Origin of the sequence: Aliirhizobium wenxiniae (genome assembly GCF_019511445.1) — a bacterium.
In the GTDB taxonomy this organism is placed as follows: domain Bacteria; phylum Pseudomonadota; class Alphaproteobacteria; order Rhizobiales; family Rhizobiaceae; genus Neorhizobium; species Neorhizobium wenxiniae_A.
Map to the genome: position 1 here is coordinate 57,019 of NZ_JAEUAN010000011.1, position 57,671 is coordinate 114,689.

Consider the following 57,671-nt stretch of genomic DNA (forward strand, 5'->3'; position numbering starts at 1 on the left):
CGAGACCGCTTCATCGGCGACGATGAATTTCGGGTCGAGCGCCAATGCGCGGGCAATCGAGATACGCTGGCGCTGGCCGCCGGAGAACTCGTGCGGGTGGCGATCGGCCATTGCGGCGGAAAGGCCTACCTGTTCCAGCAGTTCCGCCACGCGGGTCTTGGCGTCCTTGCGACCCATCAGGCCGTGGGCGAGCATCGGTTCGGCAATCGCGGAGCCGACTGTGATGCGCGGGTTGAGCGAGGCAAACGGATCCTGAAAGATCATCTGCGAGGTGCGGCGCATCGTGCGCAGTTCGCGCGTGCCGGCCTTCGTCACGTCCTGACCGTCGATGACGATCGAGCCGGCGGACGGATTGAGCAGGCGGATGATGGCGCGGCCGGTCGTGGATTTGCCGCAGCCGGATTCTCCGACCAGCGACAGGGTTTCGCCGGGGCGCAGATCGAAGGAGACGTCCTCGACGGCATGGACGCGGCCGTTGGGCAGGTCGAAACGGACGGCGAGATTATCGACCTTGAGGATCGGCGCGACGGTATGGGCGACCGGGTTCATCTCGCGGCCATCGGTGGCAGTGCCGGTCGAGGCATCGACTTCGGGGAAACGCTTCGGGGCAATGGCTGAACCCATCGTGCCGAGGCGCGGGATCGAGGCGAGGAGCGACTTGGTATAGGTGGCGGTCGGTGCGGAAAAAATTTCGTCGGTCTTGCCGGTCTCGACCATATCGCCGCGGAACATCACGACGGTGCGGTCGGCGATTTCGGCGACGACGCCCATGTCATGGGTGATGAACAGCACGCCCATGTTTTCCTCCCGCTGTAGCTCGCGCAGCAGGTGGAGGATTTCGGCCTGGATGGTGACGTCGAGTGCGGTGGTAGGTTCGTCGGCAATCAGCAGTTTCGGGCGGCAGGCGAGCGCCATGGCGATCATCACGCGCTGGCGCATGCCGCCGGAGAATTTATGCGGATATTCGTGAAGACGGGTCTTCGCGGCAGGAATACGGACGCGTTCCATCAGGCGAACGGTTTCGGCTTCCGCCTGGCTCCACGACAGGCCGCGATGCAGGACGAGCGCTTCGGCGATCTGGTTGCCGATGGTGAAGACCGGGTTGAGCGAGGTCATCGGCTCCTGAAAGATCATGCCGATCGAGCCGCCGCGGACTTTCCGCATCTCGGCTTCGCTGGCCTTCAGCAGGTCCGTGCCGTCGAGCAGGATACGGCCTTCGGTGCGCGAGCGGCCGGCCGGCAGAAGCCGCATGGTGGATAGCGCCGTGACGCTCTTGCCCGAGCCGGATTCACCGACGATCGCGACCGTTTCGCCGGCATCGACATGCAGGCTGATATTGCGGATGACGGCTTTCCAGCCATCCTGCGTCTTGAACGAGGTCGTCAGGTTCTCGACCGACAGTACCGGCTTTTTCGTGATTGTGTCGGTCATGATCAGCTTTCCTTGGCGAGACGCGGATCGACGAGATCGCGCAGGCCGTCGCCCAGCAATTGCAGGGAGAGAACCGAGAAGACGATGGCCAGGCCCGGAAACACCATCAGCCACGGAGCGTTGTTCATGTATTCGCGGCCGGATGCCAGCATCGTGCCCCAGGTCGGCATGTCGGTGGATACGCCGACGCCGAGGAAGGAGAGGCTTGCTTCGGCAAGCATCGCCGAGGCGAAGACGAAGGTGGCCTGTACGAGGATGGGAGAGGCGAGGTTGAGCAGCACGTGGCGGGCGAGGATCTGCCAGGTCGGCAGGCCCATGGCGACGGCGGCCTCGATATAGGGCAGTTCACGCAGGACCAGCGTGGAGCCGCGGACGATACGGGCAAGACGCGGCGCATAGGTGATGCCGAGCGCCAGGATGACGGTCGTCAGCGAGGGGCCGAGGGCCGCAACGAGCGCGATGGCGAGCAGGATGTCGGGGAAAGACATCATCGCATCGAGCAGGCGCGAGATCGGCGCATCGAGGCGGCGGAAGAAACCTGCCGCAACGCCGAGAATGACGCCGAGCACGGTGGAGATGACCACGACGCCGAGGCTGACCAGCAGCGAGATGCGGCCGGCGAAGATGGCGCGGGAGAAGATGTCGCGGCCGAATTCATCGGTGCCGAAGAGGTTCGTCATCGACGGCGGTTTAAGCTTGTTGATGATCGACAGCTTGTTCGGCGCATAGGGCGCGACCCAAGGCGCGAGCAGTGCGGCCAGAATGACAATTGCGAGAATGATCGCGCCGAACAGCATGGCGCGGTTGCCGAACAGGCGGCGCAGGCCCGACGCGAAGGGCATGGAGAGGGAGGCCATCGTGGTCATAGGCGCACCCTTGGATCAACGAGAATATAGAGCATGTCGACGATGAAGTTGATGAGGACATAGATGGCGGCAACGACGAGCAGCGCGCCCTGAATGACCGGATAATCGCGGCGCAGCACGGCCGAGACGACGAGATTGCCGACGCCCGGCAGGCCGAAGACGGTTTCCGTGACGACTGCACCGGCAACCAGCATGGCGATGGAGAGGCCGATGACGGTGATGATCGGGATCATCGCGTTCTTGAGGGCATGCTTGAGGATGACGCGACCTTCGCCGGCGCCCTTGGCGCGGGCGGTGCGAACATAATCATCGCCCAGAACATCGAGCATGGCGGCGCGGGTAAACCGGGTGATCAGCGCCGAATTGACGACACCGAGCGCGACTGCCGGCAGCACGAGATGGTGCAGGCGCTCGAGGAACGGGGTTTCGGGGCCGCCGTAACCGGACGCCGGGAACCAGCCCTGGCCGACGGCAAAGACCTGGATCAGGATCAGGCCGAGCCAGAAGCTCGGAACGCTGGCAGCGACCATGGTGAGCGTCACGACGATCTGGTCGAAGATCGTGCCGCGCTTGACGGCCGACAGGATGCCGACCGGCAGCGCGATGGCAACCGCGATCAGGATCGAAAAGAGGGTGAGGAAGAAGGTCGGCTCGGCACGGGCGGCAAGTGCTGTCGTAACCGGCTGGTTCAGGAAGATCGACTGCCCGAGATCGCCCTGCAGGATGCCGAGAACGAACTGGCCATATTGCAGGAGAAGCGGCGCATCGAGCCCCATCTTGGTGCGCAATTGCGCGATGTCTTCCGGGGTCGCATCCGACCCCAGCATGACGGCGGCAGGATCGCCGGGCGTGACGCGGACGATGATGAAGACCACCGTCACGACGAGAGCAAGCACGATTGCCATGCCCCCCAGCCGTTTCAGCAGCGCCTGTGCGATCCTTGCCATAGTCAGTCCTCAGTTTTTAGATCATTCCAGCAGAAGCGGTTGCCGCCTCTGCCGGAACTGCTTCAGCTTACTTCTTCGGGGTCACGTTCCAGAAATGCGGCCAGTAGGTCGGCTCGTAACCGGAGACGCCGTTGGCAACGCCCGAAACGGCATTGAAATTGCCGACCTTGTAGAGCGGTGCATCATCATAGATGACCGTCTGGATGCCGTCCCATGCCGCCTTCTTGGCATCGTCGGTGGTGGCGTCCATATAGGTGGCGACAGCCTTTGCCTTCTGCTCGGAAACGTACCAGCCCGGATAGGTATCGGTGATCGTGTTGATCGTCGTCGGGTCGCCTGGGAAGTTGGAATGGGTGATGAAGATGTCCCATGCCTTCGAATCCGCGCGGCGGGTGGTGAGCGTTGCCCAGTCGACCACCTGCAGGTCTACCTTGAAGCCGGCGGCTTCGAGATAGGCCTTGGCGACTTCGCCGATCTTGTAGTGGAATTCGTACTGGCGGCTGGTCAGAAGACGGATCGGTGTGCCGTCGTAACCACCAGCTTCGAGCAGCTTGGCGGCTTCTTCCGGATTGCCGTCGCCGTAACGGGCGACACCTTCTTCCGTGTGCCAGAAGGAGCCTTCCGGGAAGATCGAGGCATCGACGCTGAAGAAACGGGTGTCGGAGAAGGCGGCCATCATCATGTCGTTCGGGTTGAGCGCAACCTGAACCGCCTGACGCAGTTCCTTCTTGGCGAGAATGCCTTCCTTCATGTTCATGTTCATCGAGGCCCAGCCGGCATCGCGGAAGATGACGGGCTTGGCATTGCTGCTGCCCTCGACGCGCTCGAAGGCGCTGACCGGAAGCGAGTCCGCATAATCGAACTGGCCGGAGATCAGGCCTTCGACGCGGGTATTGGCATCGGGCACCGGAACGAAACGGATTTCCTTGGCGATCGCCTCGCGCTTGCCGGCATAGTTGCTCGGCTCGCCTTCAGGCGACTTGTAGCCGTCGAAGCGGACGAGCTGGGTATACTGGTCGGGCTTGCGCTCCTTCAATGCATAGGGGCCGGTGCCGACGAATTCGGTCAGCGTGTCGGCGATCTTTTCCGACGGCAGGATGACGGAAGCCTGCGACAGCGTGGCGAGCAGCGGCGCATAACGCGACTTCAGCTTGAAGACGACGGCGTGATCGCCCTCTTCCGTCAGGCTTTCCACGATTGCTGCGACCTGCTTGCCCTTGGAGTTGACCGCCATCCAGCGCTTCAGCGAGGCGGTGACGTCCTTGGCATCGAAATCGCTGCCGTCATGGAACTTTACGCCTTCGCGCAGCGGGATCGTGTAGGTCAGGCCGTCCTCGGAAATCTTCGGCATGCCGGCTGCGAGCAGCGGTACGGACTTCCATTCGGCGTCATAGGTGTAGAGGGTCTCGAAAATGTGCTGGTCGATGGTCAGCACGATATCGGTCGCCGTCTGCATGACGTCGAGCGTCGGCGGCTCGCCGATCGTGGCGACAGTCAATACGCCGTCGCTTGCCTGCGCCATTGCCAGGCTGCTGGTGCCGGCCAAGGCCGCCAGCGTCATCAGAACAAGTGCACTCTTTTTCATGGTCATCCCCTTGTTGCGTTCAGTGGTGCAGCCGGCTTTCCTGTCCGGCCGCGGTTTCAGGCATCCAGACCCAGCGGATCGGCCACGCGCGGCCAGAGCTTCAGGCTCGCCTTGCGATAGGGCGTCGTTGCCGGATTGGTCGGATAGGAGGTCGGCGCGGCGATATAGACGATCTCGGACGAGACCGGCTGGAAGCCCGCGTAGAAATGGTTGGTCGACTTGATCAGCATGAAAGACTTCGAGGCGAAATCAATGCCCTGATTGGCAAAGATATCCGGCTCGTAGGTCTGGGTGCGGCTGGTGATCAGCACGATATCGATATTGGTGCCGACCGGTCGGATGACGGCTGTGCTGCCGAGCGTGACGCGCGAATTGCGAAAGCTCTGCCAGCCGGCATCGAAAACCTTTTGCACGGTGACGCGCAGATCCAGCGGATCGCCGCCTTCCGGGCTGGACTTGCCGCCGACGCGCAAGGACAGTTCCGCGCCTTCGCCTGCCGCATGGCAGAAGGTGACGGCAATCGGATCCCAGATCGTTGCGACAGCGAAATCATCCATGCCGCGTTCCATCATCCGGCGCAGGATGTATGTCGCGTCGCCCGCCACGCCGCCGCCGGGATTGTCCCAGACATCGGCGATGGTGACCGGCTTCTCAGGATGCGCGGCGCGGATGGCGATGGCTTTGTCGAGACCTTCCTCCGTATCGAACATGGGCATCGCGGTGGTCTTGCGCAGGCCATAAAGCTCGTGGCCGAGCTTTTCTGCCAGCGCGTCACCCTTTTGTTTGTCATTGTCGGTGACGACGACGATGCGGGTGCCCATGTCGGGCAGGTCGCCTGCCATGAAGCCGTGGATGACGGAGGCCGACAGGATGCCGTCCTTGCCTTCCATCGCCTGCATGCGATCGACGAAGGAACGCATCGGTTCGCGGCTGGTCGGGAAGATGGTGATCATCCGGCAGTCGAAGGTGGAGATGACCGGCCTGATCTTTCCACGCAGCGCCTGAAGCGCCAGTTCGACGACATGCTCGCCGCGCTGTTCGAAATCCGTATGGGGGAATTCGAGGAAGGCGGCCATGATGTTCAGATTGGCGACGCGGAGTGCGGTGAGGTGGCTGTGCGGGTCGAATTCGGCGGCGATCAGCACGTCGGGGCCGACCATTTCGCGGACGCGGGAAAGAAGATCGCCCTCGGGATCGTCATAGCCTTGCGCGGCCATCGCACCGTGCAGGCCGAGAACCACGCCATCGACCGGCAGGGCGGCTTTCAGTTCGGACAAAATCTGGTCGCGCAGCGTCTCATAGGTCTGGCGCTGGATGAGGCCGGCGGGTTCCGCCCAGCAGGACGTGCCTTCAATGACGGTAAAACCCTCGACCTTACCGCGGCGGCGCAGGATCGGCACGACGGAGGAGCACAGGGTTGGCGTATCGGGATGTTCGCCCGGCCCGGCATAAAACGCCGCCTTGAAGGCGTTCATGTCCGTTGGCACGGGAGAAAAGGTGTTCGTCTCTGTCGCCAGCGAGGCGGTGAAGATGCGCATGTCTTAAATCCGAATACACTTCGGCCTGCGAGCCGACGCAAGCGAGGCTCGTAACCGTTGCCATGTTGTGTTGTTTTGAAGTCTGCCGGAGCCGCCCGTATGACTGCCGCTCAGGGACAGTGCCGGGGCTCTCGGATGATCCGATTTCCCATTTTCCTGAAGTTCGCCCGCTCACCGTTTCGGTGTAATTTATTTTCTTCATAATGCGCCAAATCAAAGCCAAGTCAATGGATTTTCAGATTTGGCACGATTTTGTGTAATTTATTTTCTTAGAGGCGAAATTCGCGGAAAATTTTCATGTCCACGGGAGCTGGTGGATGTCGTCGCTTCGATTGTCGGAGCCGCAATTCATTTCTGAATCAATGCCTTCCGTTGCCGCGAACATCCGCAACCGGTAGCGACGGTAAACTCCGCCATGAAAAAGGGCGCCCTCGACAGGCGCCCGATTTTCATCCTCTTACCCGATCCATGGCAGCATGGTTGCTGTTTATCGGCTCGGCGCGAGAAAATTTTCAAGGCTTAGCCTTACCAGACCGTTCCGCGCGCATCGACATTTTCAACCCGCGTGACCACGCCGTCCTTATGAAAGACCATGCGGTCGAAGAGATTGGTGACGACGCAGGTGTGGTTCGGCACGACCTTTACTTGCGCGCCGATCTCCGGGAAGGGCGTCGTGCAGGCGGAGATATCGACCACCGCATGTTCTTCCGAAAGCGAAACGACCTTCGCGCCTTCATAACCGGCAATCGAACCGTAATCGGAAAAGCCGAGCAGGTCCGATGTCAGCGCCTTGGAGCCGCTGTCGAGCACGGCGCGATCCGGCGCCGGACGGGAGACGACGGTGGCGAGGATATGCATGGCCAGATCGTCCGCCGTGCAGTGACCGGCGCGGACCATGCTGCGGTCGTTATAGACATAGGTGCCAGCGCGATGTTCGGTGGCGGACGGCACGAGATGGGCGAAGAACAGGTCCGGCGAACCGCCGCTGGAGCGGACCGGGCAATCGATACCCTTTTCGCCAAGCAGCGCCATGGTCTTCGCCATGAAGGCCTCGACCTGTTCGGCACCACCGGTGGCCGGGTAGGTCATGATGCCCCCGAAACGCAGGCCCGGTGCGGCCGCGATCTTTTCGGCAAGTGCGACGGCTGCTTCCGGCGACTGGACGCCGCAGCGCTTTGCGCCGGTATCGCATTCGATCAGCACGGTCAGCGGCTTGTCGGCATCGAACGTGGCGGCAAGGCCTGCGACCGTGGTGTCGCTATCGGCAACGACGGCGAGTTTCGCCACACGGGCATTGAGCGCCTTGAGGCGGGCGAGCTTTGCCGCGCCGAGAATGTTGTAGGTGATCAGAATGTCGTCGAAACCGGCATCGGCAAACACTTCCGCCTCGGTGACCTTCTGGCAGTTGAGGCCGAGGGCACCGGCTTCCACCTGCTGGCGGGCGACGGCTGCAATCTTGTGGGTCTTGATATGCGGGCGGAACGCCTTGCCATGGCTTTCGCAATAGGCCTGGACGCGGGCGATGTTGGCGGCAAGCCGTGCCTCATCGATGACCGGCATCGGGGTTGCAACCTCATCGAGCGGCGTGCCGGGTTCGGGCCAGGGATAGTTCATGGAAGAGACCTCATCGGGATGAAGCGACCGTGCCAGAAGCGGCATCGACGCGGGGAAGGTTGCTTTTATTTTCTTGGGACGACCAAGTTTCGTTGATGCTGGCCGGCATTATGCTATCAAACACGAGAACAGTGAAATTCATTTTCACAAATGCAGGCTTTTTTTGCTGCGGCCAATCTGAAGGGAAGACCGAATGGATCTGTTTCATGCCCTTTCCGATCAGGATGGCCGGCTTTCCGGGCTGGAGGCGAAGCTCGCCCAGTTCGCGCTGGAAAATGTCGATTTCGTCGTCAATGCATCGATCATCGAAGTGGCGGAAAAGGCCGGCGTTTCGCCGCCGACGGTGACGCGCTTCTGCCGCCGGCTTGGCTGCCAGGGCTATTCCGATTTCAAGGTGCAGCTCGCCAAGCTCGCCTATGTCGGCCTGCGCTACCTGACGCCGGAAGCCCCAACCGCGACAGCCGAGGAAGTGGCGCAGGATATCGTTTCGAAAGCGCAAAATGCGCTGTTCGAGGTGCATCGCCAGCTTGATCTCAAGGCTATCGAAAAGGCGGCGCAGATGCTGCGGGGGGCCGAGTTCATTCAGGCTTTCGGCGCCAGCGGCAATTCGGCGATGATCGTAAACGAGCTGCATAACCGGCTGTTTCGCCTGAGCTGCCGGGTGAATGCATCGAGCGACCACGGCATGAACCTGATGATCTCGGCAGCCGCCCAGCCGGGCACGGTCGTCTTCGGTTCGTCTTTCACCGGCCGCGACATGGGGCTTGTCCATTGCCTCAAATTGCTGCGCGAGCGGGCGATCCCGACGATCGTGATGACACAGAGCGGTTCGCCGGTGGCAGAGGCGGCGGATGTGGTAATCGCGATCGAGATGCCCGAGGGCAAGAACATCTTTCGGCCGACCTCGACGCGTTATGCCTATCTTGCGGCGATCGATATTCTCGCGAACATGGTCGCCTATGCCGATCGCGCAAAAGCGCTGAAATCGCTGCGCGCGATCAAGGAGGAACTGGTGCGCAACCGTGACGGGGACGACCGCCAGCTTCTCGGCGACTGATTGCAACCCAAATTCAAGCATTTGCAGATTGATGCATTTGCGACATCATGATGCCGTTTTTAGGCATGAACTCTTGTCGCGATCAGACGAGAGAGATGTCGAATTTTGAACATTGGAGATGGGCGCAACAACTGCCTGTCTCCAGCATTCCCGGATTGTTTTTCGTGTAAGAAGTTGAGCATCAAGGCGTCGACGATCCTGTATCGATCACGCGGCATAATCCTTGCGGTCTTTTGTGCCGCCACGGCGAGGCGAAATGCCGGGATGAGGCATCGCCACTTTCAAACTCATAAAAACGAGACCTTCATGTCTAGGCAAACCCTGGCAACGGTGCTGGCGCCGCTTCTCGGCCTGTTCATCCTGAGCGTCGGCAACAGCTTTCTATCGTCGCTGACCACCCTGCGGCTCGATGCGGCCGGTGCCTCGCCGACGATGATCGGCATTGTCTCCTCCGCCTATTTCGTCGGGTTGACGCTCGGGGCGATGTTTCATGACCGGCTGATCGTGCGGATCGGCCATATCCGCGCCTATGCCAGTTTCGCCTCGCTCGGCGTCGTCAGCATTCTCATGCAGGTCCTGTCGGCCGACTGGATGCTGTGGATCCTTGTCCGGCTGATCTATGGTTGGACGACCGTTGGCGTTTTTCTCGTCATCGAAAGCTGGTTGCTGCTCGCCGCGGACCAGACGGTGCGGGGCCGGTTTCTGGCGCTTTATATGATTGCATTCTACGGCGCGGGTGCGCTCGGGCAGGCGCTTCTTGGAACCGTCAGCGGCATGGGAGAATTCGCGCCGTTCATCGCAGCTGCCATGCTGGCTTCGCTGTCGGTTCTTCCGATCGTCATCCTGCCGCGCGAGATGCCGATGATGGACCGGGTAGAGGCGCTCAAGCCGCTGCAGCTCTTCAAGATGTCGCCGAGTGGCGTGATCGGCTGTTTCGGTTCCGGTATTGCGATTGCCGCAGTCTATACGCTTTTCCCGCTCTATCTGCAGACCATCGGCATGCCGGTGGATGAGATCGGGATGATGATGGCCTGCGTTATTCTCGGCGCAATGGTGTTGCAATATCCGGTGGGGCGCTGGTCGGACAAGCAGGACCGGCGAATAGTGCTGATCACGCTTGCCTTTGCCTGCCTGCTGCTGTGCGCGGTCATTCTACTGGTGCCGCAGAATGCGACCATGCTGATGATCACCCTCTTCCTGCTGGGCGGCGGCATCTTTGCGATCTATCCGGTCGCCATCAGTTTCTCTGCCGACCGGGCATCTGCGGGTTCTCTCGTGCCGATGGTGCAGGGCATGCTTCTGGTCAACTCGCTCGGCTCGGCCATCAGCCCTATCTCGATTTCTGCCGCGATGACGGAATTCGGACCGGCCGGATTATTCTGGTCGCTGGCGGTTCTCAACGTGCTGATGGTGGCGTTCTTCCTCTGGCGGCGTGGCGCGCGGCCGGAAGCGACACAGGTTGCGCCTTTTGCTCCGGCAACGGCAATGTCGCCGATCGGGGCCGAGATCCGCGTGACGGACGAGATGATCCAGGGCGTGCTGGATCACGAAATTTCGGAAGGGCAAGCTTCGGCGAAGCAGGCTTGATCGCCGGTGCCGTGAGGCGCGCTTTTCAGCCGAGCGTTCTTGCCGTCAGCTTCGGCAGCATCAGCCGGAAGGCGATGCTGCGGGCGCTCTGGAACAAGAGAAGCGCAATCCACAGGCCGTGATTGCCGAACAACGGCTGCAATACCGCCCAGGCGGCGAAATAGGTGGCGAGCGACAAGAGCATGAGATTGCGCATCTCGCGGGACCATGTTGCGCCGATATAGACGCCGTCCATCTGGAAGGCGATGGCACCGACCAGCGGCATGATCGCGGCATAGGGCAGAAAACCTTGGGCCAGAAGCTCGACCGTCGCATTGGGCGATGCGAGATCGATGACCCACCAGCCGCCGGCCATGAAGGAGAGTGCCACGAGCGCCCCGAAGACCAAAGCCCAGAGCGTGGTGAGCTTGATCATCCGGTCGAAGGCGATTCGGTTTCGGGCACCGACGGCGCGTCCGGCGAGCTGTTCGGCGGCGGTGGCGATGCCATCGAGAAAGGCGACGCCGAAGAAGTAGAAGCGCAAGAGGATGGTGTTGGCGGCGAGGATATCGATGCCGAGTTCGCCGCTCTGGCGGGTGAAGAAGGATAGCCCGATCAGAAGCGCAAACGAGCGGATCATCATGTCGCCATTGACAGAGAAAAGCCGGCGCAGGCTTTTCAGGTCCGGCCAGTTCCAGCTGGCCTTGTCGGTGCGACAGAGGATGATGGCGGCACCTGCAAGCGCCGTGACGATTTCCGACACAAGGCTGGCGATCGCAAGGCCGGCGACGCCGCCATCGAGACCGAGCACCCACCAGATGCTTAGGCCCAGATTAAGGCCGTTCAGCAGGCCCTGCAGCAGCATGGCTGTGAGCGCATCGCCCCGGCCGATGATCCAGCCGAAGGCGACGAAATTGAACAGCACGAAGGGGGCCGACCAGACGCGCCAGGAGAAATAGATTTTTGCCGCTTCCGCCACCGCGCCATCTGCGCCGAGCACGGTGAGGCCGAGATTGCCGATCGGCACATGCAGAAGCAGGATGACGAGGCCGGCGACCATGGAAATCGTAAGCCCCCCGAGCAGCATGCGCTGCTCAAAACGGCGATCACCTGCGCCAAAAGCCTGGGCGGTGAAGCCGGTCGTCGCACCGCGTAGAAAATTGAAGGTGACGAACAGTACGTCGAAAATAACGGCGGCGAGCGCCACGCCGCCGATCAGCGCCTCCTCACCCAACTGCCCGATCACGCCCGTCGCCACGAGGCTGACGAGCGGGGTCGAGAAATGGGCGATCATCATCGGGATCGCGATGCGCAGCACTTCGCGATGGGTAACCTCGAAGGAGGGGGCGGTGTCTGCGCTTGTCGCGGTTGCCACTTAGTCTTTCCGGTGCGGTTCTCCGAGCGTATGCATCAGCCGGTTGGCCCAGCCGAAGATCGCCACGGAATGGATAAGGTCGAGGATTTCCAGATCACTCAGGCCGGTCTCGCGCAAGTGGTAGAACTGGTAGACCCCGACATTATCCGGATGGGCGGTCAGATCGACGCCGAAATTGAACAGCGCCTGATCGTGTTCGCCAAGATCGGCGTCGAGACCGTTATTGTAGATCTCGTCAACCACTTCCGGCCGTTTTTCCAGCTGGATGAAACGGTTGGCGTGAACCTGGGCGCAATAGATGCAGTGGTTGACGAAGGAGGCGGCAAGCGCACCGAGTTCGCGGCCGCCGCGCGACAGGCCGCCATCACTATACATGATGTCGTTGAACAGCGGTGAGCGCTCGGCGAGCATCTCGGTTTCCTGCGCCAGGACCAGCACATAGGCCGAAACCTTTGTGTTGGACGGCGTGACCTTCAGCGCGTCGAGCTGTTCCGGCGTTGCCTTCTGAAGATCGACCGGTTGAACGTAAGGATGCCATTCGAGCGCATCGAGGGTGAATTCATGAACCGGGTCAGACATGTCAGTTGTCCCTCAGCATCTTCAGGCCGGCGACGACCAGAACCTGGTAATTGACGAAAGCGATGATGCCGGCAAGCGTGACGATATCGCGATCGTCGAGGCCTGCGGCATAGAGCTTTTCGATATTCTCGCGGGTGGCAGCCTTCGGGTTCTTCGTCACCAGATCGACATGGCGCAGGATGACGGAAAGCCGGCTTGCCTCGTCTTCCGGTGTCCATGCGGGATCGGCAATCGAGAGGACATCACCGCTTGCGCCTTCTGTTTCGGCGAGATCACGGTAATGCGCCTGAAGTTCCTGCGAGGTCCAGAGTGCGGCCATGCGGGCGGCAAGGGTGGCGCGTTCCGCATAGGAGAAATTGCGCGGATCGGCCGGGTGGAGGGCCGCGACATAGCTGGTCTGGGTGAGGTGCTTCAGCTTGGCGCGCTCATCACGCAGGGCAAGCAGCGGCGAGGATGGGCCAAGCCCCAGCACCTTGTCGATCACATCCACGGTGGTTTCTGTCGTCATATGATTTTATTCCTCAATCCTGCGAGAGGGCTTCGTCGAGAAAGTCCAGCCGGTCCTGCCCCCAATAGAGCACGTCCTTGTAGACCCAGGTCGGTGTGCCGAAGACGCCGCGTTTTCCCGCTTCTTCATGGCTGTCGAGCCAGGCCTGCATGATTTCCGGCTGGTCTTCCATCGCCTGCAGTTTTGCGCCGTCGAGACCGAGGCGGTTGGCGACATCGATACGCACGTCCGGCTGGGTCACGTCGAGTTCCTCGCTCCAGAGCGCGTGAAGCAGGGCGTGGCTGAGTTCGAGCGCCGGCAGGCCGAGCCTGTCGGCGGCGATCACCATGCGGGCGGAAAACTCGTTATTGGTCGGGTAGTGCTTCGGCTTGAGCACCAGCGGCATGTTGAGCCGCTTACGCCAGCGATCGAGTTCGACCGCGTGGTAATCCTGCCGCGGCTGCGGGCGCGAGCGAAGCGGCACGCCGCCGTTTTCGGTGACGATGCGCGTCGGGCGGACGACAACGTCGAGATCGTGCTTTTCGATCAGTGCCTTGAACTGCGGCCAGCCGAGATAGGCCCACGGCGAACTGAGGGCGTGATAATAATAGACTGTCTTGCGCATAAAAATCCTCAAGCTGTCTTCTGTTCGGGGAGATCGGCGTCGGCATCGACCCATTCGGAACCGTCGAGTTCCGGCTTTTCATAAGCCAGCAGGGCTTCCCAGTGGTAGTCGATATCGTCGATGAACAGGCCGGCGGAAACCCCGCGGGCAAGCCATTGGGCGCCTTCGCTGATCGCCGGGATATCGCCGCTGACCTTGCCGAGGCTCATCGTCGCGCCGTAGTTGAAGCAGTGGATGTTTTTCAGCCAGGGCGCCTTGCCCGGCGTCTTTTCGGTGAAGGAGAAATCGTCCTCCAACCAGGGGAAACGGCCAAGGCTCGGGTTCGCTTCGTCGGCGGGCGGCGTGATGCGGTCTTCCCAGCAGGCGATCTGATCCTTGTAGGGTTCAAGCTCGCTGCGGGCCAAAGGATCGACGGTAAAGCCGGTGCCGAGGATGACGAAATCGGTGCGGAAGATGCGGCCGTTCGTGGTGGTGATGACCACTTCATCACCTTCTTCCTTCATCGAGGCGATGCCGCAATCGAAGTGGAAGAAGGCGTTCGCATGGCGGCTGACGCGCAAGGTCGAGCCATGCGGGGCAGGAGTCTGCTGCCGCGTCGAATAATCCATCAGGCGCCAGCGCCATTTCGGATCGATTTTTGGAAAGCCAGCCGTGACGCCGTAGGAGCCGATGCCCATCAGCTTGTTGATCGTCGGCATCTTCTTGCGGCGGGCCAGAAGTCGGACTTCACCGGCACCGGCTTCGAGCGCTTCAGCCGCGTTGTCTACGGCAGACGCACCGACGCCGATAACGACGACGCGCTTACCCTTGAGAGCGGTGAAATCGACCTCGTCGGCTGAATGCGCCCAACTCCTGCCGCGCTCAATGCCTTCGACGAAACCAGGAATTTCGGCGGCACCCAGGCCATCGCGGCCGGTTGCCATGACGAGCTTGCGGGTAAGGATCGGTTCCTCGGCGCCGCCGGCGATTTCAAGCTCCAGCAGACCGTCCTCGCGCGGGACGATGCGGGTGACATTGATGCCGTTTTCGACCGGGATGGAGAGGACGTCACGGTACCAGTCGAGATAATCCATCCACATCGGACGGGGAATACGGTAAAGTTCTTCCCACTTGGTGATGCCGAAAAGTGCTGTGTACCAGGCACGGAAGGTGAGCGACGCCATGCCGGCGGCTGGGCCGAGAAGGGTTTTCGGCGAGCGCAGAGTTTCCATGCGGGCGAAGGTTTTCCACGGTCCCTCGCGGCCCTTCGGCGCCTTGTCGATGATCCTGACATTGCGGATGCCGACGCGGGACAGCGCGAACCAGCCGACCAGACCGCACATGCCCGCACCGATAATGACCACGTCGCTGACCGGCTTGCCATCGACCTTGGCCGAAGCGGGCGACCAGTTGGCGGGTGGATAGTTTAGATATTCGAGGTCCTGCGTAACGCGGGCGTTGAGATCTGAAAGCTTGGGATCGTTGAAACTGCGGATCGGTTCGGGACTCATGGGTCAGGTCCTGTTCGGTTCAAATATTCAGTAATGCCGGCCGCGACAGGCGGCCGGGCAAGATGCCGGAAAAGCCGGCGGGATGGTCAGTCGGCCAGTACCACGGCGTCGCTTTCGCGCCATGTCAACCAGACGTCATCGCCCGTGACGGCAGACAGCGCCACCGGATCGAGCTGGGCGACGAGCGACTGGCCATTCGCGAGGCTGACGGTCAGGGATGTATGATCGCCCTTGAAGATGCTCTGCGTGATACGCCCGGAAACGGCGATTGTGTTGGTCGGCTTTTGCGACAGCACCGAAATGGCTTCCGGGCGCAGTGCCGCAGCAACCGTGCTGCCGACAGCCGGGTTGTGGCCGTTGAGATTGGCATGGACGACGCTGTCGTTCCATTCGATGGCCGCCAGACCGCCATCGACGGCTTTCAGCTTGCCCTCGATGAAATTCGTCTCGCCGATGAAGTTGGCGACGAAGCGGCTGCGCGGCTTGGCGTAGAGTGTGTGGGGATCGCCCATCTGCTCGATGCGGCCGGCATTCATGACGACGACGACATCCGACATGGTGAGCGCTTCTTCCTGGTCGTGGGTGACGAAGATGAAGGTCTTGCCGGTGGTCTTCTGGATCGATTTCAGCTCGATCTGCATCTGCTGGCGCAGTTTTGCGTCGAGCGCGGAGAGCGGCTCGTCGAGCAGAAGCACGTTCGGATTAGGGGCGAGCGCACGCATCAGCGCGACACGCTGGCGCTGGCCGCCGGACAGCTGGCCCGGCATGCGCTCGGCGAAATCGGTGAGCTTGACCAGAGACAGAAGCTCCATCGTGCGCTTGTGGATCGCATCCGACGCCATGCCCTTCAGTTCAAGGCCGAAGGCGACGTTACGACGGACGTTCAGATGCGGAAAGAGCGCATAGTCCTGGAAGACGATGTTGACGTTGCGCTTGTTGGGCGGAAGCCGGCTGATCTCCTGGCCGTCGAGAAAGATCTCGCCGGAGGTCGGCGTCTCGAAGCCGCCGAGCATGCGCAGCGTCGTCGACTTGCCGCAGCCGGAGGGGCCGAGAAGCGTGACGAACTGGCCGGGTTCGATGGCGAGATCGAGATTGTCGACGGCGAGCGAGGAGCCGTAATATTTGTTGACGTTACGGAAATGGACAACTGGCTGCATGGTTATCTGGTCCTCGAACGGCGGGTGAGATGTTCGGCATAAAGCCCGACGGCTGCGGTCACGATCAGCACGAGGGTCGCCATGGCGTTGATTTCGGGTGACATGCCGCCCTGCACCTTGGCGAAGATCAGCATGGGAAGGGTGGTCTGGTAGCCGCCCAGGAAGAAGGTGCGGACGAAATCGTCGATACTGGTCAGCACGCAAAAGACCATGCCGCCTGCGAGCGCCGGTGCAAGATAAGGCAGCGTCACGCGCATGAAGGCGACAAAACTGTCGGCGCCGAGATCGCGGGCCGCATCAACGAGATTGTTCGGCATCGAGCGCAGCCTGGTCAAAACCATGATAACGACGAAGGGCACGGCGTGGACGGTATGGCCGAGAATGATCGCGCCGGTGCCGGTCGGGATATCCAGAACACGGATGAAGATGCGCATCGAGATGGCGTTGATCAGGCCGGGCACGACCGCCGGAAGACATGCGAGCGCGAAGATGACGGACCGGGCGATCATGCCTTCGGTGGTGATCAGGAGCGCGATCCAGACGCCGACGATCGTCGCAAACATCGTTGTCATCAGGGCGATGAAGATCGAATAGGCGCAGGCTTCGAGGAACTGCTTGTCCTGCAGCACCTGCGCATACCACTTGAGCGTCCACTTATCGATCGGGAAGGCGACGAAATTGGCGTCCTTGAAGGAGATCGCCATCATCAGCGCCAGCGGTAGAAGCAGATAGATCACGAACAGCCAGTAGGAGGCCTGCAGCGCGGTTTTGGGGAAGTCGGAAAAATACGAGCGCATGGGTCAGATCCTCACATCAGCTTGACGGTACGGCCGCCGACGACACGCATGAATAGACCAACGGTCGACAGCGAAACGGCAAGCATCAGGATTGAGAAGGCGGCACCTTCCGGCCATTTGTCGCTGGAGCCGTGGAACAGGCTGGCGATGATTTCCGGGAAGATCGTCGAATTCGGCCCGCCTAGCAGAAGCGGGGCGGCAAAAACACCGATCGAGGTGAGATAGACGAGGCTGCAGCCGGAGATGATGCCGTCCTTGGAGAGCGGCAGGATGACCCGGCGGAAACGAGCCCAGGGGCCTGCCCCGAGATCGGCTGCGGCATCGACGAGCGAGGTGGGGATCTTTTCGATCGCCGAATAGAGCGGCAGGAGCATGAACAGCGAAATCAGGTAGATGACGCCGAAGCTCAGCGAGAAATAGTTGTAGAGCATGATGATCGGGCGATCGATGAAGCCGATCTCGCGCAGGAAGACGTTTACCGCGCCGCGGTTTGCCAGGAACATGATCACCGAGAAGGTGCGGATCAGCTCACCGGCCCAGAAGGGTGTCAAAAGCAGAAGGAGCGCGCGCGTGCGGTTTTCCGGCTTGACCACTTTTGCGACGTAATAGGCGACCGGATAGACGACTATCAGTGTCGTGGCGGTGACGCAGACGGCGAAGACGATGCTGCGCAGGAAGGGCATGAAATAGAGCGGTTCCTGGAAGAACAGCCGGTAATTGTCGAGCGTGTAGACCGTGCCGCCCGGGGCAGGCGGATAATTGTCCATGATGCTGATGCGCGCCATCTGGTAGATCGGGCCGATATGGAGCGTGACGATCCAGATGAGCGGAATTGCCAGAAGCAGCACGAGGCGGGCCATGCGGCTGTTGGCAATCAGGCCGATCGTTGCGGCGTAAATCGGCGAATTCGCCAGCTTGCCGATCCATCCGGCATAGGACGGGCCGGCCCTTGGAGACACTTTCGCGGTATCGGTCATACTACTGTCGACCATCATTACGTTCCCATTCGTCTTTTTGCTTATGACTGCAGTTCCGAGCGGCCGATCTGGGTTGCAGGATCGGCCGCCGGCATTACGGATGGGCGGCTTAGCCGGCCTTAACTTCGGCGGTTGCCTTGTCGATCATGTCGTTCTTCATCTTGCGGTTGACCGAGCTGAAGAACTGGATGCGCTGCATCTGTTCATCGGGAAGCGTCATGGCGGCGCGTTCCTTATCGTTCAGCACCGTGTCGACGCCGGCGAAGGCCGAGGCGAAGCCGGACTGGCGGGTCATCGCTGCACCGATTTCCGGCGATGCCAGCATGGCGTTGAGGAACTGGTAGGCGGCATCCGCATTCGGCGCGTTGTTGACGACGTTGAACGAATAGAGGAAGCCGTAGGTGCCTTCCTTCGGGATGGACAGCTCGATCGGGTGGCCGTCCATGATCAGCTTGGCGGCAGGACCCGACCATGCCTGCGCGACATAGATGTCCTCGTTGACGAACATCTGCTGCACTTCGGAACCGGCATCGTAATATTTGCGGACCTGGCCCTTTTGCGCGATCAGGTAGTCGCGCGCCTTGTTGGTGGCTTCCTGGGCGATTGCGTCCTTGCCTTCATAGGTGACGTAGTCGCCGTCGCTGCCCTGATAACGCATGACGATCGAGAGGAAGTCGGAAACGATGTAGGAGGTCAGCTCCTTGTATTCGGGGTCGAACATGATTTCCCAGCTGTCCGCCGCCTTGGTGTATTCGGTGTTGCGCACCAAGCCTTCGAATCCAGCCAGAAGCGGCACGCCATAGGTCTTGCCGTCGATAGTCAGCTGCGGCGCGCCGGCATAGGCAGGCGCGAGCTTGTTCCAGTTGCCGATCCGGCCGGTGTCTAGCGGAGACAAGAGGTTGGAGGTGATGAATTGCGACAGGCGGTGGCCGGTGACGGTGACGATGTCGGTGGACGGCGCGTTGCCTTCGGCGGCCAGCAGATTGTACTGCTTGCCCTGGTCGTCGGTGAGGCGGATGCGAACTTCGATCCCTGTGTCCTTCTGGAACTGGTCGATGAAGGACTGCGGCACGAACTTGTCGTAGGTGGTGATGTTGACCACCTTGCTCTGCGCCATGGCAGGGCGGATGATCGACGGTGCAGCCAGGATGCCGGTCCCAGCGGCCAGCATCTTGAGCGTCGAACGGCGTGTCTGTGTGAAGTCTCGCATGTCAGTCTCCTTACTTTCCTGTCCGGGTTCCCCTAGGCATTGCAGACTTCACACCCCCAGCTAGTGTATTGGCGCTGCCAGCCCTGTTTCCGCCTTGGCCGCTCGGGCCGCCGCAAGAGATATGTCGACTGCGGCATCCGCATGCAGCAGGGTCGAATCGAATGTCGGAATGTCGAAATCGTCGGCGCTCACCAACAAGCCGATCTCGGTGCAGCCAAGGATGACGCTGTCGGCACCGGCCGCCTTGCCCTTGGCGACGATATCGAGATAGCGCTGATGCGAGGCGCTCTTGACTATGCCGCAGCACAATTCGCCGAAAATGATGTCGTGGACGTCCTGCCGGTCTTCCGCATCGGGGATCAGAACTTCCAGGCCGAACTTGTCTTCCACCCGGCGACGGTAGAAATCCTGTTCCATCGTGTAGCGCGTGGCCAGAAGCAGCGGCCGCTTGCAGCCGGCGGCCGTCACGGCCTCGCCGGTTACGTCGGCAATATGCAGCAGCGGCACGTCGACGGAGTTCTGCACGTCGTCCGCCAGAAGATGCATCGTGTTGGTGCAGATCAGGATCATGTCCGCGCCAGCCTGCTCCAGATCTCTCGCAACCTTGCTCAATTCGCCTGCCGCCTGTTCCCAGGCCCCCAGTTTTTGAAGGGTTACGATATCCTGAAAATTGACGGAACGCATTACCACGTCCGCAGAATTTAGCCCTCCGAGCCGTTCGCGCACCTGCTCGTTGACGCGACGGTAATAGACAGCCGTGCTTTCCCAGCTCATGCCGCCGATCAAACCAATCCTTTTCATCTTTCCACCCATACGGTTGTTGTGTTTGGAAAGAGGGTAGACAAACGGGCATGGAGACGGATTGCTTTTTTTGACAATGATCTGATTAATATTGCAATGTCATCCTAGTAAATGGCGAATCTGATAGGATGATTTGACAGAATTGCTGGATCGTTTAAATTTTGATCATCGCTGCATGGATTTTGGGCGGATTTCCGTCCGCCGAGAGGGTGGGGTGCGCGCAAAATATCGCTTGATACGCTGCTGCGCGAACAACTGCCGCCTATTGCTGCCGCGATTGATGGAAAAAAATTCTCACGCAAACTTGTCAAAGCGCAATTTTATCCCGGAGCTGTCATGTTTGACCAAATCGACCGGAAGATCATCGAGATCCTCCAGCAGAATGCCGAAAAATCGGTTGTCGAGATCGCCGAGGAAGTGGGCCTGTCGCACACGCCCTGCTGGCGCCGGATCAAGCGCATGGAGGATGTCGGGCTTATCCGCTCCAAGGTGGCGCTGATCGACCGGCGCATGGCAAATGTGCCGATGACGATCTTCATCTCTGTCAAGGTACCGCGCCACACGACTACCTGGCTCGACGATTTCCGCAAGGAGATCAAGGAAATCCCGGAAATTCTCGAGGCCTATCGGCTGACCGGCGATGCCGACTATCTGCTGCGCGTCGTGGTGCCGGATATCGATGTCTATGACCAGGTCTATAAGAACCTGATCAGCCGGCTGGAATTCTCCGACCTGAGTTCTTCCATCGCCATGGAGGAAATGAAGTTTACAACGGCGCTGCCGACCAAATACATGTAACGCCCACCCCTACGTTCTAAAATCGTCTCAATCATCAAGGAGAAACCATGCGCGTCAGTATCCTCGGAGCCGGATCGATCGCATTCGGAATGGCCGCCTATCTTGCCAAGGAAGGCCATGACCCCATGCTGTGGTCACCATCCGGAAAGAGCGCGCAGGCGCTGGCCGATGGTGCCGAACTGACTGCGAATGGCGCCTTCGACTTCTCCGGCCGGGTGCGTATCGCCGAAGATTGCGAAGAGGCTGTAACCACCGCCGACGTTATCGTCGTTGCCCTGCCGGGTTACGGCCACAAGGTCGCGTTCGATGCCGCGATCCCGCATCTCAAATCCGGCCAGCCGGTGATTATCTCCTCGCATTGCTCTTTTGGCGCGCTTTATCTGTCGAAGGGGCTGGCCGCGCGTGGCGTGAAGCTGCCGATCAGCGTCTGGGGCACCACGCTTCTGACAGGCCGGGTGCAGCCGGACATGACAACGGTGAAGGTGAATACGGTTCGCCAGAAGGTGGATATCGCCACCTTGCCGAAATCCGACATCGATGCGGGGCATGCGCTTTGCACGGAGCTTTTCGGCGATCGTTTCGTCAAGCGCGATGGCGTGATGGCAATCTCGCTCAGCAATCTCAACCCGCAGAACCATCTGGGCATTGCGCTGCTCAACCTCACCCGCATGGAAAAGGGCGAGACCTGGGGGCAGGGCGACAACATTACCCCGACCGTCGGCCGCGTCATCGAAACGCTCGACGAGGAGCGTCTTACGATTGCCGCGACGCTCGGCCTGTCCGTCCGCACCGTGCGCGAACATTTCTCGCTTTCCTTCCATGTGCCGATGGGCAGCGTGTCGGAGATGAACCAGCAGATGCATGCGGAAGGTCGCGGCGGTTTCGGCCCGACGACGGTCGACAGCCGCTATATCTACGAGGACGTGCCTTTCGGCCTTGTACCGACCTCGCTGCTCGGTCGTCTCGCCGGCAAGCCGACGATGCTGCATGATGCGGGGATTGCGATGATGTCGGCCGCGACTGGCCACGACCTGCCGGGACAGAACGATCTTCTGCCGGCGCTCGGCATCGATGCGCTGACGATCGATGAGGTCGCAAGGCTTTGCGACGAGGGTTATTGATTTAAGCCGCGATAGCCGGACTGATGTCCAGTCCGGCTATCGGCGTTATTGAACCTCGTTGACGTAGCGGTGATTGGCAGTCGTTGCCCGGTGCGCGGAAATCAGCACAGGCACAGCCATCTGGTCATAGGCGATTTCATCGATGGTGAGCACGGCTGCGGGTAGTTTCAGATCCAGCCAACGGGCGTCCTCTTCTGTCGCAAGATCGGCGCCGATCTGTTCGCGCACCGCCGATATGCGGATGCCGTGATGTTCCAGCAGGTGAAGGTAGAAGAGCGGGGGAATATCCTCTTTGCTCTCCGGAAAATTCGGCACTCTTTCGCGCGAAAGGGTGAGCGTCTCATGCATGATCGGGCGATCATCGATGTTTCTGAAACGATGGAAACGGACGATCGGCGCGCCCTTTTTGATCTGCAGTTTTTCCGCGTCGTCCGCGGAAGCCGTTGCATGATCGAGCGACGTCACCGTCGTTCTCGACTTGCTCAGCGAGCCATCGAGGCCATGAAGACGGAAATACTGGAAGAAGAGACGAAGGCTGTGCTGCGGCTTGCGGCCGGTGACGACCGTACCGGTCTTGCGGCGGCGCGAGAGAATGCCGTCATTGGTGAGGTCCATCAGGGCGCGGCGGATGGTGCCGACGGCCACCCCGTAGGTTTGCGACAATGCTACTTCGCTAGGCAGAACCGAGCCGGGCTCAAGTTTGCCGATCATGATCGCTTCCGTGATCTGCCGCTTAACCACTTCATAAAGCGGCAAAGAAAGCTCGCCGAGCTTTCCGGCATCTGATGATATATTAGGCAATTCCGGCAATTATTTGCCTCTTCTTTGGAGTTGACTCGATATCTCGTTCTACGCAGTATTACTATATAGTTTATATTAAAGCGCAAGCTGAGGAGGCGAGCGCTTGGAGGCCCAGGATACCACAATGACCGTGCTACAGCCTGATCTTCATCAAGACCCTCTGACGTCAGCCATGGCAGCGATTGAGCGCGATGTCGAGATTGCCGTGCAGGATTTGTCACGCATGGTTGCTGTCGACACGTCCTTTCCGCCGGGAAAAGGTTATGGGCCGTTTGCCGATCTGATGAGCGAGCTGCTGGCACCTCTCGGCTTCGACTTCGAGCGGGTGACGGTGCCGCGCGACCTCTGGCATGTTGACGGTGGCCCTGCATTCGGCGAGCGAACGAACCTGGTGGCGACACGCGAGAGCGGCAAGCCGGTCTGCGGTCTTTATTACCATGTCGATACGGTTCCGGTTGCGCCCGGCTGGACGCGCGATCCGCTCTCGCTGACGATCGAGGGCGACAGTCTTTATGGTCTCGGCGCCGCCGACATGAAAGGCACGATCGCCGCCACGCTGCTGGCGCTGCGCGCGGCGAAGGAATGCGGCGTGCCGCTTGCCTATGATCCGATGCTACTTCTGTGCACCGATGAGGAAGGCGGGCTTTATCCGGGCATCCGTTATCTCGCCGAACAGGGCATGCTGAAGGGCCATATCCTCAATTTCAACGGTTCGGCCGCCCCGCGTGTCTGGGCCGGATGTTTCGGCATCTTCAATCTGCAGGTGACGATCACCGGCCATGCGGTGCATGCAGGCGAGGGCAATCGCACCGGTGCCGGCGTCAACGCCATCGAGGGCGCGTTGCCGGTGCTGAACGCGCTTGCCGCGCTGAAGCCCAGCGTTGCCGAGCGGGCATCGAAGCTGGCGCCGCCACCGCATGCGACGGGGCCGCTTCGGCCATCGCTGACGATTGCGGCTGTCAATGGCGGCACCGCGGGCGGGCAGGTGCCGGCCGAAATCAAGATCCTCGTTTCGCGCCGTTATGCGCCGGAAGAGAGCTATGAAGAGGCACGCGCCGAAATCGAGACCGCGATCCGCACCTGCCTTGCCGGAACCGATCTCAAGCTGGCCGTCGATCTCGTCGGCCACCTGATCCCGACCGACGATCCCGACGGCCCGCACTGGCCGCGCTGGCAAAAGGCCCTGTCGGAAGGTTTCGGCTATGGCGAAGGCGATTTTGCCAAATGGGGGGCGGCCTCCTGCTCGGACTTCGGCTACGTGCAGAAGGCAGGCTTCGGCCCGGAAGTGCTGCTCGGCGGCCTCGGCCGGCCGGAAAGCTGCATCCACAGCCCGGAAGAACATACGACGCGACAGGACATTATCTCACTCGCCAAGAGCATTCTTGCCTATCTCGCGGCAGACTTTGCCGCAGACGACATACCCGAAACCCGCAGCTGACACAAAAATCAAAGGGAACATGAAATGCTGGAAATGAAACGCCGCTTCTTCCTCGCCGGAACCGCCGCCCTGATGGCTGCTCCGTCGATCGGTTTCGCCCAGGCCGCCGCGCCCGTAAAGGGCGGCACGCTGCGCATCTCCGTCGATCAGGCGGCAAGTGTCATCCATCCGCTGCTCACCCGCGTGAACCCGGAATATCTCGTCACCGAACTGCTCTACTCCAACCTGACGCGCCTGCGGGTCGATATGTCGGTCGAGCCGGATCTGGCCGAAAGCTGGACCGCCAATGACGCGCTGACCGAATGGACCTTCAAGCTGCGTGCGGGCGTCACTTTCCATGACGGTTCGGCCTTCACCGCAAACGACGTCGTCGTCACGTTGAAGACTATCCTCGATCCGGCAACCGCTTCGCCGGGCCGCAACAATATCGGCCCGATTTCCGATATTACCGCCGTTGACGACACCACCGTTCTGATCAAGCTCTCCGGCTCCTTTGCCGACCTTCCGGCCGCACTCGCCTATCCGAACGCCCGCATCATCCCGGCGGCAATCGCCACCGGCGACCTGAAGAGCCTGTCGACCAAGGCCGTCGGCACCGGCCCGTTCAAGCTCGTCTCCTACGAGCCGGATCGCCTGATCGTCGTCGAGCGCAACGAGACATATTACGACCCGGCACGTCCTTATCTCGACCGCGTCGAAGTCCAGGTCTTCCCGGATATTTCCGCCGAAGGTTCGGCGCTGATCGCCGGAAATATCGATATTATCTCGACCATTCAGCCGACCGAATTCCTGCGCATCGATGGCACCGACGGGATCGACACGCTGCGCACGCCGTCGGGCCAGTTCTGCAACATCAACTTCGGTTGCGACACGGCACCGTTCAACGATCCGCGCGTCCGCCGCGCCATTGCGCTCACCGTCGATCGTGAAGCCATGGTCGGTTTCGTCACCGAAGGTTTCGGCACGATCGGCAACGACACGCCGCTCAACCCGTCCTACCAGTTCTTCCAACAGGTGAAGCAGCGCGAGGCGAATATCGCTGAAGCCAAGAAGCTTCTTGCCGAAGCCGGTTTCCCGAACGGACTGGAAGCAACCCTGATCGCCTCCGACCGCCCGGCCGTGCGCACCCAACTCGCCGTCGCACTGCGCGAAATGGCGAAGGAAGCGGGCATCACCATCAATGTCCAGACCATGCCGCATGCGACCTATCTGGAACAGGTATGGAAGAAGGGCTCGTTCTATGTCGGCTTCTACAACATGCAGCCGACGCCGGACGGCATCTTCAAGCTGCTTTACACGTCCGATGCAGCCTGGAACGAGACGCGCTGGAACAACAAGGCGTTCGATGCCCTCGTCAACGAAGCCCGCGGCACGACCGACGAAGCCAAGCGCACCGAGCTTTACACCAAGGCACAGGAAATCATGAACGAGGAAGTCCCCTCGATCATCCCGTCCTTCTTCGACGTTCTGGCCGCCAAGCGCAGCTGGGTCGAAGGTTTCGAAGCCCATCCGCGCGCATCCGTCTACCGTCTCGACTACGCTTCGCTTTCCGACAAGGCACCGAAGCGCGGCTGATCCATCACTATTGTCAGGCGCTCGTTTCGGGCGAGGTGATGACAAAAGCAAAAGGCCCCTCCCAACCCTCCCCACAAGGGGGAGGGCCTAACCAGGCCGATCCGCTCAACCTCACTTGGGGCAAGCGGATGCCACAGGTTTTCTCCCCCTTGTGGGGGAGATGGCCGGCAGGCCGGAGGGGGACTTTGCCGCGTGCCATTACCCTAACCGCCGAGCGTCCGGCCCTCTTGACTAAGGAACACGCCCCTGTCTCCGAACTACATAGCCAAGCGGCTGGTGATGATCGTCTACACGCTTCTTGTCGTGTCGCTGATTGTCTTTGCCATTACCCAGATCCTGCCCGCCGATGCAGCGGTGATGATGCTGGGCGAAAACGCCACCCCGGAAGCGCTCGATGCGCTGCGCCAGACGATGGGTCTCGATCAGCCGATCTGGCAGCAATATGCGACCTGGCTCTGGCATGTCGTGCAGGGTGATCTCGGCACTTCGCTGCGCACCGGCCAGCCGGTCGGCCCGGCGATGTTCGAGGCGCTGGGACGCTCCCTCATTCTGGCATTCTTCTCGATCGGCCTGATGCTTATCCTCGCCATTCCGCTCGGCATCATCGCCGCCATAAGACGCGGCAAGATTGCCGACATGGTGGTGAGCCTGATTTCCTATGCCGGCGTGGCGCTTCCCGAATTCGTCACGGCGACGATCGCCGTTCTTCTCTTCGCCGACTGGATGAAGTGGCTGCCGCCGACCGGTTACGTGCCGCTGACGGAAGATTTCTTCGGTGGTATCGCGCATCTGGTGCTGCCGGTCTGCGTCATCTCGATCATCCTGATTGCCCATGTGTCCCGCATGGTGCGTTCCGAACTCGTCGATGTGCTGCATACGGACTATATTCGCGCTGCGAGACTGAAAGGCCTTTCCCGCGGTCACGTGCTGCGCCACCACGCGCTGCGCAATGCGCTGTTGCCGACCATCACCATCGTTGCGCTCGATGTCGGTTATCTTCTCGGCGGTGTCATCGTTGTGGAAGAAATCTTCGCCATTCCCGGCATCGGCCGTCAGCTGATTGTCGCCATCCAGGCGCGCGACCTGCCTGCCATTCAGGCCGGTGTGCTGATCATGGCCGCCACCTACTCCATCGTCAATTTCATTGCCGACATCCTCTATGCCTGGCTCGACAAGAGGATCCAGTATGACTGAGTTTTTTAAACGCCTTTTGAAGACGCCGCAGGGCGCGATCGGCACCTTCCTCGTGGTGCTTGTCCTCGCGATCGTCGTGTTCGGCCCGATGGTTGCCCCTTACGATCCGGAAAAGCTGTCGCCGCTTGCCCGCTACAAGGGACCGAGCATGATGTACTGGCTCGGCACCGACCAGTATGGTCGCGACATTTTTAGCCGGCTTCTGATCGGCGCCCGCGCCACGGTCGTCATGGCGGTACTCGCCACCATCGCCGGCACGTTGATCGGTGCCCTGATCGGCACCGCGTCCGCCTTCCTCGGCGGCCGCGCCGACGAGCTGATCATGCGCACCATCGATGCGGTCATGTCGATCCCGAGCCTGCTTTTCGCGCTTCTCGTGGTCAATCTTCTCGGCTCCAGCACGATCAATGCACTGGTGGCCGTCGCTATCGCCTTCGCACCGGGCATGGCGCGCATCACCCGAAGCGTGGCGCTGTCGGTGCGCAAGCAGGACTATGTGAATGCGGCAATCGCCCGTGGCGAAAGCTCTTCCTACATCATCCGCCGCGAAATGCTGCCGAATGTGATCGCGCCGATCATTGTCGAGATGACCATTCGCGTTTCGTTTGCCGTGATGCTGTTTGCGACGCTTTCCTTCCTTGGCCTCGGCGCACAGCCGCCGGCAGCAGAATGGGGCCTGATGGTCTCGGAAGCCCGCCGCTACATGCATATGTCGGCCGGCATCCTGATCTGGCCGAGCGTGGCGATCGCCATCGTCGCCGTCGGTTTCAACCTTCTGGGCGACGGTCTCCGCGATGCCCTCAATCCGCGGACCTGAGGTGACGCCCATGACCAACACGGAAAACAAGCCCGTCCTTTCTATCGAGAATTACTCGCTGGACTACGAGACCGCCAACGGCCCGTATCACGCGCTGAAAAACATCGATCTCACCATCCACCGCGGCGAAATCCTCGGCCTCGTCGGCGAAAGCGGCTCGGGGAAGACCTCGCTCGCATGGTCGATCATGCGCTACCTGCCGAAGAATGCCCGCGAGCCGGGCGGGCGCATCCTGCTCGGCGGCGACAACCTGCTGGATAAATCCGAACGGCAGATGGAGGCCATTCGCGGCCGGCGCATCAGCATGGTGTTTCAGGATCCGAGCACCTCGCTCAACCCGACGCTGTCGCTCGGCACGCAGCTTTCGGAAGTTCTGATCCGCCACCGCGGCCTGACCCGCCAGCAGGCGTGGAAGGAAGGCGAGGAGCGGCTTGCGCATGTGGGGCTGAAGACACCGGCGCAGATGATGCACCGCATGCCGCATGAGGTTTCGGGCGGAGAAAAGCAACGCGTCGTCATCGCGTCGGCCTTCGCCTGCAACCCGGAATGCATCATTTTCGACGAGCCGACCACGGCGCTCGATGTGATCACCTCGCGGCAGATCCTCGACCTGTTCGTCGAACTGCAGGCCGAGACGGGTGTTGCCTCGCTTTATATCTCGCATGACCTGGCGCTGGTTGCCCGCACGGCAAGCCGTGTGGCCGTGATCAAGCGCGGCGATATCGTCGAGCAGGGCACGGTGCGCGATATCTTCACCAACCCGCAGCAGGACTATACGAAGGAACTGATCGCAGCCGTTCCTGATCCGGCGCATCGGCTGGTGAAAGATGAAGTGACGGCAGTCGAAAAGCCGCTGGTGAAGGTCGAGAATGTCAGCGTGCATTTCGGCCGCAGGTCATTCCTCGCTGCACTGACCGGGAAGAAGACCGACCGCGTGACCGGTAACAATGCGATCAGCCTCAGCGTCAATCCGGGCGAGATCCTCGGCATTGTCGGGGAAAGCGGATCGGGAAAATCGACGCTTGCCAAGGCGATGACCGGTCTCAACCGGTTCGAGGGAAAAATCTGGTTCGACGGGCGCGAAATCAGCAATCTCGGCGATATGGACAATGCCTATCGCAAGGATGTGCAGATCATTTTCCAGCACCCGGATGCATCGCTCAACCCGCGCCAGAAGATTTTTGAAATTCTCTCGCGGCCGCTAAAACTGTTCGGTGACGGGAGCGATCTGGAAAAGCAGGTCGGCGACATGCTGGAACAGGTGCGCCTGCCGCGCACTCATGCCAACCGCTATCCGCATCAGCTTTCCGGCGGCGAGAAGCAGCGTGTGGCGATTGCGCGCGCCTTTGCCTCGAAGCCGAAGCTGGTCATCTGTGACGAGATCACCTCGGCGCTCGATGTGTCGGTTCAGGCCTCCGTCGTGGAGCTGCTGCTCGAACTGCAGAAGGCGAGCGGTACAGCCTATCTGTTCATCACCCACGATCTCAATCTGATCCGCCAGATCGCCCACCGGATCGCCGTCATGTATCGCGGCGATCTGATCGAGGTGGTGAAGGCCGACGAGATCGATAGCCCTGATCGGGCCGATTATACCCGCCGGCTGATCGAGGCGGTGCCGCGCGCCGCCGCCCAATTTTAATGACCAATACCAGTGATACTGCATCAAGGAGCATGACAATGGACCCGAAGTCCCTGTTGGACCGGATCGACGAAAAGGCCTGCCTCGATTTCCTGTCGAAAATGGTCCAGCACAAGAGCCATTCGGAGACGGAAGGCGAGAAGGATCTCGCCCGCTGGATGGCAAAAGAGCTTGAGAAGATCGGCGTCGAGGCCGAGCTTCAGGCGTTTGACGAAGGCCGCCGTTTCAACACGATCGGCCGCCTGAAAGGTGAAGGCGGGGGCAAGAGCCTGCTGTTCAACGGCCATCTCGACACCAATCCGGTAACCGAAGGCTGGACGGTTGACCCTTACGCCGGCCTTGTCGACGACAAGTTCATCTATGGCATCGGCGTGTCCAACATGAAGGCCGGCGATGCGGCCTATTTCTGCGCCGTGAAGACCCTGCTCGATGCCGGCGTCAAGCTGAAGGGCGATGTGGTCCTGACCTTCGTCGTCGGCGAATTGCAGGGCGGCGTCGGCACGCTGGCGGCGATCAGGAGCGGCGTGAAGGCCGACTATTTCATCAACAGCGAACCGAGCGATCTCGTTGCCGTCACCATGCATGCGGCGGCACTCAGCTATGTGATCGAACTGACCGGCGACACGCGCCATCTTTCGAAGCGCGAAGAATCCGTCGATGCGATTGCAGCCGCCTGCGATATCATTCCGCGCATCAATGCAATGACCTTCAGCGGCGCCAAGAGCGATGAACATCGCTCGATCAACCGCGGCCATGTCGGTGTCGTGCATGGTGCGCTCGGCCGCGATTTTGCCGAATGGCGTCCGCCGCAGGTGGCCGATTTCGTTCGCCTGCGCGGTTCTCTGCGCTATGCGCCGGGACAGACGCAGGAAAGCGTGCTGGCGGATGTCGAAAAGGAACTGCGTCTGCTCGAGGGCCGCTTCCCCGGCCTCAAGGCGAAGCTCGTTCCCGACATGATCGAAGGCCGTCCGCTGATGCCGCCCTTCGAGGTTTCGCCGGAGAGCCGTATCGTCAAGTCGATCAACGCCGCTTATGAAGCCGTGCGCGGCGAAAAGCAGCCGACCGGTGCGATCACGCCGACGCGCTTCTACGGCACCGACGCCGGCCATCTCTACCACGAGCTTGGGATGGAAGGCATCGTCTGCGGTCCGGGCGGCCGTTACAACACCATGCCGGACGAGCGCGTCGATATTGTCGACTTCCTCGACATGATCCGTGTCTACATGCTGACCATCCTCGACATCTGCGAGGTGGCATAAGATGTTCTCCCGGGCGGAATATGATCGTCGTATCACTCTCGCCCGGGACGCCATGGCGTCTTCTGGCCCCAAGGGGGAAGTCGATCTGCTGCTCGCCGACAGCGGCGAGCTGCTGGCATGGCTGACGGGCTATACCGTTTCCGAAACCATGTATCGCGCGGCGTTTCTGCCGCGCGAGGGTGACGCCTGGTTTACCTTGCGTGCGCTTGACGAGGCGCCGTGCCGGGAAAAGAGCTGGATCACCGATATCGTCGGCTTTGCCGATACTGAGGAAGCACAGGCGGCCGTGGCGACAAGCATCCGCGCCCACGGGTTTGGCAAGGCGCGGATCGGGCTGGACACCAATTCCTACAGCATGAGCGCCGCCACTTTCATGCGGCTGCAGACGCTTTTGCCGGACGCGACTTTCGTGCCGATGCCGGGCTTGAGCGACAGCCTGCGCTGGGTGAAATCGAAAGAAGAAATATCTTTATTGGCGCAGGCTTCCGCAATTGCCGACAAGGCGATGGCGGAGATCGCCCGGCAGGCTCGGCCGGGCATGACGACGCGTGATGCGGCTGCCATCGCGTCAGGTGTCTTCCTGCGCGAAGGGGCCGATACCGGCGAGGTAGGGCCGGTGGTCAAGGCTTCAGGTAGCCATGAATTCCTGCATGGCGTGTTCAAGACCGAGGCGATCGTGGAGGGCGACGTGCTGCATGTCGAACTCATCCCGCGCGTCGGAAACTATGGGGCGCGGATGATGCGACCGATCGTGGTCGGCGCTCCGTCGGCGGAACTTGTCGCGACTGCGGAGAAGCTTGTCGAGCTGCAGGACCTGCAGATCGCCGCGATGAAGCCGGGTGCGATTGCGCGCGATGTCGATGCGATCATGCGACAAGGCGCGCTCGATGCCGGCCTGCGTCCGGTTTACGAGAATGTCACGGCCTATACGCTTGGCCTCTATACCCGCACACCGCGCACCAGCGATTTTTCCGGCGTATTCCTGCCGACATCGGATTGGCCGCTGGAAGAAGGAATGGTGTTCCATCTCTATGCGACGGCGAAAGGCCTCGGGTTCAGCGAGACGGTGGTTGTTGGGAAGAATGGCGGTATTCGTTTGACGAAAAGCCCGCGCGAGATCATGCGCGCGAACTGAGCAATTCCAGCAAAAGTGGGAACCGGTTTTGCGTCCGGAATTGCGTCAAAACAAACAGATAGAGCCGACCGCTCTGCGAGAACGCAAGGAAGGGGCCGTGAGGCCCCCTTCCGCTTCGTCAGACAGAAGCCTTTGCCTGCAGCATCTGCCAGGATTCATAGGCCGAAATCACCGTTTCCATCTGCGCCGTGTGGCCGGTGATGAAATCGTCGCCGTAGATCGTTTCGTCCGGATATTCGGTGATCAAGGTCAGCGGCACGGTGTGGCGGTCGTCGATCGACGACAGGCATGGAAAGCCGTTGATGATGCGGAAGCCCGTTTCGCCGGCATGGGTTTCGTAAAGCGCGATCTGGCGGTTGTTGTAGTCTAGAATGCCGGGGATCGCGCCGAGATGGCGGGTGACGTGGTCGAGCATGGCTTCGGCCTGTTCAGTCCAGCCGGCGTGATGGCGCATCACGAGGAAAAAGCCTTTCGGCAGCGTCCACATGGAAAAATTGCGCGGTACATAACCGGAAAGCGGACGTGTCCATTCATGCGACGGGTAGCCGTGCAGGTTCACATGCAGCTTTGCGCCGCTGATTTCCTGCGCCTTGAAGCGGATCGCCTTCTCGTTCAGATGCTCGCCCGAATTTTCGCGGGTGCGGTATTCGAGGTCGTCACCCAGAGCCGTGTAGCGGGCGGCGTGGTGCATGTGGCGCGGGTTGTCGACTCGCAGGCGCTGGTGCAGGGCGTAGCCATCGGGGTTTTCCAGCGGCGAGATGGTGAAATGCGCGTTGGCGCGTTCTTTCAGCGCGCGGGCGGCGCGGATGGCGCCGACAATGCCGGTGGTCTCGTTCGGATGCTGGCCGCCGCTGATCATCACCGCCGCTTCGCTGCCCTTGATGTAACGGGCGGAAAGCACGCGGCCGGAACGGGAATTGGCGGTGAACTCTTCGCCGCCGATTTCGGTTAGCAGTTTTGCTATCTGTGCGGCCGCCGGTGGTTCGATGGCGCTGTCGATTGCCTGTTCCTTGCCGTCGAGAAAACCTGATGTCAGCGGGCGGGTTTCGACAAGAATGCCGATCTCGCCGGTGCTCTTGACGATTTCCGGCACGATCTGGCCGGGCTTCAGGCCGCGATCACCGAGCGGGCGCCCGGACTTCTTCTGGAAGAATTCAAGCAGCGAGAAATAGAAATCCTCGTGCAGGGCTTCGCGCAGGCTCACCACCTCGTCGCCGACCGGCAGCTCCATGTCTTCGGCCGGATGGGCAACGCGGATGTTCAGCTCTTCGAAATAGGGTTCGGTTGCACCCCAGTCATGACCGGCAATCGCATCGATGGCACCGTGGAACAGTTTTTCGTAATCGGTCTCCAGGCGCTCGCCCGTCACATCGCCTTCGGCACGATACCAGCCGGTCGGAGAGACATTGGTTTCGCCGACGACATCTTCATGCACACGGTTCGGTACGAGCACTTTCAGCGTTTCGTTCTGGCCGTTCCGCGTCAGCGTCACGTCATAAAAGAACTCGCCGTCCTCGCGGGCGATGAATTCGATCTTTGCGTCATCGACAAGCGATGCCAGCGGATAGGCTTCGAGGCGGAAACGATTGGCTGGGGCATTGGCATGCACCGGATAGCGGACTTCGATTGCCGTCACGCCGGTAAGGTCGACCTCTTCGAGGAAGGTGAAAAGGAGAGGCTTGTAGGCGCTGCGGATGCGGGCTGTGATGCCCTTTTCCTTCAACGCCTGCTCGGCGGCACGGCGGCTTTTGGTGTCGTCGAAAGTCCAGGCTTCGAATGACAATCCGGGCTTGGCACCGGTGACCAGAGTTTCAAGAGTGCGTTGAACAGTAGTCTCGAAGATCTTGGTCATGGTGTCATGCCTTGCTGTGTATCGAAGAATTTATCTGGAGGTGCGGCCGGTCGGGTCGAGGCTGTCGCGCAGCCAGTCGCCGAGCAGGTTTAGGCCAAGAACGGTCAACAGGATGGCGAGACCCGGGAAGACGCTGACCCACCATGCGGTCTGCAGGTACGTGCGGCCGTCCGCCAGCATGCCGCCCCAGCTCGGAATGGTCGGATCGACGCCGAGGCCGAGGAAGGTCAGGCTGCTTTCGAGCAGAATGTTGTTGGCGACGTTGAGTGTCATCAGCACGATCACCGGACCGATCAGGTTCGGCAGCAGGTGCTGGAAAATGATGCGCCAGTCTTTGACGCCGATGGCACGGGCCGAAAGGATGAATTCGCGCTCCCGCAGCGTCAGCACCGAGCCGCGCACGAGGCGGGCATATTGCACCCATTGCGACACGATCAGGAGGATGATCGTGTTGGTCAGGCTGCCGCCGACGATGGCGATGAAAGTGATGGCGAGGAGAATGAACGGCATGGCGAGCTGCAGGTCGGCAAAACGCATGACCAGCATGTCCCAGAAGCCACGGTAATAACCGGCGATCAAGCCCATCAACACGCCAAAAATCACGGCGCCGATAACGGAGGTGAAGCCGACGAGAAGCGAAATTTTTCCACCCGCGACAACACGCGCCAGCACGTCACGACCGAGCGGATCGGTGCCGAACGGGAAGGCCGGGTTGGTGAAGGGCTTTGCCAGACGCGCCATCAGGTTGATCTTTTCAGCGCCGCCCGGGAAGAGCAGGTCAGAGAAAAGGACCGCGAGGCAGATGATGACGGTCAGCGAAATGCCGAGGATGAATTCGAGGCTCGCGAAGCGCGACAGGCGGGAGGTTATGGTTGCCATTGTCGTTTACTCCGTGCGGATGCGGGGATCGACGAGGCCATAGGCGATGTCGACCAGAAGGTTGATGCCGACGATCATCAGCGAAAGAACGGTGATGACGGCCTGAAGCACTGGATAATCACGGGCCGCCACCGCGTCGAAGGCAAGCGTGCCGAGACCCGGCCAGTTGAAGACGCGTTCGATGACGACGATGCCGCCGAGCAGGCCGCCGAACTGCAGGCCGAAATAGGTGATCAGCGGAATGGCGCAGTTGCGCAGCGCATGCTTGTAGAGAACCTTGCTCTCGGACAGACCCTTGGCGCGGGCAACCATGATATATTGCGACTGCAGCGTTTCCAGCATGGAGGTGCGCACGAGGCGTACATTGGTCGCGGTCAGGATGACGCCCATGGTGATGGCCGGCATGACATAGCTGGCGAAACCGCCCATGCCGCTGGGCGGAAGCCAGCCGAGCGTGATGGCAAACAGCAGAACCAGCATGGTGGCGAGCCAGAAATTCGGGAAGGACAGGCCGATCAGCGAAAAGATGCGGATCGCCTGGTCGGCAGCCGAACCGCGCGAGGTGGCGGCCTTGATGCCGAGCGGGATCGACAGCGCGATCGACACGAACATCGAGATGAAGGCGAGCAGGATCGTTGCCGGCAGCGCATCACCGATCAGCAGGGAAACGGATGTGCCGCCGTTAAAACTGCGGCCGAAATCGAAGGTCACCATGCCCTTGAGGAAGGTGAGATATTGCACGATGAACGGCTGGTCGGTGCCGAGCGAAGCGCGAATGCGCTGCAGATCGTCTTCCGTCATGCTGCCGCCGCCCTGAAACATCATGAGCGCGGGATCGCCAGTGAGGCGAATGGCGAAAGAGACGACGAGCGTGATGGCGATGACGACGAAAATCGCCTGTAGCAATCGCTTGATGAGGAAACCGGCCAAGTTCTCGTTCCTGTAAGAGAAGTCCAGCCTCGCCCGCGGGGATGCGGGCGAGGTACCGTTTGTTATGAAATGACGTCGATCAGTCGACCGACACTTCGTTGAGCTTCAGGCGGTTGTCCGGAGGAGCGACAAAACCCTTCACCCGCTTGTTGATGCCGAAGATGGCGTTGGTGTTGTAGAGCGGCAGTTCCAGCGCGCGTTCGGCAGCGTAAGCACCGACTTCCTTGAGGATCTTTTCGCGCTCGGCACGGTCGGTCAGCGGACGCTGCTGCTCCAGCAGCTTGTCCATCTTCTCGTCCTTGTCGTAGGGGTTCCACTTTTCGCCCGAATGGTACATCGCGTAAGCGGTGTTATCGAAGTCAAAAGTCCAGCCGCCCCACTTCTGCTGGAACATCGCGCCGGTCTTGCCCTGCGGGATGATGTCATTGGTGATGACGTTGGTTTCGTAAGGCTTGATCGTGGCGGTGAGGCCGACCATCGACAGGTAGCTGGAAATGACCTGCGCGACTTCGTTCATCGTCGCGTCATTGCCGCGGATGTCGATCTGCAGGGCGGTGCCAGCCTTGACGCCGGCTTCAGCCAGCAGCTTCTTTGCGCCTTCCGGATCGTAAGGCAGAGCCTTCAGGTCGGCGTCGTAACCGAAGGAAAGCGCGCTCTGGAAGCTGACGATTTCCGATGCCTGGCCAGCGAGGATCGACTGGACGATCGTGGCGCGGTCAACGGCCATGATGATCGCTTTGCGCACCTTCGGATCGGCCGTGATGCCGTCACGGGTGTTGAAACGCAGGGCGTCGACGGTCGGGCCGGGAACCGAAAGGATTTCCAGCTTGCTGTCGCCTTCGATGACCGGGATCATGCCGATCGGAATGGTCGGCGGGATCACGAGATCAACGCGGCCGGCCTGCAGTTCGGCAACGGCGGTCGCCGGCTCTGCAATGAAGCGGTATTCCAGTTCCGAAAGTTTTGGTGCGCCACCCCAGTAATCGGCATTGGCTTCCAGCTTGATGTTGACCTTCGGCTGGTAGGACACGAACTTGAACGCGCCGGTGCCGACCGGGTTGAGGTTGAAATTGTCCTCACCCTTTTCGGTGATGTACTTTGGCGGAACGATCATGCCGCCGTAACCGGCGAGCTTGGTCAAGAGAACCGGATCCGGAGCCTTGAGCTTGAGGTCGACCGTGTAGTCGTCGATGACGTCGATGCTGTCGATCGAAGTGTAGTTGGAACGCTGCGGGCCCTTGGCACCCTGTTCGCCGAGAAGGCGCTCGAAGGTGAATTTGACGGCTGCGGCGTTGAAGTCTTCGCCATTGTGGAACTTTACGCCCTGACGCAGCTTGAAGCGCAGGCGCTTGCCTTCGTCCAGCTCTTCCCAGCTTTCGGCGAGACCCGGAACGACCTTGAGGTCGGGACCGCGATAGGTGAGGCCGTCAAAGATGTTGGTGGAAACGGCAGCCCACTGAACGAGGAACGTGTCGATCGGATCCCAGCTGCCCGGATCCTGCGGCGTGGAAATGGTCATCTTGCCGGCGGCAAAGGCCGGGGCGGCGGAAAGTGCGGTGCCGGCGAGAGCGAAGGCCACGAAAGCCGACGCCAGTCCCCTCTTGAACGTTGTCATTTACCTGTTCCTCTTCAGATGCTTTGCGATTGTGTCGCGGTTACTGATCCGGGTTTCCTCAAGCGCTTTTGGCGATGAAATGGCCCGGATTGATTTCCTCATGGGAAAGGATGGCCGGCTCGTCGCCAACGCGACGGACGGGGTTGGGAATTTCGCCCTCGATCAGCGCCGTGTTGCGTGGTGCGGTCGGATCGGCAACCGGAACGGCGGAGAGAAGGCGGCGGGTATAGTCATGGCTCGGGTTTTCGAACACCTGCTGGCGCGAACCCATTTCCATGATCTGGCCGAGATAAAGCACGGCGACGCGGTGGCTCATCTTTTCGACAACCGCCATGTCATGGCTGATGAACAGATAGGCGAGACCGCGCTCGGCCTGCAGGTCCATGAACAGGTTGATGATCTGCGCCTGAATGGACACGTCGAGTGCCGACAGGGCCTCGTCGGCGATGATCAGCTTGGGATCGGAGGCAAGCGCGCGGGCAATGCAGACACGCTGGCGCTGGCCGCCGGAGAATTCGTGCGGATAACGCGAGGCGACATTCGACGGCAGGCCGACGCGCTCCAGCAGTTCATCGACGCGGCGTTTGACGGCCTTGCTATCGTTGATCAGGCCATGGGTGTTGATCGGCTCGGCGATGGAGAAGCCGACCGTCTTGCGCGGATCGAGCGAGGCAAACGGGTCCTGAAAAATATACTGCACTTCCTGACGCATGCGAAAACGCTCGGCGGCAGACATGGACGAATAGGTGCGGCCGTTAAAAGCGATCTCGCCGCCCATGGAGGATTGCAGCTGCTGAATGGTGCGGCCGATGGTCGATTTGCCGGAACCGGATTCGCCGACCAGAGCCAGCGTTTCACCCGGATGGATATCGAAGCTGACCTTCTGCACGGCGCTGCAGCGATGCGTTGCCTTGCCAAACAGGTTTTTCTTGATGTCGAAACGGACAAACAGGTCTTTTACGGAGAGAAGCGGCTTTTCGTCGTATTTGGCAGTGTTCTGGACACGCTCTTCACCGACCACGGTCGGTTCGCCATCCTGAAGAACGGTGAGCGGCATGCGCTTGGGAAACTCTTCGCCGGTCATGCTGCCGAGTTTCGGCACGGCGGACAGAAGCGTGCGGGTATAGGGATGCTGCGGGTTGGCAAAGATCTCGTTGACCGGACCTTCCTCGACCTTCTTGCCCTTCCACATGACGACGACATGATCGGCCATTTCGGCGACCACGCCCATATCATGGGTGATGAACACCATGCCCATGCCGAGCGTCTTCTGCAGGTCGCGCATGATGTTCAAAATCTGCGCCTGAATGGTGACGTCGAGCGCGGTGGTCGGCTCGTCGGCGATCAGCAGTTTGGGGCGGCAGGCAAGGGCCATGGCGATCATCACGCGCTGGCGCATGCCGCCGGAAAGCTGGTGCGGAAAACGGTGCAGAAGCTGGCCCGAATCCGGCAGGCGTACCATGTCGAGCAGGCGCTGCGCCTCGGTCATGGCGGCGGCCTTGCCGAGTTTTTCGTGCAACATCAGCACTTCGCAGATCTGGTCGCCGATGGTGAAGACCGGGTTGAGCGAGGTCATCGGCTCCTGGAAGATCATGGCGATCTCCTTGCCGCGGATCGAGCGCATCTCCTTCTGGGATGCCTTCAGCAGGTCGCGGTCGTTGAACAGGATGCGGCCGGTCGCGTATTTCGCGCCCATCATGTCGGCAAGCCGCATGGTGGAAAGCGAAGTGACAGACTTGCCCGAACCGGATTCTCCGACGACGGCCACCGTCTTGCCGGCCTCAACCGTAAACGACAGATCATCGACGACGCGGCTCGAACCGAATTCGACGCTCAGATTTTCGACCGACAGAAGCGGTTTGTTGGTTGCGCTCATGTCCGTGTCTCCGGCTTGGTCTGTTCGGTCGTTGAGTTTTTGTCGCTGGCGATGCGGGCAATGATGGCGCCGGCGGTCTGGGAGGAACCGGCTTCGGCGAGGATGCTGATGGTGCCGGAAACCGGTGCGGTAACCGCTGTCTCCATCTTCATCACGTCCATCATTGCCAGAACTTCACCTTTTTCGACAAGTGCACCATCGGAAACATTCCAGTGAACGAGAAGGCCGGGCACCGGTGCTGCGACGGCACCGGCATCGTTCTCTTCGCTCTTCTTGTCGTTGTTCGAGGCTGCGGAAAGCGGACCGAGCAGGCGCAGGAATGCATCAGGAATGCCGATCTCGACACGCTTGCCGTCGATCTCGACATGGCCGCGCAGAAGGCCGATGCTTGCTGTCGGGGCAGGGCGGTTGGCCGCTTCCAGAGTTTCGGCGAAATCGGTTTCGATCCAGCGCGTGTGGACTCGAAAATCTCTGGCGAAATCGTCATGCGCCATGACTGCGCGGTGGAAGGGCAGCACCGATGGCACGCCTTCGATGGTAAATTCGCTCAACGCACGGCGCGATCGGGCAATCGCCTGTTCGCGGGTTGCGCCCCAGACGATCAGTTTTGCCGACAGGGAATCGAACATCGGCGGAATAGCCGAGCCGGAAACGACGCCGCTATCCAGACGCACGCCGGGGCCGGAGGGAGCGGTGAACGCGGAAATTTCGCCGGCGGAGGGCAGAAAGCCACGGCCGGGGTCTTCCATGTTGATGCGGAACTCGATGGCATGGCCGCGCGGTTCCGGCATGTCCGTCTCACTCAGCGGCAGTCCTTCGGCAATGCGGAACTGTTCGATGACGAGGTCGAGACCGGTCGTCTCTTCCGTCACCGGGTGTTCCACCTGCAGGCGCGTGTTGACCTCGAGGAAGGAGATCACGCCATCGGCACTGAGCAGAAATTCCACCGTGCCGGCACCGGTGTAACCGGCCTCGGCGCAGATATCGCGCGCTGCCGAATGGATCTTTTCGCGCTGTTCATTGGAAAGGAAAGGCGCAGGTGCTTCCTCGACAAGTTTCTGGTTGCGACGCTGAAGTGAGCAATCGCGGGTCCCCACCACCAGAACATTGCCGAGACGGTCCGCCAGCACCTGCGCCTCGATATGCCGCGGGCGGTCGAGAAACTGCTCGACATAACATTCGCCGCGACCAAAGGCGGCCACCGCTTCACGCGTGGCCGATGAAAACAGTTCTTCAACCTCGCCGAGTTCGCGCGCGATCTTCAATCCGCGTCCGCCGCCGCCATGCGCCGCCTTGATGGCAATCGGCAGGCCGAATTTCTTTGCAAAGGCGAGAGCTTCCGCTGGCGAGGAAATGGCGCCGTCGGAACCGGCAACCAGAGGCGCGCCGACCTTTTGGGCAATGGCGCGCGCCTTCAGCTTGTCGCCGAGCGCCTCGATGACCGTCGGTTCGGGGCCGATCCAGATGAGGCCCGCGTCGATGACGGCTTCAGCAAACTCGCTGCGCTCCGAGAGAAAGCCATAACCCGGATGCACGGCATCGGCACCGCAACGTTTTGCGATGGCGATCAGCTTGTCGATATCGAGATAGCTGTCCTTGGCCGTCACACCGTTCAGCGCATAGGCCTCGTCTGCGAGCGTGACGAACAGCGCGTCGGCATCGGCATCGGCATAAACGGCGACCGAGGTCAGTCCGTAATCCTTGCAGGCCCGGATGATCCGCACCGCGATCTCGCCGCGGTTTGCTATCAGAACCTTCTTCATGGGCATTTTCCTGGAATGAAACGGGGCGCGAAGCGGCTTACCGCGTTGAAGCGGATTTTTGCGCCGACGGGTATCTGGCCGGCGAGATCGAGATGATGGCCGGCGACATTGGCGATGACCGGATAACCGCCGGTCAGCGGATGATCGGCAAGGAAAAGCACGGGCTGGCCGCTGGCCGGAACCTGCAGTGCTCCGCGCACGGTCGCCTCACTCGGCAGTTCGCCGTGGTTGGCGCGTTCCAGCGCATCGCCGGACAAGCGGATGCCGACACGGCTGGACTGCGGCGTGACTGACCATTCCTGCGCGAGGAAATTTTTGACGGCGGCGTCGGTGAACCAGTCGGTGCGCGGGCCCATGACCACATCCAGCACGACAGTTTCGGTGGCGCGGGGCATGGCGAAAGCCGGTTCTTCCGATGAAACGAGTGCGTTTGTTGGTGCGGGCAGGATGGCGAGGACATCGCCGGCAACAGGTGCGGCGGGGCCAATCTGTGCCAGCGTATCAGTGGCGGTGCTGCCGAGAACCGGCACGATATCGAAACCGCCACGCAGGGCAAGATAGGAGCGCATGCCTGCTGCAGGCGCGCCGAGCGAAACCACATCGCCATCATCGAGCGCGAACGCGCTGTGATGCGCGGCTGAAATTTTTGTGCCGTTGGCACCGGTAATGGTGATCGGTGCAGTGGCACCTGTCACGGCCATGACGCCTCGTCCGCGCATGCAAAAGCTGAGGCCACCAAGGGCGATCTCAAGCGCCGGCGTGTTGGCCGGATTGCCGACAAGACCATTGGCGGCCTTGAAACTTACACGGTCGGCGGCACCGGAAACGCTGATGCCTTGGTTGGCCTGTCCGGCGCGGCCCAAATCCTGAAAAACGACTGGCAGGCCGACAGCGATGATCTCGATGGCCGATGCAGCATTTTTCGAGGTGGCCGTCACGTGGTTTTCAGCGGCCTTGGTCGACGGCTTGATCTCGTATGCCGCATCTTTTGCCATATCGCGGAATTTGATGCGGCTGCCCGGCTGAAGAAGCGAAGCCGGCGTGCGGTCGATGTCGAACATGGCGAGCGGTGTCGTGCCGATCAACTGCCAGCCGCCGGGGCTGGTTTTCGGGTAGATACCGCTGAACTCGCCGGCAAGGCCGACAGCACCGGCCGGAACCTTCGTACGCGGAGATTTGCGGCGCGGTACGGTCAGGCGCGAGTCGCCGCCCGAGAGATAGGCGAAGCCGGGCGCAAAACCGGTGAAGGCGGCGACATAATCGCTTTCGCCATGGAGGCGGATTACGTCCTCAACGCTCATGCCGAGAATGTCGGCAACTTCGGCCAGATCCTCGCCGTCGTAACGAACCGGAATTTCGATCAATGCGCCGGATGCGGCCTTGCGTTCGCCACCTGCCAGAGCAGTGACTGCACCGATTAATGCATCGTCGGAAATCGTGTAGGGATCGAAAGAGATCAGCAGCGTGCGCGCCGCCGGAATGATTTCGGTGATGCCTTCGACCGGGTTGGTCTTCAGTGCATCGAACAGCGCCAGCGCCTCGCCGAGATCGGCAAGTTCCACGAGAATGCAGTCGCCACGCATCGGCAGGATGCGCATCGACGTGTCTCGGGAAGAGGTGAGGGCGACGGACTGCATGATGGCTCAGGCCGCCTCGGTGAAGGCGCGGATGGCGAGGCCCGACTGTTCAAAAACTTCGCGCAGGCGTTTGGCCATGGCGACGGCGCCTGGGCTGTCGCCATGGACGCAGATCGATTGGGCATCGACCTTGGTCAGCGTGCCGTCGATCGCCTCGATCACGCCTTCCTTGACCATGCGCACCATGCGCTCGGCAATGAGATCGGGATCGTGCAGGACGGAACCTTTTTCACGACGAGATACGAGATTGCCTTCCGGCGTATAGGCGCGGTCGGCAAAGGCTTCGGCAACGACGGTGAGGCCGGCAGCACGGGCCTGTTCGACAAGCTGCGAGCCAGCAAGCGCCATCAGCACCAGCGACGGATCGACGGCCAGAATGGCATCGATGACATCCTTGGCCTGACGGGGATCGACGGCAATCGTGTTGTAGAGCGCACCATGCGGCTTCACATAGGTGACGCGCGTGCCAGCGGCCTTGGCGAGGCCTTGAAGTGCGCCGATCTGGTAAATCACGTCGCCGATCAGTTCTTCGCTGGACGGATCCATGTTGCGGCGGCCGAAGCCGGCAAGGTCGCGGTAACCGACATGGGCGCCTATGGCGACGTTGCGCTCGGCGGCTGCCTTCAATGTCTTGAGAATGCCGGCCGGATCACCTGCGTGAAAACCACAGGCGACATTGGCGCTGCTGACGATATCGAGCATGGCTGAATCATCGCCCATCGTCCACGCGCCAAAACTTTCGCCCAGGTCGCTGTTGATGTCGATGTTCATCATGAACGCTCTTCCCTCGCCTTATTCTGAACAAAAGCTAACAAAGGAGAACAATGCTGTCCATAGTGTTGAACAATTTTTATATATTGCTCTACAAAAGGTCATTTGCCTAACATTTGTGCGTCGCGCGGGTTTTGCACGAATAAGTTCGTCTTTTGCCTTGGGTTTCGCGTCATTTTGCTTGTAGTGGCCAAGCAAGCGCATTACCGAAAACGAAACCTCGTTCGAACCAAAAGGTGTAACGCTTGGCTGTACGTAAACCACAAGGTGATGGAACGGGACATTCAAGCCTTGCCGTTGGCGGCAGCGTGGTCGGATCGCGAACCGCAGAGCCAGTGCAGACACTGGCCGAAACTGTGGCTGAGCGAATTCGCGAAAAAGTCGTCTCTGGCACACTAACGCCGGGAAGCCACCTTTCGGAAATGGCGCTTTGCGAGGAGCTGCAGGTTTCGCGAAACACGCTGCGGGAGGTCTTCCGCATGCTGACCAAAGAAGGCCTGCTGCGATATGAAGCCAATCGCGGCGTCTTCGTTTCCACGCCCGGCATGTCGACGATTATCGATATCTATCGCGTTCGGCGCTTTATCGAATGCCCGGCACTTGCTCAGGCGCATCCGCGTCATCCGGCGGTGCAGCGCATGCGTGCTGCCGTTGAAGGCGCGCGCCGCTGCCGTGAGGTAAAGGATTGGCTAGGTGTCGGTAGCGCCGACATTGCGTTTCACGCGGCGATCGTCGAGCTTGCAGACAGCCCGAGACTGTCGAATTTCTATGCGCATATCTCGCTGGAGTTGCGGCTGGTCTTTGGCCTGCTTCAGGATCCCGAGTTTCTGCATGGCCCCTTCATCGATCAGAATGGTGACATCTTGAGCGAACTTGAGGAGGGGCATTCGGCTGCTGCTGCAGAAAAGCTGGAAGCCTATCTACTGCGAGCAGAGCGCTTCATTCTCGGAGCATATGCCCGCGTGGCGCCCTCCGCCTGAGTGGCCGCTCAAAGCGCGATGCTCTCAACGTCCATATGCCCGAAAAGGGGTATTTCACGGTGGGAAAACAAGGCGCAAGGTGTTCACGTGCTGCCGCGAAGAAGCACATGATAGCCAGTCTTGACGGTCGCAGCAGCACTGCGATCTTCCAGCATGGCGATCATCTGCCCCGCGGCCTGTGCGCCGATCCCATAAGGGTCGACATTGACGGTGGTAATGCCGGGTTCGGCGACCGAGGCGATTTCGTAATCGCCGAAACCGGCAATGGCGATATCGCGCGGCACGGCCAGCCCCATGCGCTGGCATTCCATGATCGCGCCGAAGGCTGGAAGATCGCCCACGCAGATCGCGATATCGGTATCCGGAAACAGGTGAAGCAATTGGCGGATCGCTTCTGCACCATGGGACATGCGCATCGGTGTCGCCTCGACGGACACGGCCCTGCCGCTCATCAGGCCATGCCGTGACAATGCCCGGTTGAAGCCGATATGGCGCTGACGCCCGCGTGCATCGGTGTTTTCGGTGCCGATGATAAAACCGAAGCGCGAATATCCCTGCTCCACCAGCCTGTCGACAAGTGCTTCCATCGCATCCGCATTGGAAAAGCCGACAACAGCATCAATGGGTTTTTCCGGCACGTCCCAGGTCTCGATAACCGGTATGCCGGCATTGGTAAGCATTGCCCTTGCCCTGTCCGTATGTTCGCCGCCTGTCAGGATGATCCCTTCCGGGCGGCGGCGCAGCATGGATTCGATCAGCTCTTCCTCGCGCTTGATCGAATAATTGGTATACCCGAGCAGCAGCTGCATGTTCGTCTGTGCCAGCGCGTCGGTAATGCCGCGTGCGGTATCGGCAAAGTTTGAGTTGTCGATGGATGGCACGATGGTTGCGATGAAGCCGCTGCGGCGTGATGAAAGGCTACCGGCCGATTGGTCGAGTACGTATCCGAGCTGATCGACTGCCGCCAGAATGCGCTCCAGCGTATCTTTGGCGATGTAGGCATTGCCTTTCAGCGCGCGAGACACGGTCATGGCCGAAACGCCGGCAAGCCTCGCGACATCCGCCATGGTTGGCGGACCGCTCGTGGCTTCGGTGGGCCGTTGTTGCTGCTCGGTTGGCATCGTTACTCCTGTCACGGGATGATGCGACAGAAATCGTGCTTGCTCGCCTGCGTCAAGACTATCCCGGCCACGAGTATGGCCGAGACAGGATGTTATTCAGCCTCAGGCACCCGACGCCTTGCCCTTTCGGCCAACCGCTTCCCCGAGCGAAATAATCAGGACGCAAATGGCGATCAGGACGAGGGATGCGGCAGATGCCGCCGGCAGATCGGTGCCGGTTTCGGAAATCTTGCTGTAGAGCACCAGCGGCAGAATATTCACCTGCGTGCCGACCAGCGCCAGCGCTGTGCCATAAGCGCCGATGGCGACGGCCGAGGTCAGGCAGAAGGCGGCGACCAGGCTTGGCGCGATCTGCGGCAGCATCACGTCGATCATGGCGCGGGCCGCACCCGCACCGAGCGAACGGGCCGCAATCAGCTGGTTGCGGTCGAAATTGCCGATTGCCGGCAGCACGATCAGCACCACGCGCGGCACCAGATAATAGGAATAGGCAATCCCCAGTCCGAAGGGCGAGAAGATGAAGCCGCCGACGACGGCGGGATCGAACCCGAGTTCCGCCAGAAGCAGCGTCACGAAGCCGGCGCGGCCGAGGAGCAGGATAAAACCATAGGCGACGATCAGGCCGGAGAATGTCAGCGGCAGCGAGACGGCAATCAGGGCAGCCGTTTTCGCTTTCGGTGCAAGTCGGGCAAGCGTCAGCGCGATGCAGAAGCCGACCACGAGGGAAAACAGCGGTGCGGCCGTGCCGATGATGAGCGTGCCCTTCAGGCCGTTCCAGAAGACGGGATCGTTCACCAGTCGCACGAAAGCCCCGCCATCCGTCAGGGCGCCGGTCATGACCGTGCCGACAGGCAGCAGGAAAAACAGGCCGAGCGTGATGCAGCCCGGCAGGGCAAAGGCGGCAAGGGCTTTTCTTGAAGCGCGAACGCTCATCGGGGTTCTCCTGGGTGAGGCGCGGCTGGGTGCAAAGAGATCGAAACCGCGCGTCGAGTGCCTGTTCCGGCGACAAGGTGCGTATCGCCGGAACAGGCTGTTTGGCTGAAGCCGCCGCCATCATTCACGATCGGAAAGAGGAGATGGCAGCATCCGCGTCAGGCCTTACTGACCGAGAACGGCCTTGGCCCAACCGGCATCGATTTCAGCCTTCTTGGCGGTCGACTTGGCGATATCGAGTGGCTGGATCTGGGCGGCAACCGGCATCTTGTCGGCGACTGCTTCCGGCAGCTTGATGCCGTCGACAGACGGACGGACATAACCTTCGGCAAAGATCTTCTGGCCTTCGTCGCTCATGATGAAGTTGAGCCAGAGTTTGCCGGAATTCGGGTTCGGGCCGTTCTTGACCAGCGAGATGGCGTAAGGAGCAGCCGCCGATGCTTCCTGCGGGATGACAACCTCGATGCTGTCGGCCATGCCATCGGTGAACTTCGCCTTCAGGCCGTCGTTCTCGTACCCGATCCAGATCGGGATTTCGCCCTTCAGGAACTGCGCATAAGGCGTGGTGCCGACGGTGCGCAGAACATTGCCAGCCTTGGTCAACTTGCCGAGATAATCGATGCCCGGCTTGACGTCTTCCATCGAGCCGCCATTGCCGAAGCTTGCTGCAAAGGTGACGACCTGGCCCTGGCCGGTGGAACGCGGGTCTTGGTAGACGATCGAGTTCTTATATTCCGGCTTCAGAAGATCGGCCCAGCTCTTGGGTACGTTCTTGACGAGCTTGGTGTTGACGAGGAAGGCGACGCTCAGCGTGTGGACGGTGAACCATTCGCCATTGGTCTCGCGCAGCTGCTCCGGCAGGCGGTCGAAATTGACCGGCTTGTAGCCTTCGACCACGCCAGCCTTGGCGGCATCCAGTGCGGAGGCTGCGAAGTAATAGGCCGTGTCGGCCTGCGGGCGATTGCGCGACTTGTCGAGTGCGACAACCGTGGTTGCCGAACCAATGTCGTTATAGACCATTTCGATGCCGGGATAACGCTTCTGGAAAGCCTTGAACTGGCCAGCCCAGTTCGCCCAGGTCGGGCCGGTGTCGAAGGAGACGACGATGCCTTCCTTCAGCGCCGCGTCGTAGAGAGCCTTTTCGCCCTGATAGAGTTCCGGGCCTTCGAAGGCGAAGGCGCTGGTTGCCAGACCGAGGACTGTTGCGCCAGCCATTACGGTCGAGATGAATTGCCGTCTGTTCATGGAAATACCTCTGATTGAGATCAGTTTGCTGGGAGGAGACGAATTGCATCTGCTGGAACGTGAACCGAGGTCACGGCATCCCGGAGATGGGTTTCCAGGCGGATCAGGCCACCTTGAACGTTGAGGTCGATCCGGCGAATGGGACCGAGATAGCGGTCGGCTGCGACGCTGCCGGAAAAATACCCACCCGCCCGGCCGGCGTCTGCCGACTGCTGTGCTCCGTCGAAGCTTGGAACGATGCGCTCGGGGCGAATGAATACGGTAACCGCGTCGCCCGGCTTGTGGCCGCGCGTATCGCAGGCGAGCGAGCCGATGCCGGTTTCCACCACGCCATCTGCGCGGATCATGCCCGGCCAGAGGTTCGACTGACCGACAAAGCCGGCGACATAGGCATCGGCGGGTGTCTCGTAGAGCTCGCGTGGCGTGCCGAGCTGGATCAGGCGTCCGTCGCGCATCACGGCGATCTTGTCGGCGATCGAAAGTGCCTCTTCCTGGTCGTGGGTAACGAGCAGGGTGGCGATGCCGGAGGCGCGCTGGACGCGGAGGATCTCGTCGCGCATCTCGACCCGCAGGCTGGCATCGAGTGCGGAAAGCGGTTCATCGAGAAGCAGGCCCTGCGGCTCGAACACCAGCGCGCGGGCGAGCGCCACGCGCTGCTGCTGGCCGCCGGAGAGAGCGGCCGGAAGATCGTCGGCGCGGCTTTTCATACCGACGCGATCGAGCATCTCCACGGCGCAATTCCGTCTTTCCGTCTTCGAGACTCCGCGAACCTTGAGCGGATAGGCGACATTCTCCCACAGCCGCATATGCGGGAAAAGCGCATAGTTCTGGAAGACCACACCAAGCCGGCGGGCCTCCGGCGACAGGGCGCTGACATCCTTTTCGTCAATCACGATGCGGCCCCGATCAGGACTGACAAAGCCGGCAAGCAGCTTGAGAATGGTCGATTTTCCCGAGCCGGAAGCGCCGATGATCGCCAGAAGTTCGCCCTTGCCGATCTCCAGCGAGATATCGAAGATGCCGGCCTTTGCACCCGGATAGGTGAAACTGACGTTTTCGTATCTGAGCGTCATGCCGCTGCTTCTTTCTTGGTCTTGGACAATCGGGACGTGAGGCTGCTGGCAAGCGACGCAAGCGTTGCGAGGAGGAGCAGGACGATGGTGGCGGCGCAGGCAAAGCCGGTCGCGCCATAAAAAGCCTGCAGAAGCACGACCGGGTACGGTCGGGAAAGGAAGCCGGCGATCAGGTTGGAAAGCTGGAATTCGCCGATCGACAGGGCCGCGACCGTCAGCATCGATGACACGAGGCTGGGGCTTAGAAGCGGGAAGACGATATCGCGGATCCTGGCGAGAAACGGTGCGCCGAGCGTTGCCGCCGCATGCTCGTATTCGTCGAGCCGCAACTGCTCCATATCGGCAACAAGTGCCGTCACGGTATAGGGCAGGGTCAGCACGAGGTGGCCTGCCGCCAGAAGCCAGAAACTGCCGAGCCATGGCAGCTGATCCGATGAAAACACCAGAATGAAGCCGAAGGCGAGAACGAGATCCGGCACTGCGACCGGAAGCAGCGTCACCAGACGGGCGGCAAAACGCATGCCGCCCTTGGCGCCGACCTGGATCGCATAGGCCAGAGGAAGGCCGATCAGCACATTCAGCGCACAAGTGATGCCGACGATCTGAAGGCTGGTCACGAAGGCGCGGCGAAAGCTGGGATCCGCCGCGACTTCCTCATACCACCGCCAGGTAAAGCCCGTCGGCAGAAGCGTGTTGCTCCAGCTCTCCCCGAACGATCCGAGTGCGAGCAACAGCACGGGAGAAAACAGGAAGAGAAAGTAGGCGATGGCGACAATGGGCACGGCGGCGATCCGCTATTTGCGTGTTGGATACGGCCGCTTCTCTACCTTCATTGGATGATAGTTTTATGACGTTCGGAAGAAAGCTTACACGCCAAACAGAATTCGTCGAGCGACCTGATCGAGTGCTTCCTCGATCGTGTCGATGATCGGAACGCCATCGACATGGGGCGCTTCAGCCATGGCCAGCACCAGGCGGTTGAACTGCAGGCCGAGCGCCATCTCCGACAATGTGCCGACACCGCCGCCGACAGCGATCAGCGCGATGCAGGCCCGTGCGATGATGGCGTTACGTGCCGGGCCGATGCCGGTCGCAATCGGGATGCCAACGAAAGGATTGGCGGCCTGCCACTCCTCGTCCGGCAAAATACCGACCGGTAGGCCGCCATGCGCGGCATGGCCCTCGCATGCGGCTTCCATCACGCCATTTTTGCCGCCACACAGCAGTTGAAGACCATGGTCTGCCATCGCTGCGCCAAGCGCATGGGCGGTCTTCCGCTGTTCGGCGGTCGCCTCGCGCGGGCCGATAACGCCGACAGGTACACGTTTGAGTGCGCCATTTTCGGCCAGGAATTTAAGCGCCTGGAGTGGAGATACCGGCACGGCCCCGTCTTGATCCGCCTCGCCGATCCGCCACTCCAGGCGGGAGGGATCGAAGATTTTACCGGCGGAGAAAAGCTGTTTTACCCGTGCGTTCCACTGCAATGCTGGCATACTCTTATGGCTCTCTTATTTGCTGAGACGTTCGTCAAACTGTCATGGATGCGTAATATAAGTGACATCAATGGAAGATTTATGACAAGTGATTTCATGCCCCAGTCCAGCGAGTTGACCGCCCGCCAGAAGGAAATCCTGCAGACCGTCGGAGAGACCGGCTATGCGACTTTGGAAACGCTGTCCCAGCGTTTCGATGTCTCTGTGCAATCGATCAGGCGGGACATCATCCAGTTGGACAAGTTGCGGCTCCTGCAGCGTTTTCACGGCGGTGCCGGACCGATGGATGCCACCGTTCGCCTCGGTTATGCCGAGAAGACCATGCGTTCTGCCGCGGCGAAGGAGATGATCGGGGTTGCGGCCGCAAAGCTTGTTCCGGAAGGGGCGGCGGTTTTCCTGGATGTGGGCACGACAGTCGAGGCCGTCGCCGTGGCGCTGAAGGAAATGAGCATCCGGCTGCATGTCTTTACCAACAGCCTTGCCTGCGCAATGCTTATGGCCGTGGAGCCGAAAGTCCAGCTTCATGTCTTCGGCGGATCATTGCGTGGTGCGGATGGATCGCTTGTCGGCGCAACCACGCTTGCCGGTATCGAGCTTATTCATTTCGACTATGCCTTCATCGGCTTTTCCGGTTTTGCGGCGGATGGTTCGGCACTCGACTACGATCTCGAAAAGATCGCCGTCAAGCAGGCGGCAATGCGCCGATCTCAAAATGCCGTGCTTGTCGGTGATCGGTCGAAATTCAACAGAAGGGCGGTTGCGACCATCGGAACTGCGGGGGAATTCTCGCATCTGGTAACGGACGCCAATCCTCCGGATTTTCTGGCGGCACCGTTCTCCCAGGCAAAGCTTAGTGTGGTCGTTGCCGGTTGAGGCGCGAGACAGTTCGGCACTTTTGGCCAAAAAGGTCTAGCTTTTCGAACGCTTCAAGTGCTCGTCCAGCCGCGGAAGAATTTCGACGAAATTGCAGGGCATGTGGCGATAGTCGAGCTGCGCCTTCAAGATCCCGTCCCAAGCATCCTTGCAGGCACCGGGAGAGCCGGGAATGACGAAGATATAGGTGGCGTTGAGAACGCCGCCAGTTGCCCGTGACTGGATCGTCGATGTGCCGATCTTGTCGTAGGAAATCCGGTGAAAGACTTCCGAGAACCCGTCCATCCGCTTTTCGAACAGCGGCTCCAGCGCTTCCGGTGTCACGTCGCGGCCGGTAAAGCCGGTGCCGCCGGTGGTGATCACGACATCGATTTCCGGGTCGAGCGTCCATGCCGTCACCTGTCCGGCGATCCTTTCGCGGTCGTCGGTCACGATGGTGCGGGCTTTCAGCACATGCCCTGCCGCTTCGATACGGTCGGCAAGCGTTTGGCCGGATTTGTCGTTCTCAAGTGTCCGCGTATCAGAGACGGTCAGCACGGCGATGCCGAGCGGAACGAATACACGCATTTCATCGATCCCGATCATGTGTCTGCTCCGATCGTCCTTGCTGCGACGAAATACCAGTCGGGCCGCGCTGCCTGAAGATTTTCCGCCGCGTGTTTTGCGCGGTCGAGCGTTTCGAACAGGCCGAAACACGTCGCACCTGAGCCGGACATGCGGGTAAGCCACGCATCTTCCGCCGCGATCATCCCGGAAAGCTCTGTGATCTCCGCCACAAGCGACCGTGCCGGGGGCTCGAGATCGTTGCGCAGAATGGAAAGATCGGCTTGCCAGTCTCCGCTCAGTAGCGGGATTGGCGGGTTGTTCTTCACCGTCAGCCGTCGAAAGATGTCCGGCGTCGAAACACCGAGAAGCGGGTTGCCGAGTACGATCGCGAAAGACGGCATACTGTCGAGCATGGTGATGTCCTCGCCGATGCCTCTTGCGGCAAGCGGCCGGCTTTTGAGGCACATCGGAACATCAGCGCCGAGCGAAAGAGCCAGAGCGGAGAGTTCCGTCTCGCTGAGCTGTACATCCCAAAGGCGCAAGAGACCGCGCAGGGTCGCCGCTGCATCCGCCGAGCCGCCACCGACGCCCGAGGCGACCGGCAGGTTCTTCTGTAGATGGATGGCAACCGGCGGAGCGGCGATGCCGCGGGCTTCAAGCGCCATCCGCAGCATGTCGCGTGCTTTTAGCGCCAGGTTCTGCTGAGTTGCCTGCGGATCGGGCGAAAGACCCGTGCCGAACCGGCCGGAAATCGAGAACGCGTCCTGGTCTGAAGGCGCAAAGCCCAACCGATCCCCGGCAGGCGGCGAGTTATCGTCACGGCCTGCAGCGACATCGGCAGCAAAGGTCACGATACTGTCGAGCAGATGGTATCCGTCGTCACGCTGGCCGATCGCATGCAGCGCCAGATTGATCTTTGCCGGCGCGAATTCGACAAGCGCATCTTTTCCAAGCGGCAAGCCGAAAAGGCCCGCATCTGCGGCGGGCCTTTTTTTTTGGAGCGATGATGCCATACCGGCAGACGTATCGTGCATCAGGACTTCTTGTCGGGCTCAGCCGGTGCAGGCGCGGGCTGAGCCGGCGTTTCCGTCTGGTTGCGAACAGTATTGGTCGCATTCGGATCGAGCGCCGGCAGGCCGTTTTCGATCTTCTGCTTCACCTGTTCGCGATTGACGTCTTCGCCTTCGGAAACGAGCGTCCTGTTCCATTGATACACGGCTTCGAGCTTGCGCCCGACGCGCCAATAGGCGTCGCCGAGATGGTCGTTGATCGTGGCGTCGCCGGCGCGCAGCTGGATCGCCTTTTCCAGTTCCGTTACGGCATCGTCGAAACGGCCGAGGCGGTAATAGGCCCAGCCGAGCGAATCGACGATGTAACCGTCATCGGGGCGGGCATCCACGGCCGCCTGAATCATCTTCAGGCCCTCATCGAGGTTGAGGTTCATATCGACCAGCGAATAGCCGAGATAGTTGAGCACCTGTGCCTGCTGCGGGTTGAGTTCCAGTGCCTTGCGGAAATTCGGTTCGGCCTTGGGCCATTCCTTCAGGCGCTCATAGGCAATGCCACGCTGGAAGAAGACCGACCAGTCGCTCGGTCTTGGAACGGAACCGATAACCTCGACTGCCTTGTCGTAGTTCGCCGCCATCTCCTTGTAGTCCTTCGCCTCGGAAAGGACGCTGCCATAGGCGATATAGCTACGGATGTCGGCCGGATCGGATGCGATCAGCTCCTTCAGGTGGCTCTTGGCTTCTTCCAGCTTGCCGGTATCGGAAAGCGTGATGCCGAGCTGCAGTTCGGAAATTCGCCGCATCGGCGAGTTCTCCGGTACCTGCTCATAGAAAGCGATGGCGCGTTCCGGCTGCTCCAGTTTTTCGGCAATACCACCGAGCATGATCAACGTGTCGGCGCTTTTGTCATCGAGTGCGTGCGAGATCTGCAGGTATAGCGCCACCATGTCCTCGGCGCCCTGACGGTTTAGTGCGCCGCCGATGGAAAAGAGCACGCCGGCTGCACCTTCGGCCGCGTTGGTGACCTGCTGGACCGGCTTCTCGTCCTTTTCGATGCTCTGGCGAAGTGCCTTGAGCGGCGCGTAGTTCGAGATCATGCCATCGCCGACAGAGATCGCATCGAGCGCCTTTTGCTTGTTGCCGGCTGAGGCCTCGAGCCGCGCCAGCGCCATGACGGCGCGCATGAACGTATCCGGCGCGGTGGCCACCGCGTCATTGTTGGTCACGGCCTTGTTGAGATATTGGCGGGCAGTCGAGATGTCGCCGGTGACGATTGCCATTGCGCCGAGATGATAGTCGGTGAAGACCTTGAACCATGCGGGCCCCTTGAGGCCGTTGATCGTCGAGATCGCTTTCTTGCCCTTGCCGGCACCGACATCGGCCCAGCCGGACAGGAGAAGATGCGTCAGCCGGTCGAGGTCGTTGGGTCCTTCATAAGCGAGGATTTTCTTGGCGCTGTCGAATTTTCCGGTGCGCAAGGCCTCCAGCCCGCGAACGATCTTCGTCACGCGCTCGACGGCGGTATCGCTTTTCAAAGCCTCCGCTTCCTTCAGCCCGTCGGCAAAATCGCCGTTGAGAAGAAGCGAGATCATCAGCCGTTCGCGGATTTCCAGATTGGCTGGTTCGAAATCCAGCGCCTTGCGATAAAGGGCGATCGCGGTCGGATAGTCGTGATCGACATCGGCCGTGCGGGCAGCGAGGAACGCGCCGGCAAAAGACTTCACGTCACGCGCCTCGAACGTCACTGCCTTTTCTTCGGCAGGCTTGGCTTCCGGAGTGGCGGCGCCTGCTACTGAACCGAAAACCAGGCATGCCGCGAGCGCGACGCTGGAAAGCAGGAGATGACGGTTTGTCTGCCGCATAGACGGGCCTTTCATGAAAGCTGGCGTGTCGGCGACGCGTCGCCGCAGGAGTGCGCCGAATGATTCATAACAGAATGGCTTTTTTGAAGCAGGTCCGCAAGGAAATCTGCCGTGAGCACAGCTATCCCCAGAAGGGATGTCACGGCAGATTGATCAGTTCACCCGCTGGATGGTGAAGTCGATGACTTCCATCATTGCATCCTTGAGCGGACCGGCCGGAAGCGGCGCCAGCGCATCGCGGGCGATCTTGCCGTAATGCAGGGCGCGCGCGATCGTATCCTTCAGCGCATCGTGCTTGGTGATCAGCCCGAGCGCCTTTTCAAGGTTCTCGTCGCTGCTCTCACCCATTTCGATCGCGTTGCGCCAAAAGGCCTGTTCTTCCTGCGTGCCGCGACGGAAGGCGAGGATGACGGGAAGGGTGATCTTGCCCTCGCGAAAATCGTCGCCGACATTCTTGCCGAGATCGGCAGCCTTGCCGCCGTAATCCAGCGCGTCATCGACCATCTGGAAGGCATAACCGAGGTTCATGCCGTAGGAGCGCAGGGCCGAACGGCTTGCCTTGTCGGCATTGGCGATGATCGGGCCGACTTCTGCGGCGGCGGCAAACAGCGCCGCCGTCTTGGCGCGGATGACGGAGAGATAATCGTCCTCAGTGGTTTCGAGGTTCTTGGCGACGGAAAGCTGCAGGACTTCGCCTTCGGCAATCACGGCTGCTGCGGTCGCAAGCACGTCGAGCGCTTCGAGCGAACCGACATCGACCATCATCTTGAACGCCTGACCGAGCAGGAAATCGCCGACGAGAACGCTTGCCTGGTTGCCCCAGATCATCCGCGCGGTGGACTTGCCGCGGCGAAGATCGCTTTCGTCGACCACGTCGTCATGCAGAAGCGTTGCCGTGTGCATGAACTCGACCGAGGTCGCGAGCTTCACATGGCCTTCGCCCTGGTAGCCGAACATCGCGGCCGATGCGAGAGAGAGCATCGGGCGCAGTCGCTTGCCGCCCGAGGAGATCAGGTGGTTGGCCACTTCCGGGATCATCTGTACATCCGAGCCGGCTTTCGACAGGATCAGCTGATTGACGCGCTCCATGTCCGCCTTGGTGAGATCCACCAGCGGCTTTACGGATGCAGATTTGTTTTTGCCTTCTTCAAGCGGTATGACGACGCCCAAGTTCAGGCCTCCCTGGAAATGTATGAGACGAGACTAGAAAGTCGTCATAGGGCGGTAGGGCAAAAACATAAAGGGCTTTTCACGAAAGGGTGCCTGATGATCGAGCTTATCCGCACCAATGATGTCGTCACGCTGTCACTTGCGGAAAGCCTGATGAAGGAGGCCGGCATCCATTGCCTTGTGGCCGACCAGTCGATGAGCGTGCTGGAAGGTTCGCTCGGTCTTCTGCAGCGCCGTCTTCTGGTGGAGGAAGCGCGTTCGGAAGAGGCCCGAGCTATTCTTCGGGATGCCGGCCTGGAGGCCGAACTGCGGCCATGAATGCACCGGATGAGATCAAGCCCGATATGCGGGAGCCTGCCTTCACCATAGACGCCTTCCATCGTGGCCGCTTTCACGTCGTGCAGCCGAAAAATGAAGGGCATCGCTCAGGCATAGACGCGATGCTGCTTGCCTCGCTGGTGTCGGGCGAAGGGCCTATAAGCGTCGCCGATCTCGGCTCCGGCGCTGGGGCGGCCGGTCTTGCGGTTGCCTCGCGGCTTGCCGAGGCGCGCATCCTGCTGGTCGAAAAGTTTCCGGTGATGGCGGATTATGCGCGACGGAGCATCGCGCTGCCCGAAAATGGCTTCCTGGCTGAGCGCGTCGATGTGGTCGAGGCGGATGTGAGCCTGACCGGCAAGGCCCGGGTCGCAGCAGGCCTTGAAGACGAGGTTCACGATCACGTCATCACGAACCCGCCCTTCAATCATGCAGGCGACCGAAAGACACCCGACAGCCTGAAGGCCGAGGCGCATGCGCTGACGGATGGCCTGTTTGAAACCTGGCTGAAGACCGCAGGCGCGATCATGAAACCCGGCGGACAACTATCCCTTATCGCCCGGCCTGAATCGATTGGCGATATTCTGGCCGCCTGCGGAAAACGTTTCGGCGGCGTCGAGATTATCCCGGTCCATCCGCGCCCCGGCGAAGATGCGACCCGCATCCTCGTGACGGCGATCAAGGGATCGAAGGCAAGGCTTATCTTTCGCGCGCCGCTTGTCGTGCATGGTGCGGATGGCCATTCGTTCAGCGCTGATGTCGACGACCTGAACAATGGCCGCTCGGCCTATCTGCGTCGCGCTGTCAGCCGCTCACCACGTCGAGCAGCAGTTTGACATTGAGCGCGGCAATCGCGAGCGCGATCAGGTAGGCAAGCGCCGCAAGCCAGCGCGGAGCAACGAGTGCGCCCATCTTCGCCTTGCTGGTGGTGAACATGACCAGCGGAAAGACGGCGAAGGAAAGCTGCAGGCTGAGCACGACCTGGGTGAGGATCAGAAGCTCGGACGTTCCCGCATCGCCATACCAGACGGTAACGATGCCGGCCGGCACGATGGCAATCGCCCGCGTGACCACGCGCCGGATCCATGGCTTCAGCTTGATATGCAGAAAGCCTTCCATGACAATCTGCCCGGCAAGCGTTGCCGTCACCGTCGAGTTGAGGCCGCAGCATAAAAGCGCGACGCCGAAGAAGACCGGCGCCAGCGCGAGGCCAAGAATGGGTGACAGGAGCGCATTCGCCTGGCCGAGTTCCACCACATCCGTATGCCCGTTGGCATTGAAGGCCGCGGCCGCAAGGATGAGAATAGCGGCATTGATCATCAGCGCGAAGGTAAGTGCGACGGTGGAATCGATCGTCGCGAATTTCAGCGCCTCTCGCTTTTCCGGCACCGTCTTGCCAAAATCGCGCGTCTGCACGATGCCGGAATGCAGGTAGAGATTATGCGGCATGACGGTCGCGCCCAAAATGCCGAGCGCCAGATAGAGCATTTCCGGGTTCTTGACGATCTCCGTCGTCGGCACGAAGCCGAACGCCACCTCCGACCAGACCGGATCGGCAAAGAAGATCTGCACGCCGAAACAGACGGCAATCACCCCGAGCAGCGTGATGATGAAGGCCTCGACCCAGCGGAAGCCGAGCCGCTGCAGATAGAGGATGAGAAATACATCGAGCGAGGTGACGAGAACGCCGACTTCCAGCGAGATGCCGAAGATCAGGTTGAGCCCGATCGCCGTGCCGATCACCTCGGCAATATCGGTGGCGATGATGGCGATCTCCGCCAGCGCCCAGAGGACAACCGAAACCGACCGCGGAAAGGCATCACGGCACGCCTGCGCCAGATCGCGGCCCGA

Annotated in this window: 52 protein-coding genes (2 of these 52 only partly in view); 15 read left to right on the plus strand and 37 right to left on the minus strand. The window is 60.7% G+C overall.

Annotation, left to right across the window (positions count from 1 at the left end; translation table 11 throughout):
- The 7 genes from JNB91_RS14895 to JNB91_RS14925 form a co-directional block, all read right to left on the minus strand.
- A protein-coding gene (locus tag JNB91_RS14895) for an ABC transporter ATP-binding protein (protein ID WP_220326302.1) crosses the window boundary here: on the minus strand, positions 1-1,431 show its 5' portion. Its footprint begins 372 nt before the window's first position; 1,431 of the gene's 1,803 nt are visible here — the first part of the coding sequence; the start codon lies at positions 1,429-1,431; the stop codon falls past the left edge of the window.
- A gap of 2 nt (positions 1,432-1,433) precedes the next feature.
- Positions 1,434-2,297 (minus strand): ABC transporter permease, encoded by an 864-nt coding sequence (locus JNB91_RS14900; RefSeq protein ID WP_220326303.1) that lies wholly within the window; start codon positions 2,295-2,297, stop codon positions 1,434-1,436.
- Positions 2,294-3,235: an ABC transporter permease gene (locus JNB91_RS14905; protein WP_220326430.1), complete on the minus strand. Its 942-nt coding sequence runs from the start codon at positions 3,233-3,235 to the stop codon at positions 2,294-2,296. Before JNB91_RS14905 ends, JNB91_RS14900 begins: the two co-directional genes overlap by 4 nt.
- Positions 3,236-3,311: 76 nt before the next feature.
- The gene (locus JNB91_RS14910) at positions 3,312-4,829 is read right to left on the minus strand and encodes an ABC transporter substrate-binding protein (protein WP_220326304.1); all 1,518 of its coding nucleotides are present in this window, start codon (positions 4,827-4,829) and stop codon (positions 3,312-3,314) included.
- Between the two features lie 56 nt (positions 4,830-4,885).
- Positions 4,886-6,367, minus strand: a complete 1,482-nt coding sequence (locus tag JNB91_RS14915; protein WP_220326305.1) for a M81 family metallopeptidase — start codon at positions 6,365-6,367, stop codon at positions 4,886-4,888.
- Between the two features lie 525 nt (positions 6,368-6,892).
- Positions 6,893-7,981 carry a D-TA family PLP-dependent enzyme gene (locus tag JNB91_RS14920; RefSeq protein ID WP_220326306.1) on the minus strand — a complete coding sequence of 363 codons (1,089 nt, stop codon included), beginning with the start codon at positions 7,979-7,981 and terminating at the stop codon, positions 6,893-6,895.
- A 10-nt stretch (positions 7,982-7,991) separates the two neighbouring features.
- A complete protein-coding gene (locus JNB91_RS14925; protein WP_220326307.1) occupies positions 7,992-8,189 on the minus strand; it encodes a hypothetical protein in 198 nt (65 codons plus the stop codon).
- Between JNB91_RS14925 and JNB91_RS14930 the strand changes: the two genes are divergently transcribed.
- Positions 8,175-9,038, plus strand: coding sequence for a MurR/RpiR family transcriptional regulator (locus tag JNB91_RS14930; protein ID WP_220326308.1), 864 nt, complete (start codon positions 8,175-8,177; stop codon positions 9,036-9,038). The two genes, JNB91_RS14925 and JNB91_RS14930, sit on opposite strands and share 15 nt — an antisense overlap.
- Positions 9,039-9,344: 306 nt before the next feature.
- Positions 9,345-10,625, plus strand: coding sequence for an MFS transporter (locus JNB91_RS14935; protein ID WP_223218179.1), 1,281 nt, complete (start codon positions 9,345-9,347; stop codon positions 10,623-10,625).
- 25 nt (positions 10,626-10,650) lie between these two features.
- Here JNB91_RS14935 and JNB91_RS14940 read toward each other — a convergent pair whose 3' ends face one another.
- The 10 genes from JNB91_RS14940 to JNB91_RS14985 all read right to left on the minus strand — a co-directional run bounded on the left by JNB91_RS14940 (position 10,651) and on the right by JNB91_RS14985 (position 20,102).
- A complete protein-coding gene (locus JNB91_RS14940) occupies positions 10,651-11,979 on the minus strand; it encodes an MATE family efflux transporter (RefSeq protein ID WP_346269341.1) in 1,329 nt (442 codons plus the stop codon).
- Positions 11,980-12,558, minus strand: a complete 579-nt coding sequence (locus JNB91_RS14945; protein WP_220326310.1) for a peroxidase-related enzyme — start codon at positions 12,556-12,558, stop codon at positions 11,980-11,982. It abuts the gene before it with no gap.
- Position 12,559: 1 nt separating this feature from the next.
- Positions 12,560-13,066, minus strand: coding sequence for a CMD domain protein (locus tag JNB91_RS14950; protein WP_220326311.1), 507 nt, complete (start codon positions 13,064-13,066; stop codon positions 12,560-12,562).
- A 13-nt stretch (positions 13,067-13,079) separates the two neighbouring features.
- Positions 13,080-13,670, minus strand: coding sequence for a 2-hydroxychromene-2-carboxylate isomerase (locus tag JNB91_RS14955; protein WP_220326312.1), 591 nt, complete (start codon positions 13,668-13,670; stop codon positions 13,080-13,082).
- Positions 13,671-13,678: 8 nt separating this feature from the next.
- Complete coding sequence (locus JNB91_RS14960; protein WP_220326313.1) at positions 13,679-15,160, minus strand: NAD(P)-binding domain-containing protein; 1,482 nt, start codon at positions 15,158-15,160, stop codon at positions 13,679-13,681.
- Between the two features lie 86 nt (positions 15,161-15,246).
- Entirely contained in the window at positions 15,247-16,317 is a 1,071-nt protein-coding gene (locus tag JNB91_RS14965; RefSeq protein WP_220326314.1) for an ABC transporter ATP-binding protein, read from the minus strand.
- Positions 16,318-16,319: 2 nt separating this feature from the next.
- The gene (locus JNB91_RS14970; RefSeq protein WP_220326315.1) at positions 16,320-17,114 is read right to left on the minus strand and encodes an ABC transporter permease; all 795 of its coding nucleotides are present in this window, start codon (positions 17,112-17,114) and stop codon (positions 16,320-16,322) included.
- A gap of 11 nt (positions 17,115-17,125) precedes the next feature.
- Complete coding sequence (locus JNB91_RS14975; protein WP_223218180.1) at positions 17,126-18,091, minus strand: ABC transporter permease; 966 nt, start codon at positions 18,089-18,091, stop codon at positions 17,126-17,128.
- Between the two features lie 109 nt (positions 18,092-18,200).
- Positions 18,201-19,301, minus strand: a complete 1,101-nt coding sequence (locus JNB91_RS14980; protein ID WP_220326317.1) for an extracellular solute-binding protein — start codon at positions 19,299-19,301, stop codon at positions 18,201-18,203.
- A 60-nt stretch (positions 19,302-19,361) separates the two neighbouring features.
- Positions 19,362-20,102 (minus strand): aspartate/glutamate racemase family protein, encoded by a 741-nt coding sequence (locus tag JNB91_RS14985; RefSeq protein WP_220326318.1) that lies wholly within the window; start codon positions 20,100-20,102, stop codon positions 19,362-19,364.
- Positions 20,103-20,438: 336 nt separating this feature from the next.
- Between JNB91_RS14985 and JNB91_RS14990 the strand changes: the two genes are divergently transcribed.
- A complete protein-coding gene (locus JNB91_RS14990; RefSeq protein WP_220326319.1) occupies positions 20,439-20,900 on the plus strand; it encodes an Lrp/AsnC family transcriptional regulator in 462 nt (153 codons plus the stop codon).
- 47 nt (positions 20,901-20,947) lie between these two features.
- Positions 20,948-22,021 carry an NAD/NADP-dependent octopine/nopaline dehydrogenase family protein gene (locus tag JNB91_RS14995; RefSeq protein WP_220326320.1) on the plus strand — a complete coding sequence of 358 codons (1,074 nt, stop codon included), beginning with the start codon at positions 20,948-20,950 and terminating at the stop codon, positions 22,019-22,021.
- Between the two features lie 45 nt (positions 22,022-22,066).
- Here JNB91_RS14995 and JNB91_RS15000 read toward each other — a convergent pair whose 3' ends face one another.
- Positions 22,067-22,831 (minus strand): GntR family transcriptional regulator, encoded by a 765-nt coding sequence (locus JNB91_RS15000; protein WP_220326321.1) that lies wholly within the window; start codon positions 22,829-22,831, stop codon positions 22,067-22,069.
- Positions 22,832-22,946: 115 nt separating this feature from the next.
- On the opposite strand from JNB91_RS15000, the gene JNB91_RS15005 reads away from it, so the two are divergent.
- The 7 genes from JNB91_RS15005 to JNB91_RS15035 all read left to right on the plus strand — a co-directional run bounded on the left by JNB91_RS15005 (position 22,947) and on the right by JNB91_RS15035 (position 31,879).
- Positions 22,947-24,260: a M20 family metallopeptidase gene (locus JNB91_RS15005; RefSeq protein ID WP_220326322.1), complete on the plus strand. Its 1,314-nt coding sequence runs from the start codon at positions 22,947-22,949 to the stop codon at positions 24,258-24,260.
- Positions 24,261-24,284: 24 nt separating this feature from the next.
- Positions 24,285-25,835 (plus strand): ABC transporter substrate-binding protein, encoded by a 1,551-nt coding sequence (locus JNB91_RS15010; protein WP_220326323.1) that lies wholly within the window; start codon positions 24,285-24,287, stop codon positions 25,833-25,835.
- Between the two features lie 246 nt (positions 25,836-26,081).
- Complete coding sequence (locus JNB91_RS15015) at positions 26,082-27,029, plus strand: ABC transporter permease (RefSeq protein WP_220326432.1); 948 nt, start codon at positions 26,082-26,084, stop codon at positions 27,027-27,029.
- The gene (locus JNB91_RS15020; RefSeq protein WP_220326324.1) at positions 27,022-27,846 is read left to right on the plus strand and encodes an ABC transporter permease; all 825 of its coding nucleotides are present in this window, start codon (positions 27,022-27,024) and stop codon (positions 27,844-27,846) included. The genes JNB91_RS15015 and JNB91_RS15020 overlap by 8 nt, the downstream gene beginning before the upstream one ends.
- A gap of 10 nt (positions 27,847-27,856) precedes the next feature.
- Positions 27,857-29,485 carry a dipeptide ABC transporter ATP-binding protein gene (locus JNB91_RS15025; protein ID WP_220326325.1) on the plus strand — a complete coding sequence of 543 codons (1,629 nt, stop codon included), beginning with the start codon at positions 27,857-27,859 and terminating at the stop codon, positions 29,483-29,485.
- Positions 29,486-29,523: 38 nt separating this feature from the next.
- Positions 29,524-30,744, plus strand: a complete 1,221-nt coding sequence (locus JNB91_RS15030) for a M20 family metallopeptidase (protein WP_220326326.1) — start codon at positions 29,524-29,526, stop codon at positions 30,742-30,744.
- Position 30,745: 1 nt separating this feature from the next.
- Entirely contained in the window at positions 30,746-31,879 is a 1,134-nt protein-coding gene (locus JNB91_RS15035) for a M24 family metallopeptidase (RefSeq protein WP_220326327.1), read from the plus strand.
- Between the two features lie 118 nt (positions 31,880-31,997).
- Here JNB91_RS15035 and JNB91_RS15040 read toward each other — a convergent pair whose 3' ends face one another.
- From JNB91_RS15040 to JNB91_RS15075, 8 genes are all read right to left on the minus strand, one after another.
- Positions 31,998-33,731, minus strand: a complete 1,734-nt coding sequence (locus tag JNB91_RS15040; protein ID WP_220326328.1) for a M14 family metallopeptidase — start codon at positions 33,729-33,731, stop codon at positions 31,998-32,000.
- A gap of 30 nt (positions 33,732-33,761) precedes the next feature.
- Entirely contained in the window at positions 33,762-34,610 is an 849-nt protein-coding gene (locus tag JNB91_RS15045; RefSeq protein ID WP_220326329.1) for an ABC transporter permease, read from the minus strand.
- Positions 34,611-34,616: 6 nt separating this feature from the next.
- Positions 34,617-35,540, minus strand: coding sequence for an ABC transporter permease (locus JNB91_RS15050; RefSeq protein ID WP_220326330.1), 924 nt, complete (start codon positions 35,538-35,540; stop codon positions 34,617-34,619).
- Positions 35,541-35,619: 79 nt separating this feature from the next.
- Positions 35,620-37,155: an ABC transporter substrate-binding protein gene (locus JNB91_RS15055; RefSeq protein ID WP_220326331.1), complete on the minus strand. Its 1,536-nt coding sequence runs from the start codon at positions 37,153-37,155 to the stop codon at positions 35,620-35,622.
- 58 nt (positions 37,156-37,213) lie between these two features.
- The gene (locus JNB91_RS15060; protein ID WP_220326332.1) at positions 37,214-39,031 is read right to left on the minus strand and encodes an ABC transporter ATP-binding protein; all 1,818 of its coding nucleotides are present in this window, start codon (positions 39,029-39,031) and stop codon (positions 37,214-37,216) included.
- Positions 39,028-40,794: an acetyl/propionyl/methylcrotonyl-CoA carboxylase subunit alpha gene (locus JNB91_RS15065; RefSeq protein ID WP_220326333.1), complete on the minus strand. Its 1,767-nt coding sequence runs from the start codon at positions 40,792-40,794 to the stop codon at positions 39,028-39,030. Before JNB91_RS15065 ends, JNB91_RS15060 begins: the two co-directional genes overlap by 4 nt.
- A complete protein-coding gene (pxpB, locus tag JNB91_RS15070; protein WP_220326433.1) occupies positions 40,791-42,392 on the minus strand; it encodes a 5-oxoprolinase subunit PxpB in 1,602 nt (533 codons plus the stop codon). The genes JNB91_RS15065 and pxpB overlap by 4 nt, the downstream gene beginning before the upstream one ends.
- 45 nt (positions 42,393-42,437) lie before the next feature.
- Positions 42,438-43,205 (minus strand): LamB/YcsF family protein, encoded by a 768-nt coding sequence (locus JNB91_RS15075; RefSeq protein ID WP_220326334.1) that lies wholly within the window; start codon positions 43,203-43,205, stop codon positions 42,438-42,440.
- Between the two features lie 305 nt (positions 43,206-43,510).
- On the opposite strand from JNB91_RS15075, the gene JNB91_RS15080 reads away from it, so the two are divergent.
- A complete protein-coding gene (locus tag JNB91_RS15080; RefSeq protein ID WP_346269348.1) occupies positions 43,511-44,182 on the plus strand; it encodes a GntR family transcriptional regulator in 672 nt (223 codons plus the stop codon).
- Positions 44,183-44,265: 83 nt separating this feature from the next.
- Here JNB91_RS15080 and JNB91_RS15085 read toward each other — a convergent pair whose 3' ends face one another.
- From JNB91_RS15085 to JNB91_RS15110, 6 genes are all read right to left on the minus strand, one after another.
- Positions 44,266-45,303 carry a LacI family DNA-binding transcriptional regulator gene (locus tag JNB91_RS15085; protein WP_220326336.1) on the minus strand — a complete coding sequence of 346 codons (1,038 nt, stop codon included), beginning with the start codon at positions 45,301-45,303 and terminating at the stop codon, positions 44,266-44,268.
- A gap of 102 nt (positions 45,304-45,405) precedes the next feature.
- Positions 45,406-46,236: an ABC transporter permease gene (locus JNB91_RS15090; RefSeq protein WP_220326337.1), complete on the minus strand. Its 831-nt coding sequence runs from the start codon at positions 46,234-46,236 to the stop codon at positions 45,406-45,408.
- A 165-nt stretch (positions 46,237-46,401) separates the two neighbouring features.
- Positions 46,402-47,481, minus strand: coding sequence for an extracellular solute-binding protein (locus JNB91_RS15095; RefSeq protein WP_220326338.1), 1,080 nt, complete (start codon positions 47,479-47,481; stop codon positions 46,402-46,404).
- Positions 47,482-47,501: 20 nt separating this feature from the next.
- A complete protein-coding gene (locus JNB91_RS15100; protein ID WP_220326339.1) occupies positions 47,502-48,554 on the minus strand; it encodes an ABC transporter ATP-binding protein in 1,053 nt (350 codons plus the stop codon).
- Positions 48,551-49,336 carry an ABC transporter permease gene (locus tag JNB91_RS15105; protein ID WP_220326340.1) on the minus strand — a complete coding sequence of 262 codons (786 nt, stop codon included), beginning with the start codon at positions 49,334-49,336 and terminating at the stop codon, positions 48,551-48,553. Before JNB91_RS15105 ends, JNB91_RS15100 begins: the two co-directional genes overlap by 4 nt.
- An 84-nt stretch (positions 49,337-49,420) precedes the next feature.
- Positions 49,421-50,047 carry a TIGR00725 family protein gene (locus tag JNB91_RS15110; protein WP_220326341.1) on the minus strand — a complete coding sequence of 209 codons (627 nt, stop codon included), beginning with the start codon at positions 50,045-50,047 and terminating at the stop codon, positions 49,421-49,423.
- An 81-nt stretch (positions 50,048-50,128) separates the two neighbouring features.
- On the opposite strand from JNB91_RS15110, the gene JNB91_RS15115 reads away from it, so the two are divergent.
- Positions 50,129-50,920, plus strand: coding sequence for a DeoR/GlpR family DNA-binding transcription regulator (locus JNB91_RS15115; RefSeq protein WP_220326342.1), 792 nt, complete (start codon positions 50,129-50,131; stop codon positions 50,918-50,920).
- A 36-nt stretch (positions 50,921-50,956) separates the two neighbouring features.
- Here the strand turns inward: JNB91_RS15115 and moaB are convergent, their stop codons facing one another.
- The 4 genes from moaB to JNB91_RS15135 form a co-directional block, all read right to left on the minus strand.
- Positions 50,957-51,505 (minus strand): molybdenum cofactor biosynthesis protein B, encoded by a 549-nt coding sequence (gene moaB, locus JNB91_RS15120; protein ID WP_220326343.1) that lies wholly within the window; start codon positions 51,503-51,505, stop codon positions 50,957-50,959.
- Positions 51,502-52,425 (minus strand): 4-(cytidine 5'-diphospho)-2-C-methyl-D-erythritol kinase, encoded by a 924-nt coding sequence (locus tag JNB91_RS15125; RefSeq protein ID WP_223218181.1) that lies wholly within the window; start codon positions 52,423-52,425, stop codon positions 51,502-51,504. The genes moaB and JNB91_RS15125 overlap by 4 nt, the downstream gene beginning before the upstream one ends.
- 74 nt (positions 52,426-52,499) lie before the next feature.
- Entirely contained in the window at positions 52,500-54,335 is a 1,836-nt protein-coding gene (locus tag JNB91_RS15130; RefSeq protein ID WP_220326344.1) for a tetratricopeptide repeat protein, read from the minus strand.
- 153 nt (positions 54,336-54,488) lie between these two features.
- Positions 54,489-55,505: a polyprenyl synthetase family protein gene (locus JNB91_RS15135; protein ID WP_220326345.1), complete on the minus strand. Its 1,017-nt coding sequence runs from the start codon at positions 55,503-55,505 to the stop codon at positions 54,489-54,491.
- A gap of 96 nt (positions 55,506-55,601) precedes the next feature.
- Here JNB91_RS15135 and JNB91_RS15140 point away from each other — a divergent pair, with 96 nt between their 5' ends.
- Complete coding sequence (locus JNB91_RS15140; RefSeq protein WP_220326346.1) at positions 55,602-55,823, plus strand: putative signal transducing protein; 222 nt, start codon at positions 55,602-55,604, stop codon at positions 55,821-55,823.
- Entirely contained in the window at positions 55,820-56,656 is an 837-nt protein-coding gene (locus tag JNB91_RS15145; protein WP_223218182.1) for a tRNA1(Val) (adenine(37)-N6)-methyltransferase, read from the plus strand. The genes JNB91_RS15140 and JNB91_RS15145 overlap by 4 nt, the downstream gene beginning before the upstream one ends.
- Here JNB91_RS15145 and JNB91_RS15150 read toward each other — a convergent pair.
- Positions 56,625-57,671: the 3' portion of an Nramp family divalent metal transporter gene (locus JNB91_RS15150; RefSeq protein WP_220326347.1), read on the minus strand. The gene runs 294 nt beyond the window's last position; the window shows 1,047 of its 1,341 coding nt (coding positions 295-1,341); its start codon lies off the right edge, out of view; the stop codon is at positions 56,625-56,627. The two genes, JNB91_RS15145 and JNB91_RS15150, sit on opposite strands and share 32 nt — an antisense overlap.

Excerpts from the sequence above, each read along its gene's own strand:
- JNB91_RS14900 (WP_220326303.1), bottom strand. The coding sequence starts at position 2,297 with ATGACCACGATGGCCTCCCTCTCCATGCCCTTCGCGTCGGGCCTGCGC.
- JNB91_RS14910 (WP_220326304.1), bottom strand. The coding sequence starts at position 4,829 with ATGAAAAAGAGTGCACTTGTTCTGATGACGCTGGCGGCCTTGGCCGGC.
- JNB91_RS14915 (WP_220326305.1), bottom strand. The coding sequence starts at position 6,367 with ATGCGCATCTTCACCGCCTCGCTGGCGACAGAGACGAACACCTTTTCT.
- JNB91_RS14920 (WP_220326306.1), bottom strand. The coding sequence starts at position 7,981 with ATGAACTATCCCTGGCCCGAACCCGGCACGCCGCTCGATGAGGTTGCA.
- JNB91_RS14930 (WP_220326308.1), top strand. The coding sequence starts at position 8,175 with ATGGATCTGTTTCATGCCCTTTCCGATCAGGATGGCCGGCTTTCCGGG.
- JNB91_RS14925 (WP_220326307.1), bottom strand. The coding sequence starts at position 8,189 with ATGAAACAGATCCATTCGGTCTTCCCTTCAGATTGGCCGCAGCAAAAA.
- JNB91_RS14935 (WP_223218179.1), top strand. The coding sequence starts at position 9,345 with ATGTCTAGGCAAACCCTGGCAACGGTGCTGGCGCCGCTTCTCGGCCTG.
- JNB91_RS14945 (WP_220326310.1), bottom strand. The coding sequence starts at position 12,558 with ATGTCTGACCCGGTTCATGAATTCACCCTCGATGCGCTCGAATGGCAT.
- JNB91_RS14950 (WP_220326311.1), bottom strand. The coding sequence starts at position 13,066 with ATGACGACAGAAACCACCGTGGATGTGATCGACAAGGTGCTGGGGCTT.
- JNB91_RS14955 (WP_220326312.1), bottom strand. The coding sequence starts at position 13,670 with ATGCGCAAGACAGTCTATTATTATCACGCCCTCAGTTCGCCGTGGGCC.
- JNB91_RS14960 (WP_220326313.1), bottom strand. The coding sequence starts at position 15,160 with ATGAGTCCCGAACCGATCCGCAGTTTCAACGATCCCAAGCTTTCAGAT.
- JNB91_RS14965 (WP_220326314.1), bottom strand. The coding sequence starts at position 16,317 with ATGCAGCCAGTTGTCCATTTCCGTAACGTCAACAAATATTACGGCTCC.
- JNB91_RS14970 (WP_220326315.1), bottom strand. The coding sequence starts at position 17,114 with ATGCGCTCGTATTTTTCCGACTTCCCCAAAACCGCGCTGCAGGCCTCC.
- JNB91_RS14975 (WP_223218180.1), bottom strand. The coding sequence starts at position 18,091 with ATGACCGATACCGCGAAAGTGTCTCCAAGGGCCGGCCCGTCCTATGCC.
- JNB91_RS14980 (WP_220326317.1), bottom strand. The coding sequence starts at position 19,301 with ATGCGAGACTTCACACAGACACGCCGTTCGACGCTCAAGATGCTGGCC.
- JNB91_RS14985 (WP_220326318.1), bottom strand. The coding sequence starts at position 20,102 with ATGAAAAGGATTGGTTTGATCGGCGGCATGAGCTGGGAAAGCACGGCT.
- JNB91_RS14990 (WP_220326319.1), top strand. The coding sequence starts at position 20,439 with ATGTTTGACCAAATCGACCGGAAGATCATCGAGATCCTCCAGCAGAAT.
- JNB91_RS14995 (WP_220326320.1), top strand. The coding sequence starts at position 20,948 with ATGCGCGTCAGTATCCTCGGAGCCGGATCGATCGCATTCGGAATGGCC.
- JNB91_RS15005 (WP_220326322.1), top strand. The coding sequence starts at position 22,947 with ATGACCGTGCTACAGCCTGATCTTCATCAAGACCCTCTGACGTCAGCC.
- JNB91_RS15010 (WP_220326323.1), top strand. The coding sequence starts at position 24,285 with ATGCTGGAAATGAAACGCCGCTTCTTCCTCGCCGGAACCGCCGCCCTG.
- JNB91_RS15020 (WP_220326324.1), top strand. The coding sequence starts at position 27,022 with ATGACTGAGTTTTTTAAACGCCTTTTGAAGACGCCGCAGGGCGCGATC.
- JNB91_RS15025 (WP_220326325.1), top strand. The coding sequence starts at position 27,857 with ATGACCAACACGGAAAACAAGCCCGTCCTTTCTATCGAGAATTACTCG.
- JNB91_RS15030 (WP_220326326.1), top strand. The coding sequence starts at position 29,524 with ATGGACCCGAAGTCCCTGTTGGACCGGATCGACGAAAAGGCCTGCCTC.
- JNB91_RS15035 (WP_220326327.1), top strand. The coding sequence starts at position 30,746 with ATGTTCTCCCGGGCGGAATATGATCGTCGTATCACTCTCGCCCGGGAC.
- JNB91_RS15040 (WP_220326328.1), bottom strand. The coding sequence starts at position 33,731 with ATGACCAAGATCTTCGAGACTACTGTTCAACGCACTCTTGAAACTCTG.
- JNB91_RS15045 (WP_220326329.1), bottom strand. The coding sequence starts at position 34,610 with ATGGCAACCATAACCTCCCGCCTGTCGCGCTTCGCGAGCCTCGAATTC.
- JNB91_RS15055 (WP_220326331.1), bottom strand. The coding sequence starts at position 37,155 with ATGACAACGTTCAAGAGGGGACTGGCGTCGGCTTTCGTGGCCTTCGCT.
- JNB91_RS15060 (WP_220326332.1), bottom strand. The coding sequence starts at position 39,031 with ATGAGCGCAACCAACAAACCGCTTCTGTCGGTCGAAAATCTGAGCGTC.
- JNB91_RS15065 (WP_220326333.1), bottom strand. The coding sequence starts at position 40,794 with ATGAAGAAGGTTCTGATAGCAAACCGCGGCGAGATCGCGGTGCGGATC.
- pxpB (WP_220326433.1), bottom strand. The coding sequence starts at position 42,392 with ATGCGCATCCTGCCGATGCGTGGCGACTGCATTCTCGTGGAACTTGCC.
- JNB91_RS15075 (WP_220326334.1), bottom strand. The coding sequence starts at position 43,205 with ATGATGAACATCGACATCAACAGCGACCTGGGCGAAAGTTTTGGCGCG.
- JNB91_RS15085 (WP_220326336.1), bottom strand. The coding sequence starts at position 45,303 with ATGCCAACCGAGCAGCAACAACGGCCCACCGAAGCCACGAGCGGTCCG.
- JNB91_RS15090 (WP_220326337.1), bottom strand. The coding sequence starts at position 46,236 with ATGAGCGTTCGCGCTTCAAGAAAAGCCCTTGCCGCCTTTGCCCTGCCG.
- JNB91_RS15095 (WP_220326338.1), bottom strand. The coding sequence starts at position 47,481 with ATGAACAGACGGCAATTCATCTCGACCGTAATGGCTGGCGCAACAGTC.
- JNB91_RS15100 (WP_220326339.1), bottom strand. The coding sequence starts at position 48,554 with ATGACGCTCAGATACGAAAACGTCAGTTTCACCTATCCGGGTGCAAAG.
- JNB91_RS15110 (WP_220326341.1), bottom strand. The coding sequence starts at position 50,047 with ATGCCAGCATTGCAGTGGAACGCACGGGTAAAACAGCTTTTCTCCGCC.
- JNB91_RS15115 (WP_220326342.1), top strand. The coding sequence starts at position 50,129 with ATGACAAGTGATTTCATGCCCCAGTCCAGCGAGTTGACCGCCCGCCAG.
- moaB (WP_220326343.1), bottom strand. The coding sequence starts at position 51,505 with ATGATCGGGATCGATGAAATGCGTGTATTCGTTCCGCTCGGCATCGCC.
- JNB91_RS15130 (WP_220326344.1), bottom strand. The coding sequence starts at position 54,335 with ATGCGGCAGACAAACCGTCATCTCCTGCTTTCCAGCGTCGCGCTCGCG.
- JNB91_RS15140 (WP_220326346.1), top strand. The coding sequence starts at position 55,602 with ATGATCGAGCTTATCCGCACCAATGATGTCGTCACGCTGTCACTTGCG.
- JNB91_RS15145 (WP_223218182.1), top strand. The coding sequence starts at position 55,820 with ATGAATGCACCGGATGAGATCAAGCCCGATATGCGGGAGCCTGCCTTC.